The organism is Alkalibacter saccharofermentans DSM 14828, assembly GCF_900128885.1.
Classification (GTDB): Bacteria; Bacillota; Clostridia; order Eubacteriales; family Alkalibacteraceae; genus Alkalibacter; species Alkalibacter saccharofermentans.
This window is the reverse complement of record NZ_FQTU01000008.1, coordinates 1-57,671: the sequence shown is the minus strand read 5'-3', so window position 1 is coordinate 57,671 and position 57,671 is coordinate 1. Positions and strand designations below refer to the sequence as shown.

Sequence of the window (57,671 nt, the reverse complement as noted above, 5' to 3'; positions counted from 1 at the left end):
TTTGATGGAGCTTTGTCCGTTCATTATAATATATCATAAAGATATAGCCAACTGTAGAGAAAAACTTTTTAGAAAGATATTCATATTTGGAAACTATTTCGTAAACTTCGAGGTATATATTGTATAGAGGAATTAGGGCGAATATTTGAAAGGGGATGAAGTGGTGAAGAAAAAGATGGCTATTATTTTAGGAGGAGTAATACTTATGGGATTTGTCCTAGCCGCAGTAGTTTTCGCATCGCAAAATTTATTGGTGAAGACTGATTCAGATGGATACCTATATACAGTACGGGGCGAAAAAGCCAGCATAAAGGGCTACGAAGGAGAAAGGACGATTTTGGAGATACCGGATGCCATAGAAACGGAAAAGGGCGAAATCATGGTAAAGGATATCGGGCGTGGAGCCTTTTCGGAGAATGAAACCCTAGAGATGATAGTAATAGGCGAAAATATAGAGTCCATAGGAAGTTTGGCATTTTCTGACTGCTCATCCCTTAAGAAAGTCGAGTTTATGGGTGATGCGCCCGCCATGGGCAAAGACGTATTCGCAGGGTGTCATAGGGAATTGGTTCTTTTATTTGAGCATGGGAAAACAGGTTATTCCAAAGACGAGTTTGGTTACGATGCACAACCTTTTTTTAGAGTGTATTACGAAGCAATTAACGAAGACTCAGGTGATGTTCCTGAAGACGGCGGCAGATATGGAGAAGGTGAAGAGGTTGTGGTCTTGGACAACTCTGGGAATTTGACGAGAATGGGACATACATTTAACGGGTGGACTGCAAATCCAGATGGAAGCAAAGAGGCGTACCAAGAAGGGGAAATAATAGTAATGCCCGGAGAAAACCTGATTCTTCATCCAAATTGGAAAATAAACAAATACGAGATTACATTTCATTCCAATGGAGGAGATAAAATTGATGCCATTGAAGTCGAGTATGACAATCTGATACCTGAGCCTGAGAAGATACAGAAGAAGGGCTTTGTGTTTATCGATTGGTTTAGAGATAAAGATCTAAAGGATAAATGGGACTTTACATCTTCAAAAGTGAAAGAGGAAGTGGAGCTTTATGCAAAGTGGTTCGAGCTTCCAAAAACACCAACGGGACTGAGGGCAAGCACTCATGGCTACGATCAGATCAGCCTGGCTTGGAACAAATCCGGAGGGGCTGAAAGCTACGAGATATTCAGAAGCGACTCCAGCCAGGGAGACTATAAAAAGATAGGTGAAACCAAGACCGCTGCATATACAGACAAGGGTCTCTCTTACCAGAAGACGTATTACTACAAAGTGAGGGCCAAATCCAGTGAAGGGGATATAAGCGCTCAAAGCGAGCACTCAAAATCAGCCTCTGCCAAGGCAGAGCTGATGGTTCCGGGAGGCTTTGCTGCCAGTCGCCACGAGCCAGCTAGGATGAGGGTAAGCTGGAATCGATCCGTAGGAGCAACGGGTTATGAAATCTATAGATCTGACAGCCCATCAGGAAACTTTACCCTATTGACCAAAACTACATCAACAAGTTACGTAGACCCAAATGGAACGTGGAACAAGGGAAACTACTATAGAGTCAGATCCTACAGAACAGTAGGTGGCAAAGACGTATACAGCGGCTATACTTCAGTCAAGGGATATGGAAGAGTAGGGGATGCGCTAGGGAGCTATCTCTCATCATCCTCCAATAGGACAAGCGTAAACAATGCTACAATCAGATTAAATGGAGGGCATCTTTCCAATGCCTGCGTATATTTCACATCGGAAGCCATGAGAAGGGTAGGAGTGCCTGTAAGGACGTCCATGAGAAATATCGACTATCTCCTTCCGTATCTATATGAAAATGGTTGGAAAAAGGAGCGGGACTACACCAGGTTGAGAAAAGGTGACCTGTGCTTTACTACTGATGCTGCCGGCAATAAGGATGGAAGGCCTACCCACGTCTATACCTTTATGGGGTGGGTGGAAGAAGGCAATTACGAGTATGCATATATTTGCGACAATCAAGCTCCATACTACGACAACAAGGTTCTTCATATCAGAAATTTCTTAAATCCCGGAGAACATGACGGATCGGAAAAAGAAGCGTTTAGTTATTTTCTTTACAACAGATAATAAACAAAAGCGATGCCGGAAGATAACTGGCATCGTTTTTGTTTATCAGGCAGTGTTTTATGGTATTAATTATGACAGGAGGGGATTATTTTGGATGAGCATAAATCACATATGGGCCATAATGATAATAATGGAAATCAAAAGATGTCAGGACACGGTCATAAGGATCATCACGAAATGATGATAACAGATTTTAAAAGGAGGTTCTATATTTCCATTATCGTGACAGTGCCGATTCTCGCATTATCTCCTATGATTCAAGATTGGCTGGGATGGGAGATGGAGTTTGCAGGCAGCAAATACATTTTGTTTGCATTGTCCAGTTTTATCTATTTATACGGAGGTTGGCCTTTTTTGATAGGATTCGTGGATGAAATAAAAGAAAGAAGCCCAGGAATGATGACGCTCATTGCCATGGCAATCTCCGTAGCCTATTTCTACAGCTCGGCAACTGTATTTCTAATCGAAGGAAATGATTTTTTCTGGGAACTGGCCACATTGATAGATATCATGCTGTTGGGTCACTGGATCGAGATGAGGTCGGTGCAGGGAGCATCAAGGGCAATGGATAAGCTGGCACAGCTGATGCCTGATGAAGCGCATCTCCTATCGGAGGGAAAAGTCATGGATATAAGCGTCGACAAGCTGAATGTAAATGATACGATACTGGTCAAACCTGGTGAAAAGATACCTGCCGATGGGGAAATAGTAAAAGGAACAGGCTACGTCAACGAGTCGATGCTGACAGGCGAATCAAAACCGGTTGAGAAAGGGGAGGGTGATGATGTAATAGGTGGATCGGTCAATTCTGAAGGGTCCTTGGAAATATCAGTTAAAAAAGTAGGAGAAGATTCTTATCTGTCAAAGGTAGTCCAATTGGTCCGTCAGGCTCAAGAATCCAAGTCAAAAACTCAAAACATGGCTGACAAGGCCGCGCTATGGCTTACAATAATAGCGTTGTCTTCAGGAGCAATCACTCTAAGTGCTTGGTTGTTGGCGGGAGCCGAATTCACATTTGCCATAGCCAGAATGGCGACAGTTATGGTAATCACATGTCCACATGCTCTAGGACTAGCCATACCTTTGGTCACGGCGAATACGACTGCTATTTCAGCAGAAAATGGGCTTCTGATAAAAAATAGGACCGCCTTTGAAAATTCTAGGAAAATAGACACGGTTGTGTTTGACAAGACAGGAACTTTGACGGAAGGAAAATTTGGAGTGAATCATATTGAGGTATTTGGGGACAACATGGATAAAAACAAGGCGGTTCAAATTGCCGCATCCTTGGAAAAAAACTCCGAGCATCCCATAGCCGACGGAATAGTTGCACATGCTAAATCGATTGGCATGGAGATGTTTGATATAAATGAGTTTAAAGCTATAAAGGGAAAAGGGGTAGAAGGTTATATAGATGGAGAAAAGTATTTCATGGCAAGTCCGGGATTTTTGCGGGAAAACAACATAAACATACCCGGTGATATGCCCGATTTTGATATTTCAACTAATGTTTTTCTGTTAAAAGAAAAAAATCTGTTAGCTGCATTTGGGCTCTCCGATAAAATCCGGCCCGAATCAATGGAAGCTGTGGAGAAACTGAAAAGCATGGGGATAGGCTGCTGGATGCTCACAGGGGATAATAAAAAAACTGCTGCTCAAGTATCTGAAAAATTAAATTTAGATGGATACTTTGCGGAGGTTTTACCTGAAGAGAAACTAGAAAAAATCAAAGAGCTTCAAAACAAAGGCAGGTATGTGGCCATGACAGGTGATGGAATAAACGATGCTCCGGCACTTGCTCAAGCTGATGTGGGGATTGCTATTGGCTCTGGGACTGATGTAGCGGCCGAAACTGCCGATATAATTTTAGTCAATAGCAATCCGTTGGATGTGACGGTACTCATTGTTTTAGGCAAGCTGACATATAGAAAAATGATTCAAAACCTGATGTGGGCCACAGGATACAACGTAATTGCAATTCCTTTGGCCGCAGGCGTTCTCTATTCCGCAGGAATTGTCATATCTCCGGCTTTAGGTGCTGTGCTGATGTCCTTAAGTACAATTATAGTAGCCGTTAATGCCAAGCTGATCAAGTTATAATTTTTCTATTTTTTCCTTATCCGAAATATCTTCTTTTAGAAGATGGGAGTAATCCTCGCCCATCTTTTTCTTGAGCTTGCCTGCCATTGCGATGTCATTTATGAGTATAGCTCCGGCTAGCTTGCCATCTTTGAAAAACAATTTTTTGAATTTAGTGTCGTTTCTATCTCGCAAGCAGTTCAAACCTTCAGTCTTGCCTTCGATGTCTCCAAGTGAAAATGCCTTCACGTTTAAAATCGTAAGCATGTTTGAAGGTGTGATGGCTTCATAAGATTCTTCTTTGCCAATCATGTTCCGGCCTGCCATTTTACCTTGTTCTATGGCAATAGGCCAGATATTAAAAGACATTTGATTGAATTCTGCAACATCTCCTGCTGCGTAGATGTCTTTTGCGCTGGTTTCCATGTACTCGTTGACTATTATCGCCTTGTCTGTTGCTATTTCAGCATCCTTGGCAAGGCTTATGTTGGACCGTACTCCTGTAGAAAAGAGCACAAGATCTGCGTCGACCTTATCGCCGCCCTTTAGAATGCATCCGGTTACCGGATTGCCCTCTATTTTTTCAACCTGGGCGTTTAAGTACAATGATATGCCTTGATCCTCCACGATTTTTTTAACCACATTAGAAGCCTCTTCGTCCATCTGCCTTGGCAGAAGCCTGGGGGCAAACTCCACAACGGTTACATCAAGACCTAATTCTTTTAATGCGTTTGCAGCTTCTAGACCTAAAAGTCCTCCTCCTACTACTGTAGCCTTTTTCGCGGTTTTCGAAAATTTTTGAATGCTTTTTACGTCATCCATGTCTCTAAGTGAAAAAACTCCCTTGCTGTCTGAGCCTTCAACAGGTGGTACGAAGCTGGATGCCCCATTTGCCAGAAGCAGCTTGTCGTAAGGCAGGCTCTTATCTTCTGAGATGATGACGGTCTTTTCATTTGTATTTATTTTTTTCACCTTGGTTTCGAGGATTATGTCTATTTTGTTGTCTCTGTACCAATTTTCCGGATGTATGTAAATTTCATCAATTGAAAAATCTTTTGACAGATAGTGTGAAAGCCTTGTTCTGTAATAAGTGTAGTATGACTCCTCTGTTACCATTGTTATTGTTGCAGACGGATCATGCTTTCTTATCTCTTCGGCGGCAGAAAGCCCGGCTGCTCCGTTTCCTACTATTACTATATTCATTATATTTCCCCCTTGAATTAAAGTTACCTTATTTTTATCCTTCTGTGGTCAGATTTAAACAAATCAAAAGGAGCAGTTGTTCGAATTTTAGTACAATTTTATCATATTTAAAGGCCGGGTTGCTTGTGTTTGTGGTTTTTTTGTGGTAGAATTGTACTGTAGATAGATTTACTTGCTAGAAGTGTATGCTTTTCAGCGATAAAGGCAAACCAGTCGAAAGGCTGGGACGCAAAGCCAAGGGTCTTACCTTTTTAAAGGAAGATAGCCGGTTACCGAAGGGGAAGTTTTTTTATTGTATTAAACCGATGGACTTTTCATCGATAATGGCAAACCAGTTGAAAAACTGGGACGCAAAGCCAAGGGCCTTAACCTTGAATTCAAGGAAGGCAGCCGGTTGCCGAAAGGAGAGTTTTGTTTATGAAAAAGCTCAGCATAGCCGCTGTTTTAATATTTGCAATAATTGCTGCAGGAGCAGCAACTGGCAACGTATTTTCAAAAGATCAAGACAGTTTGATAAACGACGAGCTTATACCCTTGAGCTCATCTCAGAATATCGCTTATAATGAATTGGAAACTGCTCTTGAAAATCTTGACGTGAAAAATTTCGAAACCTCATCAGGCAGCATCGAAGTTAATGAAAGCCTGTTGGAACAAGGAGTCATAGGAATCAAATTCAATTACGGATTGGATAAAAAGATAAAAATAGTGGTGGAAAAAGGCGAAGAGCAAGTGCACTACAACTATGTTGATATAGGTAATTACGAATTGTTTCCTCTGCAATTTGGCAACGGAGACTACAAGGTATCGGTTTTGGAAAATACTACAGACAACAAATACAGAGTCCTTGGCACTTACGAAGCAAATGTAAATTTAACAGACGGCAATTTAGTATATTTAAACTCTATACAAACAGTAAATTGGAGCAAAAATGATGAAAGTTCGGTTATTGCAAAAGAGCTTACGGAAGGACTTGAGACAGACTCACAAAAATTCAAAGCAATATATGAATATATAGTAAGAAACATAGACTACGATTACGATAAAATTGACGGACTTGATTATTCCTACATACCTGACAACAGGGTTACGCTAGAAGAAAGAGGCGGCATATGCTATGATTATTCCGCATTGATGGCTTCCATGCTTCGAAGCGTAGGAATACCATCGAAATTGGTCAAAGGTTATGGAGACTTTCAGCCTGAGGTATACCATGCTTGGAACGAGGTCCTTTTGGACGGAGATTGGTACGTCGTCGATGCCACTTATGATGCACAGCTATTAAGAAATGGCAGAGAAGTGCAAATAGTCAAGAGTCAGGATGAATATTCAGCAGTTAATTTCTATTAAATTTGATAAATAAGTTTCTTGATGAATCCCCAAAAAAAATCCGGCACTCTGCCGGATTTTTTTTTAAAGGTCTGGTCAGCGTTATTTATGATACAATTAACTAATATGTCAACTATATGATACTTGGAGGAATCTACATATGCTGATGGCTACCAGTTACGGTCTTTCTTTAGTGCTGATTATAAACATAATACTGACTTTTACGATAATATTTCTCGAAAGAAAAAATCCGCAGAGCACTTATGCATGGCTGCTTCTTTTATGGATGATTCCTGCAGCGGGGTTTGTGTTCTATTTATTTTTTTCTCAGAATCTGGCTAGAAGAAAGATATTCAAGTTAAATACAGAGGAGAAAGCTCTCACCAATAGCTTGATTCAGAGGCAAAAGAAGGATATGGCTGAAGATAAGATATATTTTGAGGAAAAATCAAGGGAGAGATATAAAGATCTCGTCTATTTTCATCAAAATCTTAGCAATGCCCTTTATACCAACAACAATAAATTAAAGCTCTTTACAGACGGGAAAGTAAAGTTTGATGCGCTGATGGAGGATATGAAGAAAGCAAAGCATCACATACACTTCCAATACTTCATATTCAAAAGCGGAATTTTGGCAACTGAAATCATGGAGATTCTTAAAAACAAAGCAAAGGATGGAGTGGAAGTAAGGCTTCTCTTCGACGATATGGGGGGGTTTTTTCTAAATAAAAAAGATATGGATGACCTGCTTGCGGCGGGAGTAAAGGTGGCTAGGTTCTTTCCATCAAAAATAAAGCTAATAAATTTAAAGGCTAATTATCGAAACCATAGAAAAATAGTTGTAATCGACGGCAACATAGGCTATATTGGAGGATTCAATGTAGGGGATGAATATCTAGGCTTGGACAAGAAAAAAGGCTATTGGAGGGATTCGCACCTGCTAATTGAAGGAGCGGCCGTTTATGAGCTCCAGCTTAGATTTATCATGGATTGGCGGGCTTCAAGCAGCGATGAGATAATGATAACTTACGAATATATGCCGGAGATTCCTCGTGCGGGACGGGTAGGCGTACAAATAGTTTCTTCAGGTCCGGACGATGCCAACGAGCAGATAAAGCAAGGCTACTTGAAAATGATCAATACCGCAAAGTCGTATATCTACATTCAGACGCCGTATTTCGTGCCGGATCAGAGCATACTGGAAGCTGTGAAAATTGCGGCCAAATCAGGGGTTGATGTCAGAATTATGATTCCGGACAAGCCAGACCATATATTCGTATATTGGGCTACTTTTTCATACGTAGGAGAATTGTTAAAGTACGGAGCAAAGATATATATTTACAACAACGGATTTTTGCACGCAAAAACCGTAGTTGTAGACGATCAGATTTCTTCCGTAGGGACATGCAATTTTGATATAAGAAGCTTTTCTCTGAATTTTGAGGTAAATGCTTTTATATACGATCACGATTTTTCTTATCATATGAAGGAAGTTTTTATAGAAGATATGAAAAAATCGGTAAGATTAAACGAAAGCAGATATGAAAAAAGATCTATAATCATAAAGATTAAAGAATCGATTTCCAGGTTGTTTTCACCTATTCTATAGATTGCAAGGAGGTATTTTATAATGCTCGGCATAGTGCTTGAAGGGGGAGGAGCAAAGGGAGCATACCAAATCGGCGTTTGGAAGGCTATTGAGGAGCTAAAGATTTCATTTCAAGGAGTCGTAGGAGCGTCAGTGGGTGCTCTAAACGGGGCTATGATGGTTCAAGGAGATTTTGATAGGGCGAAAAGTCTTTGGGAAACCATGGAACCTAAAAGAATAATAGCTGAATCTGCAGAAATAATCGACAGGGTAATGGACCACGAATTCATAACGGATGATATCCTCTGTTACAGACAAGAGATGAAGTATGTTTTCGGTATCGAGGGGTTTAATATTGACCCGTTCAAAGAAATTTTAGATGAATGTGTTAACGAGTCGGCCATAAGGACAAGTGGAAAAGATTTTGGATTGGTTACAATTGACTTGGAAGCCGATGAAGGTATTGAGCTTTTCAAAGAGGACATACCAAAAGGAAAAATGAAAGATTTTTTGCTGGCTACCAGCTTTTTGCCATTTTTTAAGGAAGAGAAGATTTGTGGAAAGAGATATCTCGACGGAGGTTTTTACAATAACCTTCCCATGAATATGCTGGTGAAGAAGGGCTACAAGGATTTATTGGTGGTTAAGCTCAATGATAGGGAAGATCGATTCCCTGTGGATGAAAAAAACTTAAACGTAGTAAGAATAATTCCATCCAAGAATTTGGGGAAAACAATGGACTTTTCAAATGATAGAATTTTATCAAATATGGAAACCGGCTATATTGATGCAATGAAAACACTCTCTGTGTTATAATGGTTAGCAAACAAATGGTCTAAAATGGAGGAGAAACTGTGTCAAAAATAAAAGTAGGTATAATTTTCGGAGGCAAATCCAAGGAGCATGACGTATCTTTGATGTCTGCATCAAATGTTATAGAGGCGATGGACAAGGAAAAATACGATCTTACCACCATAGGAATCGACAAGGAAGGTAACTGGTACATATACGAAGGAATCAAGGAAAAAATAAAGGACGGATCATGGATCCTTGACGAAGAAAATCTGATTAAGGATTTTTCAGTATTTCACGATGATTTAATAGACGAGATAGACGTGTTCTTCCCGGTGCTCCACGGTCCGAATGGAGAAGACGGCACCGTTCAAGGCTTATTGGAGCTTATGGGAAAACCCTATGTTGGCTGCGGCGTCCTTGCTTCAGCAGTAGGGATGGACAAGGTCATGTGCAAAAAAATATTTAAAGATGCAGGGCTTCCTCAGGGGAACTTTTTGTCTGTTAAGGAGTGTTTTTGGGCTAAGGATTCAGACCAAATAATCGATGAAATTCAAAGTGAAATCGGATATCCTTGCTTTGTAAAGCCTGCGAATATGGGTTCCAGTGTTGGAATTTCAAAGGCACATGACAAGCAGGAGTTAATCGAAGGGATCAAAGAAGCTTTTCAATACGATAAAAAGATCATAGTTGAAGCCAATATAAACTGTAGGGAAATCGAATGCGCCGTTTTAGGAAATGACGACCCCGCAGCATCGGTTTTAGGCGAGATAGTTCCTTCAAAAGAGTTTTATGATTACCAATCTAAATATTTAGATGACGGGAAGTCTGTTTTAATAATACCTGCTGATTTATCAGAGGAGATTACCGAAAAAATCAGGAACTATGCTATAGAAGCGTATATGGCCATAGATGGAAATGGATTGTCGAGAGTAGATTTCTTCGTAGAAAAGGATACGGATGAAATATTTATAAATGAGATAAATACCATGCCGGGTTTTACTAACATCAGCATGTACCCCAAGCTTTGGGAGCATACGGGAATAAGTTATCATGACTTGATAGTGAAGCTGATAGATTTGGCATTTGAGAAGAATCTCTAAAAAAACAGCTTCCAGAGCAATAATTTGCCAAAAGGAACAAGAAGAAAGTTGGAAAGCGGAAAGTAGGAAAGTGGAAGTTGATTAGAACAATATATGCTCCGCGCATGCCGGACCAAATGCCACATAAGTAATATATCTTGCAATTGTAGGGTAGGGTCTCTGTGCCCTGCCGCAGACCTGATGCCTTTTAGGAATCTCAGGAAATACTTAAATTAGCAAAGCAGGTGCAGGATGAATGTTAAACATGGTGGAACAATGGCTGAGCGATAGTTAAACGATAGGAAAAACAAAAGCATTTACGACTGTTTGACGACAGCTTACCGACAGCCAAACAACCGTTTAACTGGTACTAGAGTCACCCGTAACCATGCCGGACCAAATGTCACATAAGTAATATATCTTGCAATTGTAGGGTAGGGTCTCTGTGCCCTGCCGCAGACCTGATGCCTTTTAGGAATCTCAGGAAATACTTAAATTAGCAAAGCAGGTGCAGGATGAATGTTAAACATGGTGGAACAATGGCTGAGCGATAGTTAAACGATAGGAAAAACAAAAGCATTTACGACTGTTTGACGACAGCTTACCGACAGCCAAACAACCGTTTAACTGGTACTAGAGTCACCAAAACAACACTCAGGCTTTCGCTTTGTTCAAGCCTTCGTTAAGGGGTGGCGCATGCAACGCAGGTTCTAACGAAAACTCAAAGACGTTTACTGCGTAAACATATTTAACGGCAGCAACACTTCAAAAGTGTCACTGCCTTCAAAGAATACCCAAGTACTTTGGCTTACAAGCAAGCTTGACGCCTCAAAGTGCTTGGGTATTCTTTTGTTTTCTTTTGTTTTCTTTTGTACTTGTGCGGTCATGCTAAAAATGATAAAATTAACATCAGTCTAAAAAGGAAAGGGTATTTTGATGAATAAAAAGAAGATATGGATATCAATTACCGGTCGAACTAAGCACTCAGAAGGCAAAGAAGACGTAATTGAGCTCGTCACCGAAGGCGAAATGTATAGAAAGTCAACAAGTGACTATATAATATATGATGAAACAGAGGTATCTGGTTTAGAGGGAACCACGACTACGCTTCAGATAGACAAGGGAAAGATGTCAATCATAAGATTGGGATCGACAAACTCCCATATGATTTTTGAAAAAGGCAGAAAGAACTTCAATACATATGCTACGCCATACGGGGATATGACTATGAGCGTCTACACTCATAAGCTGGATGTAGACTACGACAACGAAGACATGCCTACAGATATTCATATTAACTACAACGTAGAAATTCAAGGCTTGATGTCATCGGACAACGAGCTGAACATACACGTAAAACATTAAGGAGGTTATTGTTTTGACCTATACGTTAAACAAAGTTAAAGATCAAATTATAGAAGAAGTAAAAAACAGCATCGATAAATCAATAGAAAACGGATCATTCACTCTGGATGAGCTTCCTGAGATACTTTTAGAAACTCCCAGGGAGAAGCAGTTTGGAGATTTTTCTACTAATATTGCCATGCAGTTGCCGAAGCTGACTAAAAAGTCTCCAAGGTTTATTGCCGAAGAGATCGTCAAAAATTTTGAGAAGTCAAACACGGACGTGGCAAAGGTAGAAATCGCAGGGCCGGGGTTCATTAATTTCACGTTGAACCCGGACTGGATATATTCTATACTGAACGACATTAAGAAATTATCAAAGGATTACGGTAAAACTGAATACGGAAAAGGCAAAAAAGTAAATGTGGAATTTATAAGCGCGAACCCAACAGGTCCCATGCATATGGGGAATGCAAGAGGTGGAGCTATCGGCGATGGCATGGCCAGCGTTCTTGCTTGGTCCGGCCACGAAGTAGTTAAGGAGTTTTATATTAACGATGCCGGAAACCAAATTGAAAAATTTGGACAATCCTTGGAAGCTAGATACCTTCAGGTTAATGGAGTAGAGGTTGAGTTCCCGGAAGACGGATACAAAGGTGAAGATATCACAGTTCACATGAACGAATTCACCCAGCTTTACGGCAACAGCTATGTTGATTACGACAGCAGGGAAAGGCGAGAAATATTTATTGCCTATGCTCTGGAAAAAAATATAGAAAAAATAAAGGAAGACTTAAGTGGATACGGAATCGAGTATGATGTTTGGTTCCATGAGAGCAGCCTATATGAAGCTGACGAGGTAGCAAAAATCGTCAAAGAGCTCACCGATAAGGGACATACCTACGAAAAAGACGGAGCGATATGGTTTAAAGCAACTGATTTCGGATGCGAAAAAGATGACGTCCTTGTAAGAAACAACGACGTCCCAACATACTTTGCGGCGGATATCGCCTATCACGTAAATAAGCTTAGGACCAGAGGATTCGACTGGTCCATCGACGTTTGGGGTGCAGATCACCATGGTCATGTTGCAAGAATGAAGGCTGCTCTTGAGGCTATGGGCTTGTCAGGAGATGATCTGGATGTAATCATCATGCAGCTTGTCAGACTTGTCCGAAAAGGGGAAACTGCCAGAATGTCAAAGCGACAGGGAAATATGGTTACATTGTCCGATCTAATAGACGAGGTAGGCAAGGATGCGGCAAGGTTTTTCTTCAACTTAAGGTCTCCTGAAAGCCATTTTGACTTCGATCTTGATCTCGCAGTAGAAGAGTCAAATGAAAATCCGGTATTCTATGTCCAGTATGCCCATGCGAGGATAAGCAGCATTCTCAGACAAGTTGAAGAGGATCTGTCTACGATACAAGTCGATTATGCCCTTCTAAAGGAAGAAGAAGAAAAAGAGCTCATCAGAATTTTAGCAGAGCTTCCCTATGAGATAATCTCTGCAGTTGAAAAGATGGACCCGAGCAGGATAACACGTTATGCTATGGATGTAGCTTCCAACTTCCACACTTTTTACAATGCATGCAGGGTAAGAACAGAAGACAAAAAGCTGATGAAAGCCAGGATCGAACTGGTTAAGTCGGTAAGAAGGGTGCTAAAGAATGTTTTAGATATCCTTGGAATAAAAGCACCGGAAAGAATGTAATACAGTATAGGGATCGAATCTTAGCTTGATAGCAAGCCGAGATTTGATCCCTGTTTTTTTACCGAAAAAGTCAATTTTGTGGGTTGGTGATCATCGTCTTGCATTTATTTTTCTTTTCTTCTTCAATACCAGCTAAATAAAATATATAATGTAAATATAACCTAATGGGAGGAACTAAAATGAGAGAGACATTTGAAAACTTGAAAGCTAGAAAAGTGATGGAATTTTTTTATGATATATCTCAAATACCTAGAGGAAGCGGAAACGAAAGAAAGATAAGCCAATATCTCGAAACATTTGCCAAAGACAGGGGCTTGTTTTACATAAGATATAAAAACAACAACGTGATGATAAGAAAGCCTGCTTCAGCAGGCAAGGAGGACATCCCAGGGGTGATGCTCCAGAGCCATATGGACATGGTATGTGAAAAAAACAGTGATACTGTGTTCAATTTTGAAAGTGATCCAATAGATATATACCTTGAGGGAGATTTTATAAAGGCAAAGGGAACGACATTGGGCGCTGACAACGGAATCGGTGTGGCCATGACCCTTGCAGTCCTTGACAGCAACAGCATAGCTCACCCCCAAATTGAAGGAATTTTTACTGTTGACGAAGAGAGAGGCCTTACCGGTGCAATGGAGTTTGATGCGACAGAAGTGACGGGTAAGACGCTAATTAACCTTGACTCTGAAGAAGACGATGAGATATTGACAAGTTGCGCAGGAGGCGTAAGGATCAACCATGCCCTAAAGTACAAGAGAGTCAAAAGACCAAAGGATACCCTCTGCGCAGATATCGTCTTAAAAGGCCTTCAAGGAGGTCATTCCGGCATGGATATAACCAAGGGACGAGCAAATGCGAATAGACTTCTAGGAAGGGTCTTATATGCCGCGAGCAGGGAAATGAAGATGAATATCGTCCACATTTCCGGTGGCTCCAAGGATAATGCCATTCCAAGAGAGGCGTTTTGCAGGCTGACGCTGGAAAAATGGGAAAAAGAGAATCTGGAGATTATAATTAGGGAGTATCAACGATATTTTACCAAGGAATACAAAGGGGTCGAGTCAGGTATATTACTCGATTTAAAGCATGTGGAATCCGATTGCGACAAGGTAATTGATGATGTGACTACAAATAAGATCATCGGCATCCTTTTGCTAGTTCCAAACGGAGTGATAAGCATGAGCAACGAGATTGAAAACATGCCCGTAAGCTCAGCAAATTTAGGGGTTGTTGAAACCAAAGATGATGAAATCATAATATCTTCTGCTGCAAGAAGCTCGGTATCTTCAAAAAAAGAGGAGATTATATCTATCAACAATGCACTATCATCTCACCTTGAAACGGACATATCCTTTCATGGAAATTATCCAGGTTGGAGCTACTCAGAGGAGTCGCCGGTGCGTGATGTCGCAAGGAAGGTATACAAGGAACTATTTGGGGATGAAGCAAAAATAGTGGCCGTTCACGCAGGAGTGGAATGCGGCATATTTGGCGAGAAGATACCCGGGCTGGATATGATATCGATCGGACCTAACGTATACGACGTACACTCGCCAGCTGAGAGGCTGTCCATATCATCAACTGAAAAAACATGGAAGTTTTTATTGGGTCTTCTTGAAGAGATCAATTAAGATGAAGGAGGCGATCTGATGAACATACTATGTTATGGGGACTCAAACACATGGGGATTCAACGCAGAAACAGGGGGAAGATATCCGAGGGACGTAAGGTGGACAGGGATCCTGCAAGAGCTTCTTGGCGGCAAAGCCTTCATCATAGAGGAAGGCTTGAACGGAAGAACCACCGTATTTGATGACGTCTTCCAGTGGAGCCACACGAGAAACGGCAAAGATTATCTACCTACCTGTTTAATGAGTCACAGACCTTTGGATATTGTTATCATGATGCTAGGTACGAACGACATGAAAAGTTGTTTCAACAAAAGTGTTTGGGACATAGGGAGAGGGATGGAAACTCTAGTTGATCAAATCAGAGGAGTAATGACGGAAGATTGTCCTGATATAATCATAGCATCTCCACCAAAGTTGGGGAAAATGTCTGATTATGCTCCTCAGTTTATAGGGGCACAAGAAAAAATCAAGAATCTAGCGGCAGAATATAAAAAGGTGGCTGAGGCTAAGAAGGTCGGGTTCATAAATATTACTGATATGCTAAGTGCTGGTGATGTGGATGGCATCCACATCGACGAAGGGGGACACCGGATTTTAGCTGAGAAGCTGTATTCATACCTCGAGAATTACCGAAAGGATTAAAATGAAAGTCAATAAAAAATATTTTAGAGCCGCAGCTTTATTCGGATATATGGTCACGGTAGCGCTTTTGACCTTGCGCCCGTTTGCAGGAGCGGTGATGTATGAAGCAGACTACAATTTTGTTTTGTTTGCGAGCATTAACAACTATATGCGCCACATGCAGAATTTTGGCATGATTAACTACGGTGCCTTTTGTTATTTCCCGGGGAATCCCATATTGTTTGTAAAAAATATATTTACTGTTTCCTTCATAAACATTTGGGGCAACGTGGCGTTGTTTGTTCCAATGGGAGTGTTCATGGGGATGTATTTCAAAAAGCACAAGATAATCAAGACTTTCTTAGGGGGGCTTGCAATGTCGGCTGCCATAGAAATAGCGCAGTTCATAGGCTTGAGCAGCAGGAGGGCAGACGTGGACGATATAATTTTAAACGTATTTGGAAGCCTGGTAGGAGTAGTTGCTTATCTGGGCATAATAAAATTGACAGGGAGTGAGTCCGCAGATGAGAACTAAAACCGTATTTGTCTGTACAAATTGCGAGGCAGAGTCATATAAGTGGCAGGGATACTGCTCAAACTGCGGTGAGTGGAATACTCTAGAAGAAAAAACCGTAACGAAGAAAGATGACAAAGCAAGAAAAACATCTGGTAAAAGTTCAATCGCAAAAAAAATACAGCCTTTATCTAAGGTTCCAATAAATTCAAGCGAAAGGATAGTAACCGGAATCAAAGAATTTGATAGAGTTATGGGAGGCGGAGTAGTCAGAGACTCCTTATCGATCATAACAGCAAAGCCAGGTGCGGGAAAGTCAACGCTTTTGCTGCAAGTAGCAGGTGAACTTGCTCAAAAGGGATTGAAAATCCTATACGCATCAGGCGAGGAAAGTGAAAGTCAGATAAAAAATAGAGCAGATAGGATATTTTCGACAATCGACGACAATTTGCTGGTCTATTGCGACAATGACTTAAACAACGTGATCGCAAACGTAAATGAGGCGAATCCGGACCTGATAATACTCGACAGCATTCAAACTTTTATAATGCCTGATGTATCTGATTCCAGGGCAGGTTCTCCTACCCAAACCATGGAGTGCGCAAATGCAATGTTACAGCTGGCCAAGGATACAAAGAGGCCAAGAGCGGTAATCATGGTTGGGCAGATGACTAAGAAAGACGAGATGGCAGGATTAAGGGCACTTGAGCATCTAGTGGATGCGGTATTGATAATAGAGGGTGAAAATGAAGAAGAACTAAGAGGCTTGTCCGTCTCCAAAAATAGGTTTGGAAGCACGTGGGAAAGAGGTTTTTTTACAATGAGTGAAAAAGGACTCGTTTCCATAGATAATCCTTCAGAATTTTTTATGACCAAAAGGGACGATGGGGAACTGGTTGGAGGCAGCGCTCTTACGGTGATCAGAGACGGGTCAAGATCCATAATAGTCGAAGTGGAGAGTCTAGTATCACATTCATTCACTCCTTATCCGTCGAGAATCTGCGAGTGCATTCCCAAGGACCAGCTAAATACCCTTATATCCGTCTTGGAACAAAAATCCGGCGTTATGCTTTACGATAAAAATGTGGTATTGAAAAGCACAGGAGGGCTTAGACTTAAAGAGCAATCTGTAAATCTATGCGTGTTGATGAGCATAGTTTCATCTGTGAAGAACAAAGGGATTCCGGGGAACACCGCATTTGTGGCAGATGTGGGACTTACAGGAGAGCTAAAAAAAGTTCCCACTTTGGAACAGAGGATCAGAGAGCTTGACAGAATGGGGTTTGATAGGGTCTTTGTTGCGAAAAATGATGTGCATATAAAGCAAACCTATGAAAACATAAAAGTTTGTCAGTGTAAAAATATTCAGGATGTAATTAGGATGTTATTTTCTCTTTGACAAGATATTAGATTCTGTGTTAAAATATTTTGTTTTGACATTATGATATTGCTATACTATAATTAAGTTATATAGTCTAGGAGGATTGTTATGTACAAAATCGGAGACAAGATCGTCTATCCAATGCATGGAGCGGGGATCATAGAGGATATTGAAGTAAAAGAAATACTGGGCGAGACATTGCCGTATTATGTACTTAAGTTTCCTGTGGGAAATATGAAAATCATGGTGCCGGTGAACAACTGCAGTGATTTGGGGATAAGGGACATAGTAAAAAGTGAGATTTTAGACCAAGCATTAGATGTTTTAAGAGGAAGCAAAAGTGTTCTGGAAAGCAATTGGAACCGAAGGTACAGGGAAAACCTCGACAAGATAAAAAGTGGAGATATCTTGGATGTTGCCGAGGTCGTCAAAGATCTGTACTTGATGGACAGGGAAAAGGGACTTTCAACCGGAGAAAAAAAAATGCTAAATAATGCAAAGCAGATTTTAATAAGCGAATTGGCGCTGGCGAGAGATCTAAACAATCAGACGGCCGAGGATATTATAAAGGATTGCTTGAAGGAATAGGCGCAGGCCTATTCCTTTCTTAATATAAAAAAATACAAGATTTTAAGCTATTTTTAATCCATTTCTGATATAATATGACTCATACTCAAAAAAAAACGGGATAAAGCAGCTGTAAGAAAAAACAATAAAAAACAATATAATATATTGGAAGGGGGGTGCAGATATGGTAATCAAGGCTATTAGATGGATAATTACTGCATTAGGGATAATAACAGGATATCAACTGGCTATTGCTGTGCTTGGCATCAGCTATGTGGAAAACGCACTTGGAAGCTTTTCACAAGCTCCGTTCAGTATGGTTATTTATGTTTTAAGCGGACTCATTCTCGGTTTGGCTTTTTATTTAATATCACCTGAAATTATAAAAATAGGATTAAAAATATCCAAAAAAATTGAAAATTCACTTGCAGTCTTTTCTTTGCAGGAGCTTGTCATTTCGACTGTGGGACTTATCATTGGTTTGACAATTGCCGCTCTTTTGTCTTTGCCTATCAGTAATTTCAGACTGTTTCCTGGAGTGACAGAGATAATTGTAACGCTAATCTATATTCTTTTTGGGTATATGGGAATAACCATAACAAGCAAGAATTCTGAATTGTTGACAGGGTTGATGAAAAGAAGCCAAAAGGAGATAAAACCTCAGAAGCCTAAAATAACTTGTCCAAAGATACTGGATACAAGCGTCATAATTGACGGGCGAATATTTGACATATGTCAGACGGGTTTTGTCGAGGGAAGCTTAGTAATACCCGGGTTTGTTTTGGGAGAGCTTCAGTATATAGCGGATTCTTCGGATTCACTGAAACGTACCAAGGGAAGAAGAGGTCTGGATATACTAAACAGAATTCAAAAAGAGCTGGATATCGAGGTTATGATCTCAGAAAAAGATTTTCCTGATATAAAAGAAGTAGATGCAAAACTGGTTCAGCTTGCAAAGGAAATAAAAGGCAAAGTGGTGACTAATGACTATAATCTGAACAAGGTTGCTGAGTTTCACGGCGTCGGCGTTCTTAATATCAATGAGCTTTCAAATGCTGTCAAGCCGGTGGTAATACCCGGAGAAGAGATGGTCGTCACGGTGCTTAAAGATGGCAAAGAATCCGGTCAAGGGATAGCGTATCTCGATGACGGCACGATGATCGTCGTTGAAAGCGGAAAGAGGCATGTGGGTAATACTATCGACGTGATAGTGACTAGCGTGCTGCAGACTGCAGCAGGCAGGATGATATTTGCTAAGCCTAAGAAAAATGGAAATAAATAGGAATTAAATGCAAAACGAGCCGAAGGCAATTTGTTTGCCGGCGGCTCGTTTTGCATTTATTCTTTGATTTCTTCCAAATAAAGTTATATAATGTTGTCTTAGGATGATTTAAAAAGGAAAAGAGGCGAAAGTATGAGCAAGCCTTTTGTAAGCGCAATAGTGGTTGCAGCCGGATCAGGCAGCAGAATGAAAGCGGGAATAAACAAGCAATACCTTTATCTCAGCGGAAAACCGGTACTGGCCCATACATTGTTGGCTTTTGAGAAATGCCAGATGATTGATGAAGTTATATTAGTCATAAGTGAAAATGATTTTGAAGTCTGCAAAACTGAAGTCATAAAGCCCAACAAACTTAAAAAAATAAAAGAAGTGGTAGCCGGGGGAAGCAGCCGGCAAGAATCCATGTACCATGGCCTTTTGAAGGTAAACAAAAAAGCGGACATAGTAATAACCCATGACGGAGCCAGACCGCTGGTTCACCAGAACACATTGCTTAAATGCGTTGAAAAGACATTGGAATATGGCGCTACCATCGTAGCAGTCCCAGTCAAAGAGACTATCAAAGTAGTAGATGATGATTTGGAGGTAGTTCATACCCCTAAAAGATCTGAACTGTGGTCAGTGCAGACTCCACAGACTTTCAACTATGAAATCTTGTTAAAGGCCCATGAAAAAGCCAGGGAAGAAGGCTTTACCGGGACAGACGATTCTATGCTGGTGGAAAGACTGGATTTTCCTATAAAGATAGTCAAGGGTCACTACGACAACATTAAGATAACGACACCGGAAGATTTGATAATAGCTGAGTCTATAATTCAAATCTTTCCGGAATAAAAAATATTATAAAATGATCAATCAATTGGAGGTATATTATGGGTAATTTATTCGGAACCGATGGCGTAAGAGGGGTGGCTAACAGCGAATTGACTCCGCAGCTTGCTTTTGAGCTGGGAAGAGCAGGAGCTTATGTACTGGCTACAAACGCCCACAAACCCAAATTCGTAATCGGCAAGGATACCAGAATATCAGGAGATCTGCTGGAAGCGGCTTTAACTGCAGGCATATTGTCTGTGGGAGGAGAAGTTATAAAAGCAGGAGTAATTCCGACACCGGGAGTGGCAATTCTTACGAGAGAGCTAAAAGCTGATGCAGGGGTGGTTATTTCAGCTTCTCATAATCCGGCTGAGTTCAATGGAATCAAGTTTTTTAACGGTGAGGGATTCAAGCTTAGGGATGAAATTGAAGACAAAATAGAAGAACTCATTGAATTCGGCTTTGAATATCCGGTTTATATCGGGGACGGAGTCGGAGTAGTGACAGAGATGAATGAATCTACGAATGTCTACGAAGAATTTGTTTTGTCGACCATAGATACGGATTTAAATGGTCTTAAAATCGTGTTGGATTGTGCTAACGGGGCAGCTTATAAAATTGCGCCTGAAGTTTTTGAAAAAGCAGGTGCGGAAGTCATAGTCATTGGAAATGACCCCGATGGAATAAACATCAATAAAAACTGCGGTTCTACTCACTTGGAAAGGCTTCAAAGTGAGGTGCTCGAGAGAAACGCAGATTTTGGCCTGGCCTTTGACGGAGATGCCGACAGGATGCTTGCCGTAGATGAAAAGGGCAATGTAGTTGATGGAGACCAGATACTTAATATATTTGCATATCACATGAAAAAACAGAAATGCTTGAAAAACGATACTGTTGTCATAACGGTTATGAGCAATATGGGCCTTGATCTTGCTTTGGATGAGTTAAAATGCAAAAGCGTAAAGACTAAAGTGGGGGACAGATATGTTCTGGAGGAGATGCTGGATAAAGGTTACAACCTTGGGGGAGAACAATCCGGGCATATAATCCTATTGGACCACAACACTACAGGAGACGGTGTCTTGTCAGGAGTCCAATTAGCGGCAATAATTAAAAAGGAAAACAAGAGCTTAGGGGAGCTGTCGGCAATGATGAGCATTTTTCCACAAGTCTTGGTTAATGCAAAAGTGAACAACAACAAGAAGTATGGATATCTGGAAGATGAGATTATTCAAGGTGAAATCAGAAAGATGGAGATAATGCTTGAAAAAAAGGGAAGGGTTTTAATAAGGCCTTCCGGCACGGAACCATTGGTCAGGGTCATGCTTGAGGGTGAAAACCTAAATGAAATCAAGACCATGGCAGAAAATCTTGCTGATATGATAGTCAATAGATTGGCGTAAAACGGGGGCAACCCCGTTTTTAATTTGTAAATTAGAAATAATACTTGTTAAAATTTAGATTTATATTTATAATTGTTATGAAAGGATGTGAAATAAGAAAACTGAATATCTAAAAAGCGCCAGAACTCTTTAGCGAGTTGACGAGGTTTGGGGAATATCGAATTTTCGGCGGATGCCCCAAAAGTGTTAAATCTTCTTAACATCATCTTCAGGACAAAACCACCGGGTGACCGATGGCACAAATCCATTCGAAGTCTTATAAATGCATCATTTCTTAAAGAGCACCAAAAGACCCTGTCAGGGGTTTGTTTCTGTTGTTCGAAAATCACAAAAAAAAATTGAAAACTGGAGGACTGCAACATGTGCGGAATCGTAGGTTATATAGGAGAGAAAGAAGCTGCGCCTATTTTGGTGGAAGGGCTTAAGAAATTGGAGTACAGAGGATATGACTCAGCTGGAGTAGCAGTATTTAAAGACGGTGAAATAAGCATAAGAAAGCGAAAGGGAAGACTTGCAATACTAGATGAAGAGGTAACTAAAAATCCTGCAAAAGGTAATATAGGCATTGGCCACACCAGATGGGCGACTCATGGAGCACCATCGGATATAAATTCACATCCACACTGCAACAATGATTGTTCTGTAACCATAGTGCATAATGGTATCATCGAAAACTATATGGATCTCAAGGAGGATCTTGTTGCCAAAGGATACAGATTTTTATCAGAAACAGATACTGAAGTAATCGCACACTTGATAGACGACCTTTACAAGACAGATCTTTTGACGGCTGTACAAGAGGCTGCAAAGCTATTAAAGGGATCATACGCTTTAGGAGTAATGAGCACCAAGGATCCCGGGAAAATAATTGCAGTCAGGAAAGACAGCCCGTTGGTGGTAGGACTTGGAGAAAGGGAAAATTTCATAGCCTCGGATATCCCTGCAATTCTAAGCCATACGCGAAGAGTGTATCTTCTCGACGATAACGAAATTGCCATATTGACTGCCGATGATGTGAAGGTATTGGACAAATACGGGGAAGAAGCAGGCAAACAGGTATTCAAGGTAGACTGGGATGCTGCAGACGCGGAAAAAGGCGGATATGACTACTTCATGCACAAGGAGATCCACGAGCAGCCAAAAGCCCTTAGAGATACAATGACATCAAGGATTTCAGCTGAAAATGAAGATATCGTGCTGGACAAGATAAAACTTGGAAAAGACGAGCTTAAAAACATCAACAAGGTGTACATAGTCGCATGTGGCACGGCTTACCATGCGGGATTAATAGGAAAGTACGTAATTGAAAAATATGCAAGAATTCCGGTGGAAGCAGATATCGCTTCTGAATTCAGATATAGAAACCCCATCGTTGACGAAAACACCCTTCTGATCGTCGTGAGCCAGTCAGGAGAGACGGCGGATACCCTTGCAGCCATGAGGTTGGTAAGGGAAAGCAAGGGCCGTGTAATGGCTATTACAAATGTTATCGGCAGCACGATATCAAGAGAAGCAGATGATGTGATGTATACTTGGGCGGGACCTGAAATAGCCGTCGCTTCCACAAAGGCATACACCACTCAGCTTACTTGCATGTATATGATTGGTCTCCATCTGGGACTATTAAAAGAGACTATAACAAAAGACTTTTACAACAGGATAAGAACAGCTCTTTTAAGATCCCCTGAAGACATCGAATTTGTTTTGAAGCAGGAAGAAAAGATCAGGGAATTTGCGTACAATAACTTCAAAGTGGAAGACATGTTCTTCTTGGGCAGGGGGCTTGATAATTACGTTGCAATGGAAGGTTCCCTTAAAATGAAGGAAATTTCCTATATCCACTCGGAAGCATACCCTGCCGGTGAGCTAAAGCATGGGACAATAGCACTGGTAGAGGAGGGAACCATCATCATCGCCCTGTGCACGCAAGAAGAGGTGTTTGAAAAGATGATGAGCAACATAAAGGAAGTAAAGGCCAGAGGTGCATACATTCTTGCTTTTGCCCAGGAGAAAAACAAAGCTATTGAAAAGGAAGCAGATCAGGTATTCTATATAAAAGACACCGAAGACGATTTAGCGTCTATAGGAACAGTGGTATACCTTCAGTTATTGGCCTATTATCTTTCGGTAGCCAGAGGCTGTGATGTAGACAAGCCGAGAAACCTTGCAAAGAGCGTAACTGTAGAATAAAAAACACAATAAACAAAAAAATGGGAGTTGCCGAAATGCAATCTCCCATTTTTTTATTTATCCGCTTTACCGTTTTTCTTTGCAGGCGGGCTTACCGTTAGTTGGTTTCTTTCGTTAAAGAAAGTTTTATATCCCAATTGTACGAACAATATCACTGTCAAGGCGACGCTTCCCAGGATTCCTAGCATGATTGCTATTTGGTACTCAATTGCTGTGACTGGAGAGGTTCCTGAAAGTATCTGACCTGTCATCATGCCGGGAAGAAAGACTATCCCCATGCCTACCATGGAATTTATTGTGGGGAGTATGGCTGAATCAAATGCTCCGTCTATTATTTCCTTTGCCGCAAGCTTTGGAGTGGCACCGAGCATAAGCGCCGATTCGACCATATGCCTTTGAGTGTACATATTTTCTACTAGCTTTGCAACTCCCAGGGAAATACCTGTCATGGAGTTTCCCACAAGCATTCCGGCAATGGGTATAAAGTATCTGGGATCATACCAAGGATCGATCCTCACCACTACCAGTAAAAAATAGACCAGGCTGGAAAGAGTGCCTGCGAGCATGGAAAAGGCTATTATCTTTTTAAGTTGCTTTGTAAGTTCCGTCTTGGTTCTTTTATATACGTTGTTAATCGCAAAAGCTTCCATTATTGCTATTGCAAGCAATGTCAAGAAAGGGTTGGCGTTGTCAAAGAGAAATATCAAAACGTATCCCGTAATGATCAACTGCAGGGTCATCCTGACAGAGGATATTATGATCTCCTTTTCACGGGATATTCCTCTTGCCTTAACGATGAAGAGCAGTATAACAATAAATATGTAGGATGCGGCCATTTGCCACATCTGAAGGTCTATTACTCCATTCATACGAGGCTCCTTCCCGTTATTGGCATGTTTTTATTTTTAATTTCTATTATTTCGTCTGCAAACTCGCGGGCGATTTTTTTTGAGTGGGTAACCATAACCATTGTTTTTTTCTTATCCCTTGCATATTCAACCAGAGAGCTTATGACAAACTGTTCGGTATCTTCATCAAGAGCTGAGGAAGGTTCATCTAAAAGGAGCACTTCAGGGTCCATAAGCATGACCCTGGCGATCGCCAGCCGCTGCTTTTCTCCCCCTGATAAAAAATCTGAATCTGAGTCAAGATCTTTAGACAATTTAACCATGTCCATGGCTTTGATAAGCTCCTCATCGGAAACTTCAGGCTTTTGTGAAAGCTTCAGTCCAATCAGCAGGTTATCTCTCACAGTGCCGCTGAATATGGCCGGAGTCTGAGGAAGCATAACAGCTTTTCGCCTAAGTGACACGGGATCGATGTCGAATATGGATTCCCCGTTGTAGAAGATATCTCCTGAATCAGGACTTGTCAGGTTATTCAGCATCCTAAGAAGAGTGGTTTTTCCGCTGCCGCTTTCCCCTACTATGCAGGTGATTTTTCCTCTGGGTATATTGATTTCTTTAATATCCAAGATGTTTTTAAATTTAATGTTTTTCAAATCGTACATAGGGACTTTTCCTTTCTAAAATCATTTGATTTCCTTAAAGAGCTCATAAGCTTTTTCCTTTGCCTCCGCCAAAACATCTTCACCGAGTGGAGTTATGCTGTAGTATTTTCTGATTTTACCGGAGACAAGCAGGTCTTTTCGTTCAAGGAGACCTTTTTCCTCCATGCTGTGAAGCAGAGGATAGAGAGTCCCAGGACTCATATCGTAACCGTGGCGTTCCAGTTCTTTTATCATCCAAGCTCCGTAGAGGGGTTCTTTTTTTGCGTGGTGAAGTATGTGTATCTGAATAAAGCCTAAAAAGAATTTTCTCAAGATAGAATCTTTCAAATCGGCACCTTCTTTCTAATTATTGCTATACATAACGATATCGTAATTCGATATCATTGTACCATATCAAATTGATAATATCTAGAGCATGGGACAAAATTGTGATAGAATCAATATAATAAAACTTTTCGTTGGAGGAATGACATATGAAATATACTGTGAAAGATATTACGCTAATCGGCGTCGTAGCCGCATTGACGGTTGTTGTAGGATATGTTTTTTATATTGCAGGAAGCTTTTTCCCAGTGCCGGGGCTTAAATTTGTCGTATTTGCTCCTTTTTTGGGATTTATGATGTTTATTCCTGTTAGAAAGGTTCAAAAGATAGGAGTGATGTCTGCTGTAAATCTGGTGTTCGGGGCTTTGATGGCACCGGTGTCAATAGTGATGTCCATTGCGATAGTGTCTGCAGGTGTCAGTGCGGAGCTGATAGCTTTTATAATTTTTAGAAATTACGGTACCTTGAGAAAGATGGTTCTAGCGGTTGGATTGTATCCGGTGACGGCTGTCTTATGCGCATCGGCAGCGGCCTATTACTTTACCGGCAATGCCATATATCGCTTGACCGGAGGATGGGTTTTTGTTTTGATATTGTCGGCAGTGATTTATCTGCTAGGGGTCGCAGGGGCATGGATGTCTAACAAGGTAGTGTATCAGAGGATTGGGGAAAAATCAAATAGTTGATTGATTCAGGAGAGTTTTGCTGATAAAAAAATTGGAGGAGTTAAAGATGAAGAAATCACACAAGATATTGTTGATCATATTGATCGTTTTTGCCGCATTAGCGATAACAGGCAAAATCGTAATATCTAATATTGAAAAAAATCTTAAAGGATTGACTGAGCTTGAAATAGAGCAAGTAGACCTGACCCAGGTAAATGATGGAATTTATTTTGGCAGCCACGACGCTTTTCCCATATCAGTAGAAGTTGAGGTGGAGGTTTCGAATCATAAAATTGATAAAATTGAAATATTAAAGCACGATAACGGCCAAGGAAAAGACGCCGAAAGCATCGTTGAGGATATAGTAAATAGCCAATCCCTTGATGTCGATGCCATATCAGGAGCTACATACAGCAGGATTGTGATACGAAAGGCTGTCGAGGATGCTCTTTTAGATTAAAATACTAAACTGCAGATGAAATCAACAGGCTGCAGTTTTTTAATGATCAAAGGTTATACATGTATAATATGGGCATACACAGATACCATTACATGGGCCCGATAACGTTTACAAGGAAATAGGTAAAATATTTTTTACTATTTTAAAATGATACTGTATACAATAATGAAAAGATGGATTTTTATGATAAAATGAGGAAAGTTATTTTCTTTGAGTAACGGCTTTTTGAACTAAAGTTGATTGCGCTTAAATGTATACAAGGAACATAGCAAAAAATACTTGAAATTCCAGAAGTGTTATGAGAAAATAATTTAAGTTATATATGTAAAAAATATAACTAGAAGGGCTAAAATGGCAAATATGCGTATTACTCATAATTTGTCAATATTCATTTGGAGGTGAAAAATATGGTTAAAAAGAAAATTTTAGTTGCATGTGGCACAGCAATAGCAACATCGACGGTAGTAGCAAAGAAAATCGAAAAAATGTGCAAAGAGCAGGGCATCGATTGCATGACAGTGCAATGCAAGGCTTCCGAAGCAGTTTCAAAGGCTAAGACGCTTAAGCCGGATGTTGTTGTAGGTACATGCCAAATACCGGGCGATCCGGGAGTGCCGGTTGTCAACGGAAGATCTTTTCTTACTGGAGTTAACCTCCAAAAGACAATCGAAGAGTTGGTTGAAGTGTTAAAAGGCTAAGTTTAGCACTTGATATTGGCAACATAGTGAGCTGATATAAAATTGAACTGAGGGGGAATAACTCAATGGATTTAGTATTAGGTTTTTTTACATGGATCATCGAAGCAGGAGCATCGGTAATGATGCCGGTAATCTTATTAATTTTAGGTATAGCGCTGGGGCAGCGTTTTTCTGACGTTTTTAGAGCGGCTATCACCTTTGGTATCGCATTTATAGGACTTAACCTAGTCATAGGCCTTATGGTTAATACAATCACACCGGTTATCAACGAACTTGTAGAGGTATACGGACTTAGAAACAACGCTATTGACATCGGATGGCCGGCAGGTGCCGCAGTAGCATGGGGTACCGACGTTGTTCCAATCATATTCATAACAATTCTTGCAACCAACATCATCATGTTGGCTCTTGGATGGACAAAAACAATGGATATCGATATATGGAACTACTGGCATGCACTTTTCATTGGTAGCGCGATCGTGCTAATCGGAGAAAGATCAACTCTAAGCTATATTTTGGCTGCGGCTTCAGCTGCAATAAACATGGCTGTAGTGTTTAAGATAGCCGATTGGATTCAACCGGACTGTGCGGATATTTTGGGTCTTGAAGGAATATCATTGCCTCATACTCAAGCTGTATCACAAGCGCTTTATTCTTATCCGATGGATTGGATGCTTAACAAAATTCCTGGAATCAAAGACATCAACTGGACGACAGAGAAGATGCAGGAAAGACTTGGGTTGCTGGGAGAACCTATGATGCTCGGACTGGTTATCGGTGGAGGACTTGCAGTTGCTGCCAGAATGGAAGTCAGAGTAATCCTTAACACTGCAATGGGAGTTGCCGGAGTACTTGTGCTTCTTCCAAGAATGATCGCTCTTTTGATGGAAGGACTTATGGTTATTTCAGAAGGCGCGCATCAGTTTATGGAAAAAAGATTCCCGGGAAGAGAAGTTTACATTGGTCTTGACGCAGCGGTCGCTATCGGACATCCATTCGTAGTATCAATCGCACTTATCATGATTCCAATCACTTTGGTACTTGCTTTTGTATTGCCAGGTGTTACTGTGCTTCCTCTTGCAGACCTGTCTGTTCTAACTTTTTACAATATATGCTCTATTCTTCCTAACAGAGGTAACTTGTTTAGGGCATTGATACATGGAACTATTCAGAGTATAATCATTCTTTATCTTGCTACATACGCAGCTCCGATGATGACAGAGCTTTTGGGTGTAGTAGATCCTACGCTTTTGATGGAAGGTTCTCAAGTAACAAACCTTGCCATTGGAGCACAGTCATATACTTGGATACCGTTCTTTATATTCATTCAATTTATTAGGTAATGATTTTAATATGCTCTGCACATTTCCCCAATGATGAAATTCATTGGGGTTTTTTATTTTTAGCGCTGTTACGTCATCCTAAAAAGGGTATATAGAAGATAACGAGTTGAATACGATTACGGTATTTAGGAGGATTTTCAATGGGAAATGAAGAGAAATTCAAAGTAGGAATAGAAAGGCTTAAAAGGATTTGCGGCAGTGAAAACGAACTTGACTTTTGCTCTACTTCCAAGGATGTGGAGCCCTTTGAGAATTTCATAGGTCAGGAAAGAGCCATAAAGGCGATGGATTTCGGCTTGAAAATGGAGGCGACTGGATATAATATATTTGTAGCCGGAGCCCAAGGTACAGGCAAAAGCACCTACACCGAAAGTACCGTTAAGCAAGCAGCTAAGGGGAAGCCTGTGCCAATGGACTGGTGTTACATATATAATTTCAACGACAGAGACAATCCCATGTCGGTTTCTCTTCCGGCAGGAAAAGGCAAGGTGTTCAAAAAGGACATGGAAGCACTGGTTTCGGAGCTAAAGATACTTATTCCAAGGGCATTTGAAGGTAGCGACTATAGACAGCAAAGAGACAGAATAATCCAGTCCGTCAGAAAAAAATTGGTAGACATGCTTCACGAAGTCGAAAAGGAAGCCAATGACGAAGGGTTCATGTTGCAGCAGCTGCCCGGTCGGGTTTTGTTCTTGCCTGTCAAAAACGGACAACCCATACAGCAGGAGGAATACGAGAAATACTCCATAGATGAAAGAAAAAAAATAGAAGAGAAGATGCATCAGCTACAGAAAAAAATGAACGAGACCATGAGATACGGTCAAAACCTGGAGAAGCAGGGCAATGGACAGATAGTCGAACTTGAAAAAAAAATCGCCTATGCTGCTGCTGAAGTGCCGGTAAATAGGTTGAAAGAAAAATACGGAGACTTTCCAAAAATTCTTGAATACTTGGAAGGGGTTTTGAAAGACGTTGTGGAAAATCACAGGATATTTAAAACACCTGGTCATAGTGGAGGAGTGGAATATACCTTTCAGCAGCAGGGACACCAGGAAGCCCAAGAAGAGGGAGGGATAGTAGACGAAAATGGATTTTACTTTGAAGATGAAGAAAGCAGGTTCACCAGGTACAGCGTAAATCTTTTTGTAAACAACGAAAGGCTATCAGGCGCGCCGGTAATCATCGAATCCAGCCCCAACTATTATAATTTGTTTGGCAAAATAGAATATAAGAGTCATATGATGAGCATGACTACTGACTTTACGATGGTAAAATCAGGAGCCCTTCAAAGGGCTAACGGAGGATATCTTATTCTTCAAGCAAAAGATCTTCTGATGGATCCATTTGTTTGGGATGCTCTTAAGAAAGCCTTGAAATATAGAGAAGCTATAGTGGAGAATATGGGTGAGCAGTATAGGCTAATACCTACCACGACTCTTAGGCCACAGCCTATACCTTTAGATGTAAAGATACTACTGATAGGAACTCCCATATTTTACGCCATATTCAGCTCAGACGAGGATTTTGAAAAGCTGTTTAAGATAAAAGTGGATTTTGACATAGAGATGCCAAGGCATAATGAAAATGTTTGCCAATATGTATCATTTGTCAGTACATTGTGCAGAGAAGGCAATTTAAAGCACTTTGACAAGCTGGCTCTTGCCAGGATAGTGGAATATGGATCCAGATTGGCTGCGGATCAAAACAAGCTATCCACTAGATTCAATGATATAAAGGATATTGTCTATGAGGCTTCTGCTTTTGCGGCTATGGATGATAGTGAATTCGTGGATTCGAAGCATGTAAAAAAAGCGATAGATGAGCGAAAGTACAGGCTTAACAAGCTCGAAGAAAAAATACATGAGGAAATAATAAAGGGAAGAATCAGAATAGAGACAACGGGGCGAGAGGTAGGTCAGATAAATGGATTGTCTGTCATTGGATTAAGCGGTTATTCCTTTGGGATACCAATGAGGATAACAGCTAGAACTTATATGGGAAGAGGCGGGGTAATCCATATTGAGAGGGAGACGGGTATGAGCGGCAGCATTCACACTAAAGGGGTATACACCTTGGTGGGGTATCTCGGAGGAACGTTTGCCAAGAAAAAACCTTTTGGTCTGACTGCTCAGATTACCTTTGAGCAGAATTATCAGGGAGTGGAAGGAGATAGCGCATCGAGTGCTGAGCTTTATGCCATACTATCGAGTCTTTCCGGAGTTCCAATAAAGCAAAATATCGCAGTTACAGGATCGGTGGATCAAAGAGGGAAGATTCAGCCGATTGGAGGCGCAGTTGAAAAGATAGAAGGCTTTTTCGACATATGCAATTCCAAAGGACTGACTGGAGATCAAGGGGTCATGATTCCGGATGAAAACATCGAAGATCTGATGCTTAAAGATGAACTGTTGGATGCCGTCGCAGAAGGAAAGTTCAATATCTATGCAGTCAAGACCATTGAAGAAGGGATATTCCTTCTCACAGATACCGAAGCGGGAAAAGAAGATGATGATGGAGCCTATCCCGAGGGCACTATATTTGAAAAGGTTGCAAAAAGACTTATCGAATCTTACGAGAATAGGAAAGAAATCGAAAATGACAAAAAGGACAATGGAGGCACTGAAGGGAAAGAAGAAGAAAAAAACATTTAAACGCTTTGATGCTTTTGTGGTAAAATAGAATGACTTTAAGAAATGAAGGAGTGATTATGTGGAAACAAGACCATATGTCAGCTGGGAGCTGATTGGAGATTTCATGACCTGCGCATTTGAAAAACTAGGGGTTCCTAAAGATGAAGCTATGATTTGTTCAGATGTATTGATGGAAAGCGATAAAAGAGGAATTGAAAGCCACGGGTGCAACAGATTTAAGCCAATATACGTCGACAGGATTAATGCAGGCATACAAAACCCTGTGACAAAATTTGAAATACTTAAAGAAACACCTACCACGGCTGTAGTCGATGGACATGACGGCATGGGAATGGTAATCGGTTATAAAGCAATGGAAATGGCAATAAAAAAAGCTAAGAAATACGGGATGGGAATGGTAGCTGTTCGAAATTCAACCCATTACGGAATAGCTGGTTATTACAGCACGATGGCTACAAAAGAAGGTATGATCGGCATAACAGGGACAAATGCCAGACCATCGATAGCACCTACCTTTGGTGTGGAAAATATGATGGGCACCAACCCACTGACCTTTGGGCTTCCTACGGATGAACCTTTTCCCTTCGTTCTTGACTGCGCAACGAGCATTACTCAAAGGGGAAAGATAGAGTACTATGCTAGAATCGGAAAAGAAACCCCGGCAGGCATGGTTATTGGAAGAGATGGTTCAGCTATGACTGACAGCGAGCAGATACTAAAAGACCTGGTGACGGAAGATGCGGCCTTAGCGCCATTGGGAGGAATAGGCGAGGAACTTGGAGGATACAAGGGGTACGGATATGCGGCTGTGGTAGAGATATTATCTGCAGCCCTTCAGGCCGGAAGCTACATGAAGATGCTCACTGGCCTCGGCTCCCACGGGGAAAAAGTGCCATACCATTTGGGCCACTTTTTTATAGCGATAGATACTGAAGCATTTTTGGGTGCAGAGAGCTTTAAAAAGACTGCGGGAGATATTTTAAGAGAACTTAGAGCGTCCCAAGTGGCTCCTGGAGAAGAAAGGATTTACACTGCTGGAGAAAAGGAATACCTATCCTGGCTGGAAAGAAAAGATAAGGGTGTTCCGGTAGGAGAAGATGTTCAAAAGGAGCTTATAGAGGTTAGAGATGCTTTGGGTCTTGACCACAAGTTTCCGTTTGAGAACTAAATAATGCTATGTAAAAGCGGGGGTGAACCCCGCTTTAAGATTTATTTATGAAATGAATATGCTTAAACAAAAAATAAAAAAGCCTTATGAATATTCATAAGGCTAAAATATACTAGTTAAATTATTTTACAACTACAATATTTTCTGCTTGAGGACCTTTAGGACCTTGAACGATGTCAAAAGTAACTTTTTGACCTTCTTCCAAAGTTTTGAATCCGTCTGATTGGATTTGAGAATAGTGTGCGAAAACGTCGTTTCCGTCATCTCCTGTAATAAAACCAAATCCTTTGTCTGAATTAAACCATTTTACTGTACCGCTCATATCGTGTACCTCCTAATTATTAATTCCTAAATCTTTGCAAAACAGATAACAAACAATTCTTTAATCAGGGTACACTGTAAAAATTACGAGCGCCAATTAATGAAAATTGATGTTAATACTATTAAGTTCAATTTAAGTACTTTTACATAGTAACACTTTTTAAACCAAATGTCAAGATGTGACTGTAATATAAACTAGAAACATGCTATAATATTGGAGGAAAACATATTCGATATGGTAAGATTAGGCGACGAATGATACGATAAGCATAATCGGGCAACGCTGTATAGTTGGTATGATATGATTTTAAAGAAATAACTAGATTTGAAAGGAATTAAGAAAATGGCAGGCGGTAATTTTTTTAATAGACAGTTTGATTACGAAGAAGACGAATATGACTTATTGAATAAAATGAACAAGAAAAAGTCCAAATATGATTGTTTTACCAATAAGTCAACAAGAAAGAAACCGGAATACGACTATGAGGAAGATCCTTATGAACCTTAGGTTTTCGTGCATATATAAATTAACGGAGAATTTAAACTAATGATAGATTTAATAAGAAACGTGGATATGCGTTTTTTAATGTGGATTGACAGCATTGATTTCAGTTCCTTATGGGATTATGTTTTTTACTTTATAACTACACTTGGAAACAAGGGCTTCATCTGGATAGCTATATCCATGATTTTAATGGCCATTCCAAAATACAGAAAAACAGGCATAGCCCTCTTTTTTTCATTGATCCTGATAACGGTGATAGGAGAGTTTGGTTTAAAGCCCTTAATTGGAAGGTCGAGACCTTTTCAAGTCCATTCTTACTTTGAGCTTAACATGGTTCATGCATCAGGCTATTCACTACCATCTGGACACACATCCTCGTCATTTGCAGCCGCAATAGTTTTGGCCAATAGGTTTAAAAATCAGCGTCTATTAATTTGGTCATCGGCGATTCTGATGGGATTTTCTCGCATTTACTTTTTTGTTCACTACCCTTCAGATATTTTATTGGGTGCCCTTCTCGGGGTGGCTTCTGGAATTGTCGCGAATCGATTAGTGAAGATAAAAAGGCAGGGGAGTGGGTTTATTAACAATTTAAATCAGTTTTAAAAAGCAAGAGCTCAGATGAATTTAAAGTCTGAGCTCTTTGTTTATTCAGAGCAAAATAATAGCAAGACCCATAAAATTTGGGGCATAGTTGATTATATAAAAAATGAATGGGTAACATTATTAGTGATACTAAAAGAAGCTACTGTTAGGAGGAATGAATATGTCACAATATCATGAACCATTTGAGACTCTAGATGATAAGACTAGGGACATTTCCCGGGCAATCAACAGCTTGAAAGAAGAGCTAGAGGCCGTCGATTGGTACAATCAAAGAGTTCAAGGGACAAATGACCCTGAATTAAAAGGAATTATGGCACATAACCGAGATGAAGAAATCGAGCATGCCTGCATGACGATTGAGTGGCTGAGAAGAAATATGGATAAATGGGACGAAGAGCTAAGAACTTATCTTTTTGCAGAAGGCTCTGTATTGGAAGCCGAGGGAAATCAAGATTCTGTAGAAGTCAAAAAATCGTCAGGCATTAATATTGGAGACTTAAAATAAGGAAGGGGTATAAGATATGGATATGTTGAAAAGAAGCATGGCGCCGCTAGCGCAATCGGCGTGGGATGAAATAGATGCAAGGGCGGAAGAAGTGCTTAAGAGCCGCCTGACTGCAAGAAAGGCAGTTAAAGTAAACGGACCAAAGGGTTGGGACTTTACCACATTGTCCGAAGGCCGATTAGTGATCAACAAAGGCGATGATGACGTCAAGACGGGCATATATAAAGTCAAGCCTCTGGTGGAAGCCAGAGTGAGCTTCAGCTTGAGCAGATGGGAGCTTGACAACATTACAAGAGGAGCCAAGGATATTGATTTGGGAAATCTGGAGGATGCTGTCAAGAGAATCGCTGAATTTGAAGAGAATGCTGTATACAAGGGCTTTGAACACGGGGGCATAGAAGGCTTAGAAAAGGCCACTTCAAATGATGTTATTTCCTTTGGTGATGACGGTTCTTCGATTATGGGAGCAATATCCGAAGGACTGATAATGCTCAAAGAAAACTTTGAGGAAGGATCATTTGCATTGATAGTTGGAGAAGAAGCCTACAGGAGGCTGAACAAGGATGTTCAGGGATATCCTTTAATCAAGAGGATCGAGTCATTAATCGATGGAAAGATTCTTCTTAGCACTGTTGTTGAAGGAGCATTCTTGATTCCTTACGATAATGAGAATTTTGAACTTACTATTGGACAGGATTTTTCAATAGGATATGAATCCCACGATGACGAGAATGTAAGGTTATTCATAACCGAAAGCTTCACCTTTAGAGCGTTAGATGAAAAAATTATCGTAAGCTATAAATTATAAGCATATGAATAAAAGCTTCGGAGAATATCCGAAGCTTTTATCAATCTATCGACTTGATTTCGATGCCTCCCATAATTGCACGACAGTAAAAGGTGAGTTTTTTCTTTGAATCACCGGTTCCCTTTTGTGAGGAGCTGGTGCTTGCAATCAAACCGCCTGTAGATCTGCTTAAAAGCTCCAAGCCTCCAAGTATGACCGAACCCTTGCATTCTACATCAATGTCTTTTGGGACCCTGATTTCAATGCCGCCCATGATGGCTGTCAAATCTATTGCGGTTTCGCCTTCCGGGATTTCAGCATATTTAAAATTTAGTTCTATTCCCCCCATAAAAGCAACAAAACCCGTTTCATCTAAAGTCCAAGCTTCCTTGTTTCTTTCCACACCGCCCATGATCGCATAATTGGATTTACCGCTTCCCCTCTTTCCAGTCAAGAACGAAACTCCAATAAGAATCAACATGGTAGGCCAAAAGAGTTTAAATACGAAAGATAGGTTGATATTCCAAATCTCAAGGTTTCCGAGCAGGAAAGCTACTCCGAGGAATAATATGAATATGCCGGAGAGGACCTCTCCCTTGCTGCCGTGATTAAGAAGAAGGCTTAACCCTCCTGCTATCACAAATAGAGGCCACCAAGTTGAGATGATGCTGCCGATGCTGATGTCCATTATACCTAAATTGTTAATCAGCAATGCCAAGCCAAATAAAAGTATTAAAATTCCAAATAAAAAATTACCACCGATACGCTTCACGTTCACACCTCCTCAGGCTCATTATACAACAAATGCTAACAAACTGTAAAAAAAAATTGAAAACTAACACAATACCCTACAAAGATGATATAATTAATAACATATTGTTTTTGGAGGAATTTGGTTGAAAAAAATTCTAATAATTGAAGATGAGGCTGCCGTAAGAAAAGTAATCAAGGCATACCTAGATAGGGAAGGATACCAGGTGTCAGCAGCAGATAGCGGAGAAGCTGGGCTTGAACTATTCAATAACGAAAAATACGACCTGGTCATATTGGACTTGATGCTTCCCGATTTAACCGGAGAAGAAGTATGCAAAAACCTAAGGGAAATATCGGAAGTGTTTATTTTCATGCTCACTGCAAAAGGTACCGTGAGCGACAGGATAGAAGGCCTTGATATGGGGGCGGATGAATATTTGGTCAAGCCCTTTAGTCCCAGAGAGTTATGCGCACGGATCAATGCATTGTTCAGAAGATTTCCCGATAAGGAAGAAATTCTCTTCGAAGATAAGTACTTGAAAATTGATCACGAGAGAAGACGGATAACAGTAAACAATGTGGAGGTTTATCTAACGAGCAATGAATACGGGATTTTGAATGCCCTAGCCTCTAACAAGGGCAGGGTTTTGTCTAGAGAAAGACTTATAAACAGTGTTTTTGGCATGGATTTTGACGGATGTGACAGAACCGTGGATGTTCATATTAAAAACATAAGAAAAAAAATCGAGAAGGACACAAAAAATCCGAAGTATATATTGACAGTAGTCAAAGCAGGATACAAATTCGGAGGAATCAAAGATGCAAACATTTAGAAAAAGTTTGGGAATAATGTTTTTTGTGTGCGCATTCATATCGGTTCTTCTTGTAGGGCTTTTTGTGAATTTCACTGTCGGCAACAAGTTTGACAAATATGTAGAGAACATCCAAGAGGAAAGACGCCATCAGATTATAAATAGTCTGGAAGCTGAATATGCCATTGAAGGCGGGTGGAACGAGAACTCTGGCTTGAACACTTTGCATGATGCTTACATGGGCAACTACTGCCTGACTCTGTTTGATGAAAATAAAAATATCATATGGGGCATGGATCCATATGATTTGAGAAACAGGTTGCACCTTGGCACTATGCCGATAGAGGACAGCGGCGTGTATACAACTCAAAGCTACAATCTGGAGCATAATGGAGAGGTAGTAGGTTTTATAGAGATAGGACAGTACTCGGCCCTGCTTTTGACCGGCTCGGATATAGAGTTTAAAAATGCAGTCAACAACAGCATCTTCGTGGGCGGAGGAATAACAATGTTAGCCACATTTATGTTGGGGCTGTATATTTCAAAGCACTTTTCAGAACCTGTAAAGAAGGCGGCTAATCAATCAATAGCTCTATCAAAGGGAGAATACGGTGGCGTTTTGTCATCCAGAAGCCGAATCGTGGAAATAGAAATGCTGAGAAATAGCGTGAATACTCTGGCGGAAAGGCTTGAAAAGCAAGATGGTTTGAGAAAAAGGTTGATATCCGACATATCTCACGAGATCAGGAATCCGCTGAATATCCTGCAAAATAATCTGGAAGCCATGATGGACGGAATTATCCCTATAGACGACGAAAGCTTAAACATGATAAACGATGAAGTAATACGATTTGGAAAGCTATTGGAAAATTTAAATGCATTAAATGATTTGGAAGATCAAAATGCAGAATTTATATTTGAGGAAACCAATTTGCAAGAGATTCTAAAGGAGGTCTGCATGAAATTTGAAATAACCGCAAAATCAAAAAACGTAGAATTGGAATTCATATCGGATCAAGAGGAAAATTCATGGGTATCGGCAGACAAGAGCAAACTGAAGCAGGTTTTTATAAATCTTATCTCAAATGCTGTAAAATACAACGTAGACGGCGGACGCGTGGAGGTTTTGCTAACGACTAAAGATGGCAAGCCTGCAGTTGCAGTTAAGGATACGGGAGTAGGAATATCTAAAGAAGACGTCCCGTATATCTTCGAGAGGCTCTACCGGGACGACAAGAGCAGAAACATGGTCGAAGGAAACGGATTGGGTTTGTCCATAGCTAAAAAGATACTGGAATATCACAATGCGTCGATAGCGGTGAAAAGCAGCTTGGGAATAGGCAGCGTTTTTGAAGTGGTTTTTAATGTGTGATTTCAAGCTTCATTGTATCTTCATACTTTTATGTTAAAAATTATTGTATTAAGTATTGGAGGGAAATAGATGAAGAAGTTTATGAAAAGATATCTGGAAAAAATCGCGGAGCAAAACAAGAAGAACTTTGGAAGAACAAGGCTAGACTGTTGTGATTTAAACAGGGGAGAAAGCGGTCAGAGGGATAAAAAAATTATTAAGGAAAGCTCTAAGAAAGACAAATAAAAAGCTGAAGGCCGTTTTGGCCTTCAGCTTTTACCAATTCTTCACACTAGTCGAAATACAAATTTCTGATAGACTCAATATCTAGGTCCTCCGGTTCATCGGCAACGTGGATTATTCCAATCAGGGACTGATTCTTTGCTACAAGGTAGGTTCCGGCAATGTCTGGAGCAAAGGAGATCTCAGTTGTATCATCGTATACAGCAAATGACTGGACTACAGATCCGGTTTCATTGTAAATGATGTTATAAGTGTCCTCCTTGTCGAAAAAATTTGATAAATCTAATTGAATTAGTGCGTCTTTGTCGGTTTCTAATATGCCGATCAGTGGCTGCAATTCGTATCCTATTCCTTTGAAAGATAGGACATTGTCAAGGGGGCTTGCTTTTTCAATTAGAATTTCAGTAGGAACCAGGCTGATGTCATCCCCGTAAATGCTCGTGCTTTCTTCTGGAGATTGCCCGTCAACAGGAACGGAGCAGCAGCTGGGACCGGATGATTGTGGAGGGATGGCTGCATTGTCTGCATCGGGGTTGACTGCTTCAAGCTCGTCTACGACCAAAATGACCCCCCGGATCATACCCATCCAGCAACTGAAATTTATATCTTCATCTCCTGGAGTAAACTCTATGACGTTCTCGCCTGAATAAAGCTTTTCTTCCAATCCGATGCTGCGGGCTACGATGGCATTGTTGCATGAATTTATTTGTTCTCCGTTTATTATCCACTTAACAGGGATATCCTTTTGAACATAGAAAGCATTTGGGGAATATCCCCTGTTGTCAGCGGTCATCTCAATGACCTGAACTCCATCTTCAATGCGTGCCAGAACCGCATTGCCTTGGGATCCACCCCTGAATCGAGAAAGCTCGTTTGCAAAGACCCTAACAGGATTGACATCTATTCCTACAAGAGCAAATCCTCTGTTGCCCATTATTAGACCCAATAGGATAATCAATACGCCGCTTAATTTTAATATTCTCTTCGTATTTCCCTTGCTCAGCAATCCGGATATAGCTCCGAATGAGACCATGAGAGGGACCGTTCCCAAAGAGAAAAAAAACATGGACAAGGCTCCTCTAGAGGCACTGCCTGCTGCAAGGGCAAATAGCTGCATGGTCTGAAGAGGTCCGCAAGGCATAAAACCATTCAACAATCCAACTATAAATGGAGATTTGTAGGAGCTGCCTTTTGCACAAAAGGATGGGAGCCTGAAATTGAATCTTTTAAAAAAACTGAATCCTGCTAAATTAAAGCCCATCGCAATCATAAAAATTCCTGCAAATATTTGTATGCCGCCTCGAGCCGCCAGAGAGATGGAAAATATGGAGCCGACTGCTCCTACAAAACCACCTAATATGGTATAAGAGGTTACTCGACCAAGGTTATATAAAGCTGCAGGCTTGATAGATTGAAACCTGCCTTCTGATGTTTTCTCCGATACGCTTTGTGATAGCATTATTCCTCCACACATGCCGACGCAATGAAGAGAAGTAAGGACTCCTATCAATAACAAAACGCCATAGGATGCACCCTGAAGCATGGATTCCATATCAAATCCGGCTGTTTGAAATCCTAAAAGAATGATTGCGCCGACAATCAATACCATTCCAATGAACTTATAGTCCGAGGATTTTTCAAGACGATACCCCGATTTGACGACAGCATCTTTAATTTCCTGTTCAGAACATATTAAATCATCGTATACAATTTGAGCAGACTCGTTCTTAAAGCTTGCCTTAACGCTTTCGACGCCTTTAATGGCACTTATTCTTTTTTCGATTTTTTGTTCACATGATGTGCAGCTCATATCATAAATTTTGATGTTCTTTTCCATGATGACCTCCAATTATTCTCTTTCAATTACTTTGATAGTATAATAAAAACTTGTGTAGGAATTGTGAAGGGTGAGAAATAATAAATAATAATTCCAAATTTAATTATTAAATACAGAAATACTGGGTATTAATAATGTGAAGCACAAAGAGGAGAAGTTATAAGGAGGTTACACAATGGCGAAAAAAATACTGGTGGCTTGTGGAACGGCTATTGCGACATCAACGGTGGTCGCGAAAAAGATCGAAAAAATATGCAAGGAAAAGGGCATTGACTGCATGACGGTGCAATGCAAGGCTTCAGAAGCTTTATCAAAAGCAAAAACATTGAAGCCGGACGTTATAGTAAGCACAACTCAGATACCCGAAGGCAGCGGTGTTCCGGTGATAAACGGAAGGAGTTTTTTGACGGGAGTAAAACTTCAAGAAACCATAGATGAGCTTATGGAAGTGCTCGGAAAGTAATTGGATTTTAAAAACGATGCGAATTATAAATCCGCATCGTTTTTTTCTTATCCCATAAGCTTTGATACTTTATCAGCAAAATCAACGGGATCTTCTATAGGCAGGCCTTCGATAAGCAGTGCCTGATTGTATAGTATGTCCGTATAAAGGGAAAGCTTCTCCTTGTCAGAAGCAAGGGCTTCCATTAGGGATTTGTAGATTTTGTGGTCAGGGTTTATCTCAAGAACCTTTTGTGCCTTGACGCCTCCCCCATCAGGCATGGTGTTTAATACCTTCTCCATTTCAATGGTCAGCTCACCTTCAGAGCTTAAGCATACCGGATGTTTTCTGAGCTTGGTTGACAGCTTGACATCGGAGACCTTGTCTTTAAGCAGTTCTTTCATATCATTCAGAAGGTCGGCGCTTTCCTCTTTGACCTTCTCGTCAAGGGCCTTGTCTGCAGGCTCTATGCCGGTGTCCTTTCCTGCTACAGAACGGAATTCTTTGTCAGAATAGCTCATTAGGACGTTTATGGCAAATTCGTCTATCTCTTCGGTGAAATACAAGAACTCGTAGCCCTTGTCCAGGACTGCTTCTATTTGTGGGGATTTGTCGATTTTATCTATCGAATCTCCGGATGCATAGTAGATAAACTTTTGATCTTCCGGCATCCTTTCCACATATTCCTTCAAGGTTGCGTATTTCTTTTCTTTAGAAGACTTGAACATCATCAGGTCCTTAAGCTCTTCCTTGTTGGTGCCAAAATCCGAATAGACTCCGAACTTAAGCTGTCTTCCAAAAGACTCGTAGAAGCTCTCGTATTTTTCCCTATCATTTTCAAGCAAAGATAAAAGCTCGCTCTTAATTTTATTCTTGATGTTTTTGGCAATCAGCTTAAGCTGCCTGTCATGCTGCAATATCTCTCTTGAAATGTTGAGGGACAGATCCTCGGAATCTACAAGGCCCTTTACAAAACCGAAATAGTCAGGTACTAGATCAGGGCACTTGTTCATTATCATAACGCCGCTTGAGTACAGCTCCAGGCCTTTTTCGTACTCTTTTGTATAGTAGTCGAAAGGCTTTGTTTCAGGTATGAATAATAGCGCCCTGTAGCTTATGGCACCATCCACGGTGAAGTGGATGTGCTTTAATGGCTTGTCAAAGCCATAATGCTTTTCAGAGTAGAAGTTATCGTAGTCTTCCTGTGAAAGATCGCTTTTGTTCTTTCTCCAAATTGGCACCATGCTGTTGATTGTCTGCTCTTCGACGATTGTGTCGTACTCGTCGCTGTCCTCCTTCTTTTTGCTGGTATAAACGTCCATCTTGATTGGGTAGCGGATAAAATCAGAGTATTTTTTAACGATGCTTCTGAGCCTGTACTCCTCCAAGTAATCGTCGAAGTTTTCTTCTTCAGTATTTTCCTTGATGTGAAGGAGGATTTCAGTGCCGGGGTCAGTTTTTTCTGCCTCTTCAATCATATAACCTTCGGCGCCTTCAGATTCCCACTTCCACGCCTTGTCGCTGTCAGGGGACTTACTGATTACAGTAACCTTGTCTGCCACCATAAACGCGGAATAGAATCCTACTCCGAATTGACCGATTATGTCATAACCATCTTTTAACTCATTTTCAGATTTGAATGCAAGGGAACCGCTTTTTGCTATTATGCCAAGATTCTCCTCAAGCTCTTCCTTTGTCATTCCGATGCCAGTGTCAATCAGCTTTAATGTCCTGTTTGATTTGTCTGGAATGATTTTGATGAAGTAGCTGTCCTTGTCGAATTTAAGGCTTTCGTCAGTTAATGCTCTGTAGTAGATTTTGTCAATGGCATCGCTGGAATTTGAGATAAGCTCCCTTAAAAATATCTCCCTGTGAGTATAGATCGAATTGATCATTAAGTCGAGAAGTCTTTTTGATTCCGCCCTAAAGGCTTTTTTAGTCATAGTGATCGCTCCTGTTCTGTTGAATTTATTAGCACTCTGGAAGATGGAGTGCTAATAAAGTATATATCATACTTTTATTTTCATGTCAATTGATAGATGGGAATTTAAGAGTACATTTGTGGGTGAAATCATTTAATTAAACGAGTATAAAATATACGGGATGCAGGTATACAATATACTTGCAAAATAACTGAAAATATTATGAAAAGCGAGTTCTATTTACAACCGATATTTGATAAAATAACATTTGTACCTAAAGAGAATCATATTTGAATAAAGGGTGGTATGAACATTGAAAAGAATCATGAAGGTAGAGAGCCTTCTTCTAAAAAAAATCAAACAACACGACAATAAAGACTTTGAAAGGGAATATCCTATCGATTTTGAGATAGTTCATATGGCTAGCAGCGCAGCTATAGGAAGGATACTGGCAAAGAAAAGAGGAGTTAATTCCGAAATAGCTTCTATAGCATGTATACTTCACGACTACGGCCGGATTATAACTGGTCTGCAAGAAAATCACGCTAATAATGCTTACGAGCCGGTGAAGGAACTCTTGGAAGAGTGCGAAGACTTTACTGAGGAAGAAATTGAAAACATTGCAAATGCTGCCAAGAATCACAGTTCCAAAAACGTAATAGGGACGCCGATCGAGGAAATAGTAAAAGATGCAGACGTATTCGACTGTTGGCAGTATGATATCCCTATGAATAGACCGGAACAAAAAATCAGGCTTGAAAAGGTAATAAAAGAACTGATATAGTATAAGTATATTATTTTAGGGGGAATAGCTATGATGGAATCGGTAAAAAAACAGGTATTGGATATCGCCCAAAAGGCTGAAAGGTCCGGGCTTTGCAAGCATCGTGCCGGTAATTTCAGCATCATGGACAGAGAAACAGGGTACGTTGCTGTGACGCCATCAGGAATCGACAGAGAAGAGATGACTTATCACGATATCTGCATAGTAGATTTGGAGGCTAACGTAATTGAAGCATTGACAGGACTCAAGCCTACCAGTGAGCTATTGGTCCATCTTGCCTTGTACAAGAAAAGACCGGATATCAACGCTGTAGCCCACACCCATTCCAGATTTGCCACCAGCTTTGCCATAGTAAACAAGCCTATCCCGGCTATCGTTTACGAGTGTGCGATTTTAGGGCTGAAAAAAGGCTACGTGCCGGTTGCGGAATATGGGAGGCCTGGAACTATGGATCTTGCTGACAAAGTAGCGAAGGCTGCAGAGTTTGCAGATTTTTCTATATGAAAGGGGCATTATCTTGACCGAAAAACAAAGAAAGTGGCTTGCTTGGTCTTTGGCAATTGCCTGGATGGGAGTAATATTTTTATTTTCAGCTCAACAGGCAGAAGAATCTGCAAGACTTAGTGGAGGAATCCTGAAATACTTATTGGATGGGATATCAGCAATGATTCCAAATGCTGAACTAAACCAGGATTTGTTTCATTTGCTTGTCAGAAAAGGAGCTCACTTTGGCATCTATGGCGTTTTGGGAGTTTTAGTTTTAAATGCAGTTTTCATTACCCGAGGGAAATTGGATATAAAAACTTTTTTAGTAGCCGTCGCAATATGTGTGACCTATGCAATAACAGACGAGGTTCATCAGATGTTTGTCCCAGGAAGAGCCGGGATGATTGAAGATGTAGCAATAGACACATTAGGAGCAGCGGCAGGCGCGCTTTTTTGGACATTTCTTAAGTCCTCCGATGTTGCACAATGATATTTATTGAAATATAATAATTATAAACAGTGTTTCGAATAGATCTAGGGGGATGCGGCATGAAAAAGATGAGCTTGATAAAATTAGAGTTGGGGTTTGTTGTTTTTATTTCATTGTTTGCCCTGTCGTTATTGTCTTCATTATATGCGATGAGCTATGTATATCCGGGTCAGGATTACATGACGTCCTTTTATATACTTGCGCCATACCTTTTATCCGTAAAAGGTGTTGTTCTAATTCCATTTATGTTTTATATCGCAAAGGAGTACGTTTTTTATAAATTTTTGTTTATGATAGCCGTGCTGAATGGGACCTCGGCGCTTTATTTAGCATATGCTTCATACGAAAGCATATATCAACTAGCTTCATTAAATCTAATGTTTGATATAATTTTCATACCCATCGCAGGAGTACTGATTTTTGGCGGAAAGAAAGCCAAAAATAATTTGAAATCGAAAAACATTGATGAAAAAAGCATCGAAATACCTGCGTCGGATAAAGTTAAGGTGCTTAGCCGGGAGTCAGAGGAGATGCTTGAAAAGATAAAAGATATTCCAGAGGAAAATAAACAGCTCTACGAGAGTCGTAGGCAAGCTCTTTCGGAGGATAGGGCTGTTTCGCCAAAAGAGGATTCAACTTTTGAGAGCGAACCCGAGGTATATATAGGAACAAAACAAGTGTTAGAACCTGAGCCGAAACCGAAACCAGAGCCAGAGCCAGAGCCAGAGCCGGACAAAGTGGTTGCAGTATTGAAAAATGAAAATAAGGCTGTCTATCACAGAATCAAAGTGCTGCATCCGAATGCAGACGTGTTTTATCTAAACGGAGAAAATGTACAGGATGACAGCAGATTTTCCGGTGACAAGGACTTTTTAGAATACGTCGTGGGGGTCGAAAAATACGATAGAGTGATCGTGGGTGCTAATGGCATATCAAGAGAAGAAATTATGGAATTTTTCAAGACAGTAATAAAAGCGGACTGTCCTCTGGAAATAATCGGCAAAGACGATGAGTTGAAAATGGTAAAGGACATCAACAGCCTTTTCGATTCGTTTCCTGTGGAAGAACCTGCTTCGAAGGGAAGAAAGTATGAAAAAATAGTGATGGTAAACGCAAATCCGGTGAGCAAAGCCATGATAAACTGGTTGGCTGACTTAGGCTGTCGGGAGTTGCACTTGGTCAATCATGAAGTTAATGACATAGACTGCGGCAGGGTCAATATATTCAATTACAGGGCAAAAAACGAAGAAGGCTGGAAAAACGTGCCATTTGAAGAGGCGGGTCTAGTGTTATACTCTTACGAGCTGGAGAATATAAATGCTTGTGAATCCTTCCCCGATGTAGCTATAGAAACCAATCTTTTTCCATTGGTGGATTTTTTGGAAAGCATGAGGAAAAGAACTGTTGAAGAATTTTTGTTCCTATCCTCACTTACGGCTCACGAATGTAACAGCGTAATGGGAGCAGTGTACAGAAATGGTGAAGCAATGGTGGAGGCATTCGGCAAATATAGCTCAACGGCGACAAAAATTTTAAGACTCGGCTGGTTTGTTGATAAAGATTCGCACAATATAGAAAAAATAGAATCTGGCGAATGGGAAGGCCTGAAGCTGGAGCCGGAAGAAGCTCTGCCATTTGCATATGAGAACAATGAAATTGCTCATATTATCATCAGATGGATTTCTGAGAATAGAGACAGAGGGACATATTACCTTAATACCGGAAAGCAGATCTACCTCCCTGCTCTTATTTCACAGCTATCTTGCAGGGATGAGGGAAAGCTAAATGATACTGATTTAGTGAATTTAAAATATCATATAGATAAATATATGATTGAATACCCAAAGGAAAAAACACTTCAACACCCTGTATTTGAAAAAGAAGAAAATCCTGTTGTAGACTACATGATAGGTAGAAAGATAGTCGATAATTTAAGAGCCAGGCTAGAAGATGGCAAGGTGTCGGAAGCTAAAAAATATTTAAGCCAGCTTGCCGGAAAGTATAAAGGAATGTAGACATTTTATAGAGGATATGCAGGTGAAAATATGATATAATCACCTTTAGCACTGAATAGAAATAGGGGATGATGCTGGAAATGAAAAGTCAGTCGAGAATGATGTTTTTATTTGTAATAAATGGAGGTTTGCTTTTCTTATCATATATAGCTTCAATTTATCTAAACTCATATTTTGGAATCGATTCGAGCTTTGTCGAAACTTTGGAGCCTTGGCTCTTTCAATTTATAAGCATTAAGATTTTTGTGATGGCCCTTTTCGTATTTACATGCATGAATCGATTTGACCATGTAATAATGACGGTAGGGGCACTGATAGCAAATGCAGCAGCTTACGGATTTTTATTTTATTATGAAGGCGTTGTAGACAACTATTCTATGTACATGGTCTTGGCGGGCGTTGAGATAATCTTGATAAATATTTTAGGAGCTGTCTATAACATCTCATCGCCAAAGGAGAGCAAAAAGGAAGAGGACGAGCACGAGCAAAGAGAAGCAGAAATTGCTCTGATGGGAATGAACAGCAAGATAGCAGAGAAAAAAGCAGTGATCAAAGAGCTGGAAAACAAGCTTGATTCTAAAGAGATTAGATTGAATGAGATAATCGATAAAGTTGAGAAGGTTAAAGCAGAAGAAGAGGAAAATGCATTGAAATCAATATCATGTCCAATAAGGATAGATATCGGAATAGATGATTTGAAAAAGTGTTTCGACAAGTATCATCAGGTGGAAACCAAGGAAAAACAAAAAAATGAAGGTGCTGAAAATCAAAAAAAACCTGCCGACAAAGAAGCGTTGTCACTTAAAGAAAAAGAGCTGAAAGAAAGGGCATCCGTAGTAAAGAGCAAGGAAAGAATAATAGAGCAGACTATTCAAAACCTAGAGCAGATTTCCAAGACCATTAAAGAAAGAATGACGCTTCTGGAAGAAAAGGAATCATACGTCAAGAAGCAGTTGAAATTAATAGAAGAAAGAGAAGACGGATATACCCAGATGGTTCAAAACAAGATATATGAAACGATATTCAACGATCCGGAAATTATAGGGGATGAAGTCAAGTTGAAGGACAATACAAGGGAGATAATAATCGACAAGAATGATCTCAGCGAGATAAGGAAGATGATAGAAAAAGCAGTGGAAGAGGAAATGAATCAGTAGATGAAATACGAAGTGTCCGAAAGAGGAGCTGTTTTATTTTGAATAAGATTTTAATCATATCGGCATTGGTGGCAGTCATGATGCTTTCAACAGGATATCATTTGGTAGAGGTGGTTCAGGCAGGAAGCGACTATGAGATTGCATTTAACAGTCCTGATGCCGGGCAAAGAGACAGAACCAATGTATTTAGTGGGTTGATCAGGAATTATACGGGAGGATTCTCTCAGTATTTAGGGTATGCGATAGGCGCCGCTATTGTGGTGCTTGTTTCATGGATGGTGATAGAATTTGTCAACTGGATAAGAAAATGGATTGATAAAAACAAGCATCCTTGAATTTTCATGCATTATAATATATAATGTTTCTTACTGAAAACAAACGCAGTGCATTGAATAGACCGAACCTGGCGTATCGGTCGTAAAATATGGAGGAGGACTTATTTTGGATAGAATTGAAGCCGCGAAGGAACATTTTGGAAAATTAATAGAGGAACAATTTGCTCGAATTGAAAAAATGAAAGAGGAAAAGGAATTTATCGACTACGACTCTTTGGACAAGGTAATAATCGGGGTAGTCGGAGGAGACGGAATCGGTCCTTATATTACATCTCAAGCACAAAGGGTACTCGAGTTTTTGCTTGATGACGAGGCAAAGGCGGGGAAAGTCGAATTTAGAACAATAGATGGGCTAACGATCGAAAATAGGGCTCAGCACAACAAAGCTATACCTGACGATGTATTGGCTGAAATAAAAAAATGCCATATAATTCTTAAAGGACCTACTACCACGCCAAGAGCGGGAGATCCATGGCCGAATATAGAAAGCGCCAACGTTGCGATGAGAAAGGAACTGGACCTTTTTGCAAATGTAAGACCTGTAAAGGTTCCTGAAGAAGGCATCGATTGGATGTTCTATAGAGAGAACACTGAAGGGGCATACGCTCTAGGCAGCAAAGGTGTTCACGTAAACGACGATCTTGCCATAGACTTTACCGTAACTACTCAGGAAGGATCCCATAGGATCATCAAATCTGCTTTTGAGTATGCGAAGAAATCAGGGAAAAACAAAGTCACTGTGGTAACAAAAGCGAATGTAGTAAAGGCTACTGATGGAAAATTCCTGGATGTTGCCAAGGAAATAGCCAAGGATTACCCTGGAGTAGAGTGGGATGACTGGTACATAGATATCATGACAGCCAAGCTGATAGACCCGAAAAGAAGGACGAATTTCAAGGTAATGGTTCTTCCGAATCTTTATGGAGACATCCTTACCGACGAAGCAGCTGAATTTCAAGGGGGTGTTGGAACGGCGGGAAGCGCGAATATCGGAAAGAGATATGCGATGTTTGAGGCTATTCACGGTTCAGCTCCTAGGATGGTAGAAGAAGGCAGAGGAAAATATGCAGACCCAAGCAGCATAATGAGAGCTGCTGTAATGCTTTTAGAGCATATGGGCAAAATCGACAAGGCGGAAGCTTTATCAAGTGCTCTTGACAAATGCGGAGTTTACGAGAAAAAATACGTAATTACAGGCAGAGAAGACGGAGCAACAGGGGCGGAGTATGCGGAATACGTGATGGAAACTCTTGAGAAGCTATAATTTTAAGACTTGCAAAGGGGCATGATATATGCCTCTTTTTCTATTAAAAAAGGAGGGCATCGGATGAGAAAATTCATGGAAGAAGCACTTCGCGAAGCAAAAAAAGCATATGCTTTGGGGGAGGTCCCCGTAGGTGCAGTCGTAGTAAGGGGAGGAGAAATCATATCTAGAGCTCATAATATGGTTGAGGCTTATCATGACCCTACAGCTCATGCAGAGATACTGGCAATCAGAGAGGCTGCTGTTAAACTGGGAAGCTGGCGCCTAAATGATTGTGAGATATACGTCACGTTGGAACCGTGTATAATGTGCACCGGTGCCATAGGGGGCAGCAGAATGAAAACTCTTATCTACGGAGCTAATGATTCCAAGGAAAAAGGACTGGAAGTCATAAGGTGGGAGTTGAAAAAAACCAACAACTTGGGGATGGAAATATACGAAGGGATAATGGAGGAAGAATGCAAAAAGCTTTTGAAGGATTTTTTTAAAGAGCAGAGAGCGGATAAATAAAGCGGTTTGATGTCATGTTAGACAACAAACCGCTTTGTTTATTCTTATGTGAGTTGGTGAATAAAAATTCCGCTCCTGAGCTTGGGTTCAAACCAAGTGGATTTGGGAGGCATTAATAGCCCTGCATCTGAGATTGCCATTAACTCTTTGATTGAGGTTGGGTACATCGCGAAAGCAAGCTTCATATCTATCTTGCATCGGCGTTCTAGCTCTTTTAGTCCCCTAATGCCTCCTACAAAATCTATTCGCTTATCCGTTCTGATATCTCCTATGCCAAGCAAAGGCTTTAGCACCGATTCCTGCAGTATTGATACATCCAATGAGGCGACTGGATCCTTGTAATCTACCGTGTTTTCCTTTACAGTCAGCCTGTACCATGTATCATCCAGATACAGTCCGATTTCCCCCTTCTGAGAGGGTTTGAAAGGTTGTGAGCCGGAGCTTTCTACATCCATAACCTCCTCTAGCTTGGAGATGAACTCATCGGTCGTCATGCTGTTGAGATCTTTGACTACTCTGTTATAGTCCATAATATAAAGCTGGTCGTGAGGGAAAAGTACGCTTAGAAAGAAATTATACTCCTCATTTCCAGTATGGTTTGGATTTGATTCCCTTCGCTTTAGCCCCACTTTTACAGCTGAAGCTGTTCTGTGATGGCCGTCTGCAATATACGTGGAGGGGATTTTGTCAAATTCATCAACCAGCGTTTCTATAGTTTCAGGATTGTCGATTATCCAAACCTGGTGCGTAATTCCGTCTTCAGTGACAAAGTCGTATTCCGGGGTCTGCTTCCCCGTCCAGGATTCAACGATGGCGTTGATGTTTTTTTTGGATTCATAGGTTAAAAATATCGGTCCGGTGTTGGCATCGCAATAGTCGACATGATTGATCCTATCCTTTTCCTTATCCTCACGGGTCAGCTCATGACGCTTGATGGTGCCGTTTATATAATCATCTATTGCGCTGCAGCATACCAACCCTGTTTGAATTCTGCCATCCATTATAAGTCTGTATATGTATAGCTTCGGGGTATCGTCTTGTATGAATATTCCTTTCTCAGTAAAGGAATCCATAGTTGATCTTGCTTTTAAATAGACTTCCTCGCTGTATGGGTCGGTATCCGAAGGAAGATCGATTTCTGATTTATCTATATGCAAAAACGAATAAGGGTTGCCCTTTACGGCTTCAATTGCTTCCTCGGTGTTGTATACATCGTAGGGAAGCGCAGCTACCTTTCCGGCAAGTTCCTTCTCTGGTCTGATTGATTTAAATGCTTTGATTACAGCCATTTATTTCTCCTCAATTAATTGTTTTTTATTACTCTTACTTTTAAAACTCCGTCTATATCCGAAATCATGTTGGTAAGGTCGTCTGATATGTGTGAATCAACATCGATAAGGGTGTATGCAAAATCGCCTTTTGATTTATTAAGCATGTCGCCGATATTGATGTTGTCTTTAGCCAAAACTCCTGTTATCTGACCTACCATGTTTGGAATGTTCTTATGGGTTATACCGATTCTTGCCTGGGTATTGCTCACTCCCATGTAGCAGTCAGGGTAGTTTACAGAGTTTACGATATTTCCGTTTTCCAAGAACTCTTTGATTTCGTGAACAGCCATTCTAGCGCAGTTTTCTTCAGACTCTGCAGTGGATGCTCCAAGATGGGGTATTCCAATAACGCCGTCCATGTTTAAGAGCTCTTGATCCGGGAAATCAGTTACGTAGCATGCAACTTTTCCGCTATCCAGTGCGTCCTTGATATCCTTGTTGCTTACTAGGGCTCCCCTTGCAAAGTTTAGGATCCTAAGACCGGGTTTGGCCATCTTTAGCCTATCTGAATTGACCAGGTTCTTAGTTTGGTCGATCAACGGCACGTGAAGAGAAATATAATCGCAGTCTGTCATGATTTCATCAAGGCTCAAGGCTCTTTTCACATCGCAGCTTAGGCCCCATGCAGATTCAACAGATACGAAAGGGTCGTAGCCATAGACTTCCATGCCAAGTGCGAGTCCCGCATTTGAAACCAAAACTCCTATTGCTCCAAGGCCTATTACGCCTAGTTTTTTTCCTGTAAGCTCTTGACCGGCAAATTTGGACTTTTCTTTTTCTATCAGCTTCGCCACTTCCGGGTCGTCTTTGGCTGATTTAGCCCAGTTGATTCCCTGAACGACTTTCCTTGATGATAGCAACAAGCCTAATACTACAAGCTCTTTTACTGCATTTGCGTTGGCTCCAGGAGTGTTGACTACTATAACTCCCTTTGAAGCGTATTCTTCTATTGGTATATTGTTTACTCCTGCTCCAGCACGACCTATTATCTTTACGCTTTCAGGAAGCTCCATATCGTGCATTTTGTAGCTTCTGAGAAGTATGGCATCCGGGTTTGGATCTTCTTCTGTTATTCTGTAGTTTCCTCCAAGTAGCGACAAGCCGTCTTGAGAAATATTGTTTAATGTTTTTATCTTATACATTGGAAACCTCCGATTATTTATTTTTTGCTTCGAATTCCTTCATGAACTCAACCAGCGCCTTTACTCCTTCAACAGGCATGGCATTGTATATGCTTGCTCGCATGCCTCCAACAGAACGATGGCCTTTAAGGTTGACAAAGCCTTTTGCTACAGCTTCCTTAATGAATGCTGCATCCAGCTCGTCATTTCCTGTAACGAATGGAACGTTCATTAAAGATCTGTCTTCAACGGCGACAGTAGCTTTGAACATGGCGCTTTGATCGAGATAATCATAAAGCAGCTGGGATTTTTCCCTGTTTATCTTCTCCATAGCGGCTACTCCGCCTTTTTCCTTCAACCATTTAAATACCAGCATGCACATATAGATTGAATAGCAAGGTGGCGTATTGTAAAGGGAATCAGCATCGGCGTGTATCTTGTAGTCCAGCATCGTAGGGGTGATATCCATTGCTTTTCCTATCAGATCTTCTCTGATTATGACAGCTGTGACGCCTGCAGGTCCCATGTTCTTTTGCGCTCCGGCATAAATCAGCCCGAATTTGCTGACGTCATAAACTTCGGATAGTATATTTGAGGACATGTCAGCTACCAGTGGGACGTCTCCCGTATCAGGAAGATTGTCAGGAGTGAATCTCGTGCCGTATATGGTGTTGTTTGTGGTTATGTGAAAATAATCTGCATCTTTTGAAAAAGCTGACTTATCCAACTTTGGAATATAGGAGTATGTACTTTCCTTGGATGAAGCCAAAACATTGACTGTTCCATATTTTTTTGCTTCCTTGATGGCTTTTGTGGACCAAGCTCCGGTATCCACATAATCTGCAGTTTTAGAGTTGGAAAACAGATTTAGAGGTATCATTGCAAACTGGGTGGAAGCCCCGCCTTGTAAAAATAGGATCTTGTAGTTTGCAGGAACATTCATCAGTTCCCTTAAAAGCTTTTCGGCATCTGCAGCGATACCCATAAATTCTTTGGATCTGTGGCTCATCTCCATCACAGACATTCCGCTTCCCTTATAGTTCAACATTTCCTTTGATGCTTCTAGAAGCACTTCTTCCGGCAAGACTGAAGGTCCGGCAGAAAAATTATAGACTCTTTCGTACATAGTAAATCCTCCTTATTTAATATATTAATATTTCATTTTGCATTTGTAGCAATAAAAATAGCTATTCTTGTATTTTAATTTATTTCTACTATATTATCAAGTAGAATCAAGGTATACGCCTTGTGAGGATTGATTTTTAACAGTATTTGCAATAGAATGGTTTTGTAGCTATATAAATTTCACGTCCAAAAAGCAAAAGTCTAAAATGTATTAGTACTACTATACAGCATCGTTATATATTTATCAATAAGTTTCTAGACGGTAAATCAACCTGATTTACGATTTCATTGCAAAAAGGAGGCTGCCATGTACAGAGTGTCGGTAGAAAGCATAGGGGGTATGGTATTTTTAGGAGTTTTGTTCGGTGTTGGAATTCTTATGGTGCTAGCTGCCATCAAGTTCGCAAGGCAGGAAAAGTCAGACAGAAAGTCAAAAAAAGCCGTGTTGGAGCTGGGGATTATGGTAGCGGTTGCCTTGTTGACTGTGGGCTTGTACGTTGCCATGAGATTTTTAAATGTGGTGGAGATTGAAGATGGGTCTTTAAAGGCAGTATTCTTAACCGGGTTTAAAAGCGTAGAGATTGCCCAGGTGGATATGACCGATGTTTACATCATAGACTGGAAGGCGGACAGGCAGTACGCGCCGGCGAGAAGAATCATGGGAACATCTATAGGCTCATTCAGAGAAGGCCGATTCACATTAAGCAACGGGGATAGGGCATATCTGCTCGCAAATGGAAGCCGAGTACTCGTTGTTAAGACGCGAGATGACATTTATTTCTTTGGACCAGACGAATTCGAGGAATTCGTATCTGATTTTGAAACAAACATCAAAAAAATTGATTAATAAACAGGAGGAAAAGTATGCTTAAAATTGAAGGAGTGTCCAAATCATATGGATCGGGAAAAATTAAGGCGGTAGACGATATTAGTTTTGATGTTAAGCCAGGCGAGATATTTGGTTTTTTAGGTCCAAACGGAGCCGGCAAGACGACTACCATAAAAATGATTGTGGGATTACTGAAGCCGGATTCCGGAACCATACATATAAACGGCATAAACAATCAGGTAGATTCGATCAATTCCAAAAGGCAGTTCAGCTACGTTCCCGACAGTCACGAGGTTTTCGAAAAACTCAAGGGAATCGAGTATCTAAATTTCATGGGAGATGTCTACGGTGTGGACAAAGAGAAGAGGAAGAGCGAAATTCAAAGATACTTGAAGCTGTTTGATATGGAAAAAGCGGTCAATGATCCTATAAGCAGCTACTCTCATGGGATGAAGCAAAAGATAGTGCTCATAGGCGCCTTGCTTCATGATCCCAGGGTCTTCATACTGGATGAGCCTATGGTGGGTCTTGACCCGAAATCATCATACAATTTGAAGGAACTTATGAAACAAAGGTGCGCAGAAGGAAAAAGTGTGTTTTTTTCCACACATGTGCTTGAAGTAGCTGAAAAGATCTGTGACAGGATAGCGATAATAAACAATGGAAAAATCATAGCTCAAGGTACCATGGAACAGCTTAAGGGAGATGCAAAAGACAAGGAGAGCCTTGAAAAAATATTCTTGGAGTTGACAGAAATATGAAAGAAATATTGATTTTGACTAAAACGCTCCTTAATGCAAATTTTGGTTTTTCCAAGTTTCTTCACGATGCCAAAACGGACAAAAAAAAGTTGGCGATGGCTCTGTTGATGGTCCTTGTATTTGCCTCCCTGATTCCGGTTTACAATATGTATATAAAATTGCTTAAGACAGTGTACATACAGCTTTTCGTCCTAGGGCAGGAGGGGGCGATCTTTGCGATGACTTTTTCAACAGCGGCCATAGTGGTACTGTTTTTCGGTTTGATATACGCCATGTCTACCTTTTATTTTTCAAAAGATCTGGACAAGCTGCTGTTTCTTCCAATTAAGGAAGAGAGCATCGTGTCTGCAAAGTTCATCAACATGGTGGTATATGAATATATGATAGTCGTGCCTATATTGGCTCCAGTGTTTTTTATTCCCTTTGAAGATATGGGGGGAGTGCTATACACCCTTTTCTTTGCAATCGGTGTTCTCCTTCTTCCCGTAGTACCTTTAAGCATAGGGACTGTTATTGTTATGTTTATTATGAAGTTCGTAAATATTGAAGGCAAAAAAGATATTTTGAGGACGGTCAGCTTATTTTTGTTTCTGGTGATAATAATATTATTTCAGTTTCTTGTAAATAGGGCGGCAACAGCGATGCCTCCTGGAAGCGAGGGGGAGTATATAGAGGCGCTGCTTAGAAATCAAAATAGCTTGGTGAATATAGTGGGAAGGACCTATCCGCCGGCAATATGGCTAAGCAAGGGACTGTACGAATCAAACACTGCAAGTGGCATAATTAGTTTCCTTTTATATGGGTCAGCTTCCATGGTGTTTGGTTTGGGAGTGGTATTCGCCGGAAAAAAACTTTATGTACAAGGCTATTTTAACAAGAGCGACAGCGTTAAAAAGCATATAGCCTTGGAGTACGACAAGGATGTGATAGCAAGCTCACCCTGGAAGGCCATCTTTTTAAATGATATGAAAATGGTGCTCAGAACGCCCATATATCTTTTTAACTGTGTCAGCATCGTAGTCATAATTCCTGTGATAATGATATTGATGCCGTTGATTTCCGGTGGTGGGGAATTGGATATGTTCACCGAGATGTACAGAAATTTCAAGGATATCTTTACGTTGTTGCTGATAGGCATATTTGTATTTATTGCAGGCACGAACCCAACTCAGTCCACTACGGTCTCAAGGGAAGGCAAAGCAAGTTGGGTAAATGCGGTCGTACCGGTTTCAAAAAGAGATGCTTTTATGGGAAGGATGACTTTCCCGATAATTCTTCAGACAACGGCTATGATGTTTTTCTTGGTGCCGCTGACCTTTATCTTGAAGCTTGAATTTTCTACTGTGGCATTTGCTTTGATAGGAGGGTTTGCAGGTTCAGTTCCGGTAATAGGTTTTGGCGTTTTGGTTGATACTTACAGGCCGAAATTGGACTGGGACGATCCTCAAAAGGCTGTAAAGCAAAATTTAAATGTGCTTTTCAATATGCTGGGAGCAATTGCTTTTGGAGCGGCTATGGGATTTGCCATATACTTTCTTTTTAATGTGGCAGGGCTTTCTGTTGAGGCTTTGGTGGGCATGCTGATTGTTGCAAGCACCTTGATGACAGCTCTCGTGTACAACTTGTACAACAGAATCAATTAGACAGAGGGTGAGTTTAATGAGTTTATTGAAAGAGAAGAACCACAGAAGCGGATTATGGCTGTTTTTAATATTGTTTATAGTTTTTATTGCTGGGAATCTGGTAATCGGTGCGTTTTTTTATGAGGAATTCGCTCTCTATCACCAGTTGGTTGACGTATTGATTCCGTGCTTAGTCTACTTGATAGCTACTGGACAGCCTATCATATCCACGCTGAAGCTCAATGTTGGATTGTCGGCAAAAAACATCTGGAGGATATTTCAGCTTTTTTTAATAAGCTTTTTGATCAAATACGGAATAAATTACCTTGTTGCTGTTTTGGCAAGGATAGATTCCGGAGAAGTCACTATCAGGGTATTCGAAATGGTGCCCAATCTGTGGGTGTTTTTCATAGCGGTTGCAGTAATACCTGTAATCTTGGAGGAGGTATTCATAAGGGGAGTCATCTTAGACCATTTCAGAGATGTAAGCCTTTTGCAGGCCTCTGTCGTGACGGGGGTGCTTTTTGGCCTGATGCATATAGACTTGGGCCAGCTGGGATATGCCACTGCCCTTGGAATAATAATGGCGGCTATAGTGTTGGTAACCGGATCTCTTTGGGGAGGCATACTATTTCACTTTTTTAACAATTTTACATCTTTTGCGGTCCTTGCGGCACTCAAAAAGATGGCTGAGTCTTTTCCGGAAATCTTCGATCTCCAGGATATCCTGGAGGTGCAGCCTTTGGAGACCGGCTTTACGGACAACTTATTGATGATAGTCATCGCTGTATCATTGCTGATAGCTGGAGTGTACATGACTGTGCACTATATAAAAAAGATGATAAGGGAAAATGGCTACGAGATGCCGGTCAGCCATGTATCATGGAAGGGGCTTTTTGTAAATGCGCCTATGGGAATTTTATTGGCTCTGTACATAGGATTAAATGTGGTATTGTATTTTTGAAAGTGGGATATATTTAAAGAAAGCCTATGCTATATATTTGCACCACATAGATTCAGCAACTCATACGCCTATGGTGTCCGAGTTCGAGGGCTTCGCCCAATATCAAATTGCCAGTGAAATATATTTAAAGCAAGCTTTGTATATTGCACTGCGATGCAGTAATCAGAGTTGTTTAATATTCATTGCAGCGTATTTAAAGTGAGCATCGCATCGCATGTTAGTGATTCAGCAACTCAGACACCTACGGTGTCCGAGTTCGAGGGCTTCGCCCAATATCAAATTGCTAGTGCAATATATTTAAAGCAAGCTTTGTATATTGCACTGCGATGCAGTA

54 protein-coding genes and 2 riboswitches are annotated in these 57,671 nt (G+C 40.7%); of the genes, 43 read left to right on the top strand and 11 right to left on the bottom strand.

Going from position 1 to position 57,671, the window contains the following annotated elements; genetic code table 11:
• Window positions 1-163: 163 nt before the first annotated feature.
• Both BUB93_RS06820 and BUB93_RS06815 read left to right on the top strand, forming a co-directional pair.
• A complete protein-coding gene (locus tag BUB93_RS06820) occupies window positions 164-2,107 on the top strand; it encodes an InlB B-repeat-containing protein (protein ID WP_143159075.1) in 1,944 nt (647 codons plus the stop codon).
• A gap of 90 nt (window positions 2,108-2,197) precedes the next feature.
• Window positions 2,198-4,207 (top strand): copper-translocating P-type ATPase, encoded by a 2,010-nt coding sequence (locus BUB93_RS06815; protein ID WP_242945408.1) that lies wholly within the window; start codon window positions 2,198-2,200, stop codon window positions 4,205-4,207.
• Here the strand turns inward: BUB93_RS06815 and BUB93_RS06810 are convergent.
• Window positions 4,202-5,389: an NAD(P)/FAD-dependent oxidoreductase gene (locus tag BUB93_RS06810; RefSeq protein ID WP_073270455.1), complete on the bottom strand. Its 1,188-nt coding sequence runs from the start codon at window positions 5,387-5,389 to the stop codon at window positions 4,202-4,204. The two genes, BUB93_RS06815 and BUB93_RS06810, sit on opposite strands and share 6 nt — an antisense overlap.
• Before the next feature lie 193 nt (window positions 5,390-5,582).
• Window positions 5,583-5,666, top strand: a riboswitch (cyclic di-GMP riboswitch).
• Window positions 5,667-5,704: 38 nt separating this feature from the next.
• Window positions 5,705-5,791: riboswitch (cyclic di-GMP riboswitch) on the top strand.
• Window positions 5,792-5,806: 15 nt separating this feature from the next.
• On the opposite strand from BUB93_RS06810, the gene BUB93_RS06805 reads away from it, so the two are divergent.
• The 15 genes from BUB93_RS06805 (at window position 5,807) to glmS (ending at window position 23,640) form a co-directional block, all read left to right on the top strand.
• Complete coding sequence (locus tag BUB93_RS06805) at window positions 5,807-6,736, top strand: transglutaminase-like domain-containing protein (RefSeq protein WP_084117078.1); 930 nt, start codon at window positions 5,807-5,809, stop codon at window positions 6,734-6,736.
• 139 nt (window positions 6,737-6,875) lie between these two features.
• Window positions 6,876-8,324, top strand: a complete 1,449-nt coding sequence (gene cls, locus BUB93_RS06800; protein WP_242945406.1) for a cardiolipin synthase — start codon at window positions 6,876-6,878, stop codon at window positions 8,322-8,324.
• Between the two features lie 21 nt (window positions 8,325-8,345).
• Entirely contained in the window at window positions 8,346-9,119 is a 774-nt protein-coding gene (locus BUB93_RS06795; RefSeq protein WP_073270453.1) for a patatin-like phospholipase family protein, read from the top strand.
• 38 nt (window positions 9,120-9,157) lie between these two features.
• Window positions 9,158-10,198, top strand: coding sequence for a D-alanine--D-alanine ligase (locus BUB93_RS06790; RefSeq protein ID WP_073270451.1), 1,041 nt, complete (start codon window positions 9,158-9,160; stop codon window positions 10,196-10,198).
• Window positions 10,199-11,113: 915 nt separating this feature from the next.
• On the top strand, window positions 11,114-11,542 hold the full coding sequence (locus BUB93_RS06785) for a YwiB family protein (protein ID WP_073270449.1): 429 nt from the start codon (window positions 11,114-11,116) through the stop codon (window positions 11,540-11,542).
• A 13-nt stretch (window positions 11,543-11,555) separates the two neighbouring features.
• Window positions 11,556-13,232, top strand: a complete 1,677-nt coding sequence (argS, locus tag BUB93_RS06780; protein ID WP_073270447.1) for an arginine--tRNA ligase — start codon at window positions 11,556-11,558, stop codon at window positions 13,230-13,232.
• Between the two features lie 179 nt (window positions 13,233-13,411).
• Entirely contained in the window at window positions 13,412-14,869 is a 1,458-nt protein-coding gene (locus BUB93_RS06775; protein ID WP_073270444.1) for an aminoacyl-histidine dipeptidase, read from the top strand.
• Between the two features lie 18 nt (window positions 14,870-14,887).
• Entirely contained in the window at window positions 14,888-15,511 is a 624-nt protein-coding gene (locus BUB93_RS06770; protein ID WP_073270442.1) for an SGNH/GDSL hydrolase family protein, read from the top strand.
• A gap of 1 nt (window position 15,512) precedes the next feature.
• Window positions 15,513-16,025: a VanZ family protein gene (locus tag BUB93_RS06765; protein ID WP_073270441.1), complete on the top strand. Its 513-nt coding sequence runs from the start codon at window positions 15,513-15,515 to the stop codon at window positions 16,023-16,025.
• On the top strand, window positions 16,015-17,403 hold the full coding sequence (gene radA / locus BUB93_RS06760; protein ID WP_073270439.1) for a DNA repair protein RadA: 1,389 nt from the start codon (window positions 16,015-16,017) through the stop codon (window positions 17,401-17,403). Before BUB93_RS06765 ends, radA begins: the two co-directional genes overlap by 11 nt.
• A 90-nt stretch (window positions 17,404-17,493) precedes the next feature.
• On the top strand, window positions 17,494-17,973 hold the full coding sequence (locus tag BUB93_RS06755; RefSeq protein WP_073270437.1) for a CarD family transcriptional regulator: 480 nt from the start codon (window positions 17,494-17,496) through the stop codon (window positions 17,971-17,973).
• 163 nt (window positions 17,974-18,136) lie between these two features.
• The gene (locus tag BUB93_RS06750) at window positions 18,137-19,234 is read left to right on the top strand and encodes a PIN/TRAM domain-containing protein (RefSeq protein WP_073270434.1); all 1,098 of its coding nucleotides are present in this window, start codon (window positions 18,137-18,139) and stop codon (window positions 19,232-19,234) included.
• A gap of 132 nt (window positions 19,235-19,366) precedes the next feature.
• Window positions 19,367-20,068: a 2-C-methyl-D-erythritol 4-phosphate cytidylyltransferase gene (gene ispD / locus BUB93_RS06745; protein ID WP_073270432.1), complete on the top strand. Its 702-nt coding sequence runs from the start codon at window positions 19,367-19,369 to the stop codon at window positions 20,066-20,068.
• A gap of 38 nt (window positions 20,069-20,106) precedes the next feature.
• Entirely contained in the window at window positions 20,107-21,450 is a 1,344-nt protein-coding gene (gene glmM, locus BUB93_RS06740; protein ID WP_073270430.1) for a phosphoglucosamine mutase, read from the top strand.
• 360 nt (window positions 21,451-21,810) lie between these two features.
• Window positions 21,811-23,640 (top strand): glutamine--fructose-6-phosphate transaminase (isomerizing), encoded by a 1,830-nt coding sequence (glmS, locus tag BUB93_RS06735; RefSeq protein ID WP_073270428.1) that lies wholly within the window; start codon window positions 21,811-21,813, stop codon window positions 23,638-23,640.
• Window positions 23,641-23,693: 53 nt separating this feature from the next.
• Here the strand turns inward: glmS and BUB93_RS06730 are convergent, their stop codons facing one another.
• Genes BUB93_RS06730 through BUB93_RS06720 form a run of 3 tightly spaced genes read right to left on the bottom strand, consistent with a single transcriptional unit; the run spans window position 23,694 to window position 25,477 of the window.
• The gene (locus BUB93_RS06730) at window positions 23,694-24,509 is read right to left on the bottom strand and encodes an ABC transporter permease (RefSeq protein WP_073270426.1); all 816 of its coding nucleotides are present in this window, start codon (window positions 24,507-24,509) and stop codon (window positions 23,694-23,696) included.
• The gene (locus tag BUB93_RS06725; protein ID WP_073270424.1) at window positions 24,506-25,150 is read right to left on the bottom strand and encodes an ABC transporter ATP-binding protein; all 645 of its coding nucleotides are present in this window, start codon (window positions 25,148-25,150) and stop codon (window positions 24,506-24,508) included. The genes BUB93_RS06730 and BUB93_RS06725 overlap by 4 nt, the downstream gene beginning before the upstream one ends.
• Before the next feature lie 21 nt (window positions 25,151-25,171).
• Window positions 25,172-25,477 (bottom strand): PadR family transcriptional regulator, encoded by a 306-nt coding sequence (locus BUB93_RS06720; RefSeq protein ID WP_073270422.1) that lies wholly within the window; start codon window positions 25,475-25,477, stop codon window positions 25,172-25,174.
• Between the two features lie 146 nt (window positions 25,478-25,623).
• Here BUB93_RS06720 and BUB93_RS06715 point away from each other — a divergent pair, with 146 nt between their 5' ends.
• The 6 genes from BUB93_RS06715 (at window position 25,624) to BUB93_RS06690 (ending at window position 32,459) form a co-directional block, all read left to right on the top strand.
• Window positions 25,624-26,160 (top strand): hypothetical protein, encoded by a 537-nt coding sequence (locus BUB93_RS06715; RefSeq protein ID WP_073270420.1) that lies wholly within the window; start codon window positions 25,624-25,626, stop codon window positions 26,158-26,160.
• Window positions 26,161-26,206: 46 nt separating this feature from the next.
• The gene (locus BUB93_RS06710; RefSeq protein WP_073270548.1) at window positions 26,207-26,599 is read left to right on the top strand and encodes an FMN-binding protein; all 393 of its coding nucleotides are present in this window, start codon (window positions 26,207-26,209) and stop codon (window positions 26,597-26,599) included.
• 407 nt (window positions 26,600-27,006) lie between these two features.
• Window positions 27,007-27,297, top strand: coding sequence for a PTS sugar transporter subunit IIB (locus BUB93_RS06705; protein WP_073270418.1), 291 nt, complete (start codon window positions 27,007-27,009; stop codon window positions 27,295-27,297).
• A 65-nt stretch (window positions 27,298-27,362) separates the two neighbouring features.
• Window positions 27,363-28,640, top strand: coding sequence for a PTS galactitol transporter subunit IIC (locus BUB93_RS06700; RefSeq protein WP_073270416.1), 1,278 nt, complete (start codon window positions 27,363-27,365; stop codon window positions 28,638-28,640).
• A 140-nt stretch (window positions 28,641-28,780) separates the two neighbouring features.
• A complete protein-coding gene (locus BUB93_RS06695; protein ID WP_073270414.1) occupies window positions 28,781-31,291 on the top strand; it encodes a Lon protease family protein in 2,511 nt (836 codons plus the stop codon).
• Between the two features lie 58 nt (window positions 31,292-31,349).
• Window positions 31,350-32,459, top strand: a complete 1,110-nt coding sequence (locus BUB93_RS06690) for an Ldh family oxidoreductase (RefSeq protein ID WP_073270412.1) — start codon at window positions 31,350-31,352, stop codon at window positions 32,457-32,459.
• A 121-nt stretch (window positions 32,460-32,580) separates the two neighbouring features.
• Here BUB93_RS06690 and BUB93_RS06685 read toward each other — a convergent pair whose 3' ends face one another.
• A complete protein-coding gene (locus BUB93_RS06685) occupies window positions 32,581-32,781 on the bottom strand; it encodes a cold-shock protein (RefSeq protein ID WP_073270411.1) in 201 nt (66 codons plus the stop codon).
• A 342-nt stretch (window positions 32,782-33,123) separates the two neighbouring features.
• Between BUB93_RS06685 and BUB93_RS11385 the strand changes: the two genes are divergently transcribed.
• The 4 genes from BUB93_RS11385 to BUB93_RS06670 all read left to right on the top strand — a co-directional run bounded on the left by BUB93_RS11385 (window position 33,124) and on the right by BUB93_RS06670 (window position 35,204).
• The gene (locus tag BUB93_RS11385; RefSeq protein WP_159432069.1) at window positions 33,124-33,288 is read left to right on the top strand and encodes a hypothetical protein; all 165 of its coding nucleotides are present in this window, start codon (window positions 33,124-33,126) and stop codon (window positions 33,286-33,288) included.
• A 39-nt stretch (window positions 33,289-33,327) separates the two neighbouring features.
• Window positions 33,328-33,891: a phosphatase PAP2 family protein gene (locus BUB93_RS06680; protein ID WP_073270410.1), complete on the top strand. Its 564-nt coding sequence runs from the start codon at window positions 33,328-33,330 to the stop codon at window positions 33,889-33,891.
• 160 nt (window positions 33,892-34,051) lie between these two features.
• The gene (locus tag BUB93_RS06675) at window positions 34,052-34,396 is read left to right on the top strand and encodes an encapsulin-associated ferritin-like protein (protein ID WP_073270408.1); all 345 of its coding nucleotides are present in this window, start codon (window positions 34,052-34,054) and stop codon (window positions 34,394-34,396) included.
• A 16-nt stretch (window positions 34,397-34,412) separates the two neighbouring features.
• Window positions 34,413-35,204, top strand: coding sequence for a family 1 encapsulin nanocompartment shell protein (locus tag BUB93_RS06670; RefSeq protein WP_143159074.1), 792 nt, complete (start codon window positions 34,413-34,415; stop codon window positions 35,202-35,204).
• A 40-nt stretch (window positions 35,205-35,244) separates the two neighbouring features.
• Here BUB93_RS06670 and BUB93_RS06665 read toward each other — a convergent pair whose 3' ends face one another.
• Window positions 35,245-35,955 (bottom strand): cell wall-active antibiotics response protein, encoded by a 711-nt coding sequence (locus tag BUB93_RS06665; RefSeq protein WP_073270406.1) that lies wholly within the window; start codon window positions 35,953-35,955, stop codon window positions 35,245-35,247.
• Window positions 35,956-36,079: 124 nt separating this feature from the next.
• Between BUB93_RS06665 and BUB93_RS06660 the strand changes: the two genes are divergently transcribed.
• From BUB93_RS06660 to BUB93_RS11440, 3 genes are all read left to right on the top strand, one after another.
• Window positions 36,080-36,769, top strand: coding sequence for a response regulator transcription factor (locus BUB93_RS06660; RefSeq protein ID WP_073270404.1), 690 nt, complete (start codon window positions 36,080-36,082; stop codon window positions 36,767-36,769).
• Window positions 36,756-38,120 (top strand): sensor histidine kinase, encoded by a 1,365-nt coding sequence (locus tag BUB93_RS06655; RefSeq protein WP_073270401.1) that lies wholly within the window; start codon window positions 36,756-36,758, stop codon window positions 38,118-38,120. Before BUB93_RS06660 ends, BUB93_RS06655 begins: the two co-directional genes overlap by 14 nt.
• A 69-nt stretch (window positions 38,121-38,189) precedes the next feature.
• Window positions 38,190-38,345 carry an LDCC motif putative metal-binding protein gene (locus BUB93_RS11440; RefSeq protein WP_200789463.1) on the top strand — a complete coding sequence of 52 codons (156 nt, stop codon included), beginning with the start codon at window positions 38,190-38,192 and terminating at the stop codon, window positions 38,343-38,345.
• A gap of 46 nt (window positions 38,346-38,391) precedes the next feature.
• On the opposite strand, the gene BUB93_RS06650 is transcribed toward BUB93_RS11440, so the two are convergent.
• Window positions 38,392-40,179, bottom strand: coding sequence for an urease accessory protein UreH domain-containing protein (locus BUB93_RS06650; RefSeq protein WP_073270400.1), 1,788 nt, complete (start codon window positions 40,177-40,179; stop codon window positions 38,392-38,394).
• 175 nt (window positions 40,180-40,354) lie between these two features.
• Here BUB93_RS06650 and BUB93_RS06645 point away from each other — a divergent pair, with 175 nt between their 5' ends.
• Window positions 40,355-40,642: a PTS sugar transporter subunit IIB gene (locus tag BUB93_RS06645; RefSeq protein WP_073270398.1), complete on the top strand. Its 288-nt coding sequence runs from the start codon at window positions 40,355-40,357 to the stop codon at window positions 40,640-40,642.
• A 47-nt stretch (window positions 40,643-40,689) separates the two neighbouring features.
• On the opposite strand, the gene htpG is transcribed toward BUB93_RS06645, so the two are convergent.
• On the bottom strand, window positions 40,690-42,564 hold the full coding sequence (gene htpG / locus BUB93_RS06640) for a molecular chaperone HtpG (RefSeq protein WP_073270396.1): 1,875 nt from the start codon (window positions 42,562-42,564) through the stop codon (window positions 40,690-40,692).
• A gap of 292 nt (window positions 42,565-42,856) precedes the next feature.
• Between htpG and BUB93_RS06635 the strand changes: the two genes are divergently transcribed.
• From BUB93_RS06635 to BUB93_RS06600, 8 genes are all read left to right on the top strand, one after another.
• Window positions 42,857-43,327 (top strand): HD domain-containing protein, encoded by a 471-nt coding sequence (locus tag BUB93_RS06635; protein ID WP_084117058.1) that lies wholly within the window; start codon window positions 42,857-42,859, stop codon window positions 43,325-43,327.
• Window positions 43,328-43,357: 30 nt separating this feature from the next.
• A complete protein-coding gene (locus BUB93_RS06630) occupies window positions 43,358-43,831 on the top strand; it encodes a class II aldolase/adducin family protein (protein WP_073270393.1) in 474 nt (157 codons plus the stop codon).
• A gap of 13 nt (window positions 43,832-43,844) precedes the next feature.
• Window positions 43,845-44,303, top strand: coding sequence for a VanZ family protein (locus BUB93_RS06625; RefSeq protein WP_073270543.1), 459 nt, complete (start codon window positions 43,845-43,847; stop codon window positions 44,301-44,303).
• A gap of 59 nt (window positions 44,304-44,362) precedes the next feature.
• Window positions 44,363-46,318 carry a hypothetical protein gene (locus tag BUB93_RS06620; RefSeq protein ID WP_073270391.1) on the top strand — a complete coding sequence of 652 codons (1,956 nt, stop codon included), beginning with the start codon at window positions 44,363-44,365 and terminating at the stop codon, window positions 46,316-46,318.
• A gap of 80 nt (window positions 46,319-46,398) precedes the next feature.
• The gene (locus BUB93_RS06615; RefSeq protein ID WP_143159073.1) at window positions 46,399-47,475 is read left to right on the top strand and encodes a hypothetical protein; all 1,077 of its coding nucleotides are present in this window, start codon (window positions 46,399-46,401) and stop codon (window positions 47,473-47,475) included.
• Window positions 47,476-47,513: 38 nt separating this feature from the next.
• The gene (locus BUB93_RS06610) at window positions 47,514-47,810 is read left to right on the top strand and encodes a hypothetical protein (RefSeq protein ID WP_073270387.1); all 297 of its coding nucleotides are present in this window, start codon (window positions 47,514-47,516) and stop codon (window positions 47,808-47,810) included.
• A gap of 103 nt (window positions 47,811-47,913) precedes the next feature.
• Complete coding sequence (locus tag BUB93_RS06605; protein WP_423230802.1) at window positions 47,914-49,074, top strand: isocitrate/isopropylmalate family dehydrogenase; 1,161 nt, start codon at window positions 47,914-47,916, stop codon at window positions 49,072-49,074.
• A gap of 63 nt (window positions 49,075-49,137) precedes the next feature.
• Window positions 49,138-49,584, top strand: coding sequence for a nucleoside deaminase (locus tag BUB93_RS06600; protein ID WP_073270384.1), 447 nt, complete (start codon window positions 49,138-49,140; stop codon window positions 49,582-49,584).
• Between the two features lie 44 nt (window positions 49,585-49,628).
• Here BUB93_RS06600 and BUB93_RS06595 read toward each other — a convergent pair whose 3' ends face one another.
• From BUB93_RS06595 to serC, 3 genes are read right to left on the bottom strand one after another with little or no spacing between them, the layout of a single operon-like run.
• The gene (locus BUB93_RS06595) at window positions 49,629-50,873 is read right to left on the bottom strand and encodes a DUF1015 domain-containing protein (protein ID WP_073270382.1); all 1,245 of its coding nucleotides are present in this window, start codon (window positions 50,871-50,873) and stop codon (window positions 49,629-49,631) included.
• A 14-nt stretch (window positions 50,874-50,887) separates the two neighbouring features.
• Window positions 50,888-52,057, bottom strand: a complete 1,170-nt coding sequence (locus BUB93_RS06590; RefSeq protein ID WP_073270380.1) for a phosphoglycerate dehydrogenase — start codon at window positions 52,055-52,057, stop codon at window positions 50,888-50,890.
• Between the two features lie 13 nt (window positions 52,058-52,070).
• Window positions 52,071-53,162 carry a 3-phosphoserine/phosphohydroxythreonine transaminase gene (gene serC, locus BUB93_RS06585; RefSeq protein WP_073270378.1) on the bottom strand — a complete coding sequence of 364 codons (1,092 nt, stop codon included), beginning with the start codon at window positions 53,160-53,162 and terminating at the stop codon, window positions 52,071-52,073.
• Window positions 53,163-53,468: 306 nt separating this feature from the next.
• Between serC and BUB93_RS06580 the strand changes: the two genes are divergently transcribed.
• The 4 genes from BUB93_RS06580 to BUB93_RS06565 are packed head-to-tail and all read left to right on the top strand — an operon-like array spanning window position 53,469 to window position 57,337.
• Window positions 53,469-54,008, top strand: coding sequence for a PH domain-containing protein (locus BUB93_RS06580; RefSeq protein ID WP_073270377.1), 540 nt, complete (start codon window positions 53,469-53,471; stop codon window positions 54,006-54,008).
• A 17-nt stretch (window positions 54,009-54,025) separates the two neighbouring features.
• Entirely contained in the window at window positions 54,026-54,751 is a 726-nt protein-coding gene (locus BUB93_RS06575; protein ID WP_073270375.1) for an ABC transporter ATP-binding protein, read from the top strand.
• Complete coding sequence (locus BUB93_RS06570; protein WP_073270373.1) at window positions 54,748-56,394, top strand: putative ABC transporter permease subunit; 1,647 nt, start codon at window positions 54,748-54,750, stop codon at window positions 56,392-56,394. The genes BUB93_RS06575 and BUB93_RS06570 overlap by 4 nt, the downstream gene beginning before the upstream one ends.
• Window positions 56,395-56,410: 16 nt before the next feature.
• A complete protein-coding gene (locus BUB93_RS06565) occupies window positions 56,411-57,337 on the top strand; it encodes a CPBP family intramembrane glutamic endopeptidase (protein WP_073270370.1) in 927 nt (308 codons plus the stop codon).
• Window positions 57,338-57,671 lie beyond the last annotated feature (334 nt).

Coding starts and splice junctions, on each gene's coding strand:
- BUB93_RS06630 (WP_073270393.1), top strand. CDS start 43,358: ATGATGGAATCGGTAAAAAAACAGGTATTGGATATCGCCCAAAAGGCT.
- BUB93_RS06595 (WP_073270382.1), bottom strand. CDS start 50,873: ATGGCTGTAATCAAAGCATTTAAATCAATCAGACCAGAGAAGGAACTT.
- BUB93_RS06695 (WP_073270414.1), top strand. CDS start 28,781: ATGGGAAATGAAGAGAAATTCAAAGTAGGAATAGAAAGGCTTAAAAGG.
- BUB93_RS06715 (WP_073270420.1), top strand. CDS start 25,624: ATGAAATATACTGTGAAAGATATTACGCTAATCGGCGTCGTAGCCGCA.
- cls (WP_242945406.1), top strand. CDS start 6,876: ATGCTGATGGCTACCAGTTACGGTCTTTCTTTAGTGCTGATTATAAAC.
- BUB93_RS06705 (WP_073270418.1), top strand. CDS start 27,007: ATGGTTAAAAAGAAAATTTTAGTTGCATGTGGCACAGCAATAGCAACA.
- BUB93_RS06600 (WP_073270384.1), top strand. CDS start 49,138: ATGAGAAAATTCATGGAAGAAGCACTTCGCGAAGCAAAAAAAGCATAT.
- radA (WP_073270439.1), top strand. CDS start 16,015: ATGAGAACTAAAACCGTATTTGTCTGTACAAATTGCGAGGCAGAGTCA.
- BUB93_RS06575 (WP_073270375.1), top strand. CDS start 54,026: ATGCTTAAAATTGAAGGAGTGTCCAAATCATATGGATCGGGAAAAATT.
- ispD (WP_073270432.1), top strand. CDS start 19,367: ATGAGCAAGCCTTTTGTAAGCGCAATAGTGGTTGCAGCCGGATCAGGC.
- BUB93_RS06590 (WP_073270380.1), bottom strand. CDS start 52,057: ATGTATAAGATAAAAACATTAAACAATATTTCTCAAGACGGCTTGTCG.
- BUB93_RS06785 (WP_073270449.1), top strand. CDS start 11,114: ATGAATAAAAAGAAGATATGGATATCAATTACCGGTCGAACTAAGCAC.
- serC (WP_073270378.1), bottom strand. CDS start 53,162: ATGTACGAAAGAGTCTATAATTTTTCTGCCGGACCTTCAGTCTTGCCG.
- BUB93_RS06805 (WP_084117078.1), top strand. CDS start 5,807: ATGAAAAAGCTCAGCATAGCCGCTGTTTTAATATTTGCAATAATTGCT.
- BUB93_RS06775 (WP_073270444.1), top strand. CDS start 13,412: ATGAGAGAGACATTTGAAAACTTGAAAGCTAGAAAAGTGATGGAATTT.
- BUB93_RS06615 (WP_143159073.1), top strand. CDS start 46,399: ATGAAAAGTCAGTCGAGAATGATGTTTTTATTTGTAATAAATGGAGGT.
- BUB93_RS06755 (WP_073270437.1), top strand. CDS start 17,494: ATGTACAAAATCGGAGACAAGATCGTCTATCCAATGCATGGAGCGGGG.
- BUB93_RS06685 (WP_073270411.1), bottom strand. CDS start 32,781: ATGAGCGGTACAGTAAAATGGTTTAATTCAGACAAAGGATTTGGTTTT.
- BUB93_RS06675 (WP_073270408.1), top strand. CDS start 34,052: ATGTCACAATATCATGAACCATTTGAGACTCTAGATGATAAGACTAGG.
- htpG (WP_073270396.1), bottom strand. CDS start 42,564: ATGACTAAAAAAGCCTTTAGGGCGGAATCAAAAAGACTTCTCGACTTA.
- BUB93_RS06795 (WP_073270453.1), top strand. CDS start 8,346: ATGCTCGGCATAGTGCTTGAAGGGGGAGGAGCAAAGGGAGCATACCAA.
- BUB93_RS06680 (WP_073270410.1), top strand. CDS start 33,328: ATGATAGATTTAATAAGAAACGTGGATATGCGTTTTTTAATGTGGATT.
- BUB93_RS06730 (WP_073270426.1), bottom strand. CDS start 24,509: ATGAATGGAGTAATAGACCTTCAGATGTGGCAAATGGCCGCATCCTAC.
- BUB93_RS06650 (WP_073270400.1), bottom strand. CDS start 40,179: ATGGAAAAGAACATCAAAATTTATGATATGAGCTGCACATCATGTGAA.
- BUB93_RS06750 (WP_073270434.1), top strand. CDS start 18,137: ATGGTAATCAAGGCTATTAGATGGATAATTACTGCATTAGGGATAATA.
- BUB93_RS06655 (WP_073270401.1), top strand. CDS start 36,756: ATGCAAACATTTAGAAAAAGTTTGGGAATAATGTTTTTTGTGTGCGCA.
- BUB93_RS06580 (WP_073270377.1), top strand. CDS start 53,469: ATGTACAGAGTGTCGGTAGAAAGCATAGGGGGTATGGTATTTTTAGGA.
- BUB93_RS06725 (WP_073270424.1), bottom strand. CDS start 25,150: ATGTACGATTTGAAAAACATTAAATTTAAAAACATCTTGGATATTAAA.
- BUB93_RS06645 (WP_073270398.1), top strand. CDS start 40,355: ATGGCGAAAAAAATACTGGTGGCTTGTGGAACGGCTATTGCGACATCA.
- glmS (WP_073270428.1), top strand. CDS start 21,811: ATGTGCGGAATCGTAGGTTATATAGGAGAGAAAGAAGCTGCGCCTATT.
- BUB93_RS06570 (WP_073270373.1), top strand. CDS start 54,748: ATGAAAGAAATATTGATTTTGACTAAAACGCTCCTTAATGCAAATTTT.
- BUB93_RS06710 (WP_073270548.1), top strand. CDS start 26,207: ATGAAGAAATCACACAAGATATTGTTGATCATATTGATCGTTTTTGCC.
- BUB93_RS06700 (WP_073270416.1), top strand. CDS start 27,363: ATGGATTTAGTATTAGGTTTTTTTACATGGATCATCGAAGCAGGAGCA.
- glmM (WP_073270430.1), top strand. CDS start 20,107: ATGGGTAATTTATTCGGAACCGATGGCGTAAGAGGGGTGGCTAACAGC.
- BUB93_RS06810 (WP_073270455.1), bottom strand. CDS start 5,389: ATGAATATAGTAATAGTAGGAAACGGAGCAGCCGGGCTTTCTGCCGCC.
- BUB93_RS06770 (WP_073270442.1), top strand. CDS start 14,888: ATGAACATACTATGTTATGGGGACTCAAACACATGGGGATTCAACGCA.
- BUB93_RS06620 (WP_073270391.1), top strand. CDS start 44,363: ATGAAAAAGATGAGCTTGATAAAATTAGAGTTGGGGTTTGTTGTTTTT.
- BUB93_RS06670 (WP_143159074.1), top strand. CDS start 34,413: ATGGATATGTTGAAAAGAAGCATGGCGCCGCTAGCGCAATCGGCGTGG.
- BUB93_RS11440 (WP_200789463.1), top strand. CDS start 38,190: ATGAAGAAGTTTATGAAAAGATATCTGGAAAAAATCGCGGAGCAAAAC.
- BUB93_RS06565 (WP_073270370.1), top strand. CDS start 56,411: ATGAGTTTATTGAAAGAGAAGAACCACAGAAGCGGATTATGGCTGTTT.
- BUB93_RS06765 (WP_073270441.1), top strand. CDS start 15,513: ATGAAAGTCAATAAAAAATATTTTAGAGCCGCAGCTTTATTCGGATAT.
- BUB93_RS11385 (WP_159432069.1), top strand. CDS start 33,124: ATGGCAGGCGGTAATTTTTTTAATAGACAGTTTGATTACGAAGAAGAC.